General features: G+C 73.6%; 58 protein-coding genes and 2 pseudogenes (1 of these 60 cut by a window edge). 26 read left to right on the top strand and 34 right to left on the bottom strand.

From position 1 onward, the window contains the following. Positions 1-931: the 3' portion of an ATP-binding protein gene (locus ACEZDE_RS03460; RefSeq protein WP_380531868.1), read on the top strand. 233 nt of this gene lie to the left of the window's left edge; the window shows 931 of its 1,164 coding nt (coding positions 234-1,164); its start codon lies off the left edge, out of view; its stop codon occupies positions 929-931. 251 nt (positions 932-1,182) lie between these two features. Here the strand turns inward: ACEZDE_RS03460 and ligD are convergent, their stop codons facing one another. The 9 genes from ligD to ACEZDE_RS03415 form a co-directional block, all read right to left on the bottom strand. Continuing rightward, positions 1,183-2,127 carry a non-homologous end-joining DNA ligase gene (gene ligD / locus ACEZDE_RS03455; RefSeq protein WP_380531865.1) on the bottom strand — a complete coding sequence of 315 codons (945 nt, stop codon included), beginning with the start codon at positions 2,125-2,127 and terminating at the stop codon, positions 1,183-1,185. A 129-nt stretch (positions 2,128-2,256) separates the two neighbouring features. Then, positions 2,257-3,213, bottom strand: coding sequence for an MBL fold metallo-hydrolase (locus ACEZDE_RS03450; RefSeq protein WP_380531862.1), 957 nt, complete (start codon positions 3,211-3,213; stop codon positions 2,257-2,259). Beyond that, positions 3,206-3,796, bottom strand: coding sequence for a winged helix-turn-helix domain-containing protein (locus ACEZDE_RS03445; RefSeq protein WP_380531859.1), 591 nt, complete (start codon positions 3,794-3,796; stop codon positions 3,206-3,208). The genes ACEZDE_RS03450 and ACEZDE_RS03445 overlap by 8 nt, the downstream gene beginning before the upstream one ends. A gap of 70 nt (positions 3,797-3,866) precedes the next feature. Next, positions 3,867-4,082, bottom strand: coding sequence for a hypothetical protein (locus ACEZDE_RS03440; RefSeq protein ID WP_380531856.1), 216 nt, complete (start codon positions 4,080-4,082; stop codon positions 3,867-3,869). A 319-nt stretch (positions 4,083-4,401) separates the two neighbouring features. After that, positions 4,402-4,980, bottom strand: a complete 579-nt coding sequence (locus ACEZDE_RS03435; RefSeq protein ID WP_380531853.1) for a hypothetical protein — start codon at positions 4,978-4,980, stop codon at positions 4,402-4,404. Positions 4,981-5,366: 386 nt separating this feature from the next. Further along, positions 5,367-6,482: a Gfo/Idh/MocA family protein gene (locus ACEZDE_RS03430; RefSeq protein WP_380531850.1), complete on the bottom strand. Its 1,116-nt coding sequence runs from the start codon at positions 6,480-6,482 to the stop codon at positions 5,367-5,369. Beyond that, positions 6,479-7,234 (bottom strand): sugar phosphate isomerase/epimerase family protein, encoded by a 756-nt coding sequence (locus tag ACEZDE_RS03425; protein WP_380531847.1) that lies wholly within the window; start codon positions 7,232-7,234, stop codon positions 6,479-6,481. Before ACEZDE_RS03425 ends, ACEZDE_RS03430 begins: the two co-directional genes overlap by 4 nt. A gap of 151 nt (positions 7,235-7,385) precedes the next feature. Next, the gene (locus tag ACEZDE_RS03420) at positions 7,386-8,306 is read right to left on the bottom strand and encodes a sugar phosphate isomerase/epimerase family protein (RefSeq protein WP_380531844.1); all 921 of its coding nucleotides are present in this window, start codon (positions 8,304-8,306) and stop codon (positions 7,386-7,388) included. Then, on the bottom strand, positions 8,303-9,466 hold the full coding sequence (locus ACEZDE_RS03415; RefSeq protein WP_380531841.1) for a Gfo/Idh/MocA family protein: 1,164 nt from the start codon (positions 9,464-9,466) through the stop codon (positions 8,303-8,305). The genes ACEZDE_RS03420 and ACEZDE_RS03415 overlap by 4 nt, the downstream gene beginning before the upstream one ends. A gap of 125 nt (positions 9,467-9,591) precedes the next feature. On the opposite strand from ACEZDE_RS03415, the gene ACEZDE_RS03410 reads away from it, so the two are divergent. From ACEZDE_RS03410 to ACEZDE_RS03390, 5 genes are all read left to right on the top strand, one after another. Then, positions 9,592-10,797 (top strand): ROK family protein, encoded by a 1,206-nt coding sequence (locus ACEZDE_RS03410; protein ID WP_380531838.1) that lies wholly within the window; start codon positions 9,592-9,594, stop codon positions 10,795-10,797. A gap of 63 nt (positions 10,798-10,860) precedes the next feature. After that, on the top strand, positions 10,861-11,079 hold the full coding sequence (locus ACEZDE_RS03405; protein WP_380531835.1) for a hypothetical protein: 219 nt from the start codon (positions 10,861-10,863) through the stop codon (positions 11,077-11,079). Between the two features lie 28 nt (positions 11,080-11,107). After that, on the top strand, positions 11,108-11,980 hold the full coding sequence (locus ACEZDE_RS03400) for a patatin-like phospholipase family protein (RefSeq protein ID WP_380531832.1): 873 nt from the start codon (positions 11,108-11,110) through the stop codon (positions 11,978-11,980). Continuing rightward, on the top strand, positions 11,977-13,053 hold the full coding sequence (locus tag ACEZDE_RS03395) for a 1-acyl-sn-glycerol-3-phosphate acyltransferase (protein WP_380531829.1): 1,077 nt from the start codon (positions 11,977-11,979) through the stop codon (positions 13,051-13,053). The genes ACEZDE_RS03400 and ACEZDE_RS03395 overlap by 4 nt, the downstream gene beginning before the upstream one ends. A gap of 54 nt (positions 13,054-13,107) precedes the next feature. Then, positions 13,108-13,287: a hypothetical protein gene (locus ACEZDE_RS03390; protein WP_380531826.1), complete on the top strand. Its 180-nt coding sequence runs from the start codon at positions 13,108-13,110 to the stop codon at positions 13,285-13,287. A gap of 91 nt (positions 13,288-13,378) precedes the next feature. Here ACEZDE_RS03390 and ACEZDE_RS03385 read toward each other — a convergent pair whose 3' ends face one another. Further along, on the bottom strand, positions 13,379-13,573 hold the full coding sequence (locus ACEZDE_RS03385; protein WP_380531823.1) for a DUF4236 domain-containing protein: 195 nt from the start codon (positions 13,571-13,573) through the stop codon (positions 13,379-13,381). 184 nt (positions 13,574-13,757) lie between these two features. On the opposite strand from ACEZDE_RS03385, the gene ACEZDE_RS03380 reads away from it, so the two are divergent. Both ACEZDE_RS03380 and ACEZDE_RS03375 read left to right on the top strand, forming a co-directional pair. After that, the gene (locus tag ACEZDE_RS03380; protein ID WP_380531820.1) at positions 13,758-13,976 is read left to right on the top strand and encodes a hypothetical protein; all 219 of its coding nucleotides are present in this window, start codon (positions 13,758-13,760) and stop codon (positions 13,974-13,976) included. A 95-nt stretch (positions 13,977-14,071) separates the two neighbouring features. Beyond that, the gene (locus ACEZDE_RS03375) at positions 14,072-14,431 is read left to right on the top strand and encodes an MmcQ/YjbR family DNA-binding protein (RefSeq protein WP_380531817.1); all 360 of its coding nucleotides are present in this window, start codon (positions 14,072-14,074) and stop codon (positions 14,429-14,431) included. Between the two features lie 27 nt (positions 14,432-14,458). On the opposite strand, the gene ACEZDE_RS03370 is transcribed toward ACEZDE_RS03375, so the two are convergent. Beyond that, positions 14,459-15,052: a helix-turn-helix domain-containing protein gene (locus tag ACEZDE_RS03370; protein ID WP_380531814.1), complete on the bottom strand. Its 594-nt coding sequence runs from the start codon at positions 15,050-15,052 to the stop codon at positions 14,459-14,461. Between the two features lie 87 nt (positions 15,053-15,139). Here ACEZDE_RS03370 and ACEZDE_RS03365 point away from each other — a divergent pair, with 87 nt between their 5' ends. Beyond that, positions 15,140-16,921, top strand: coding sequence for an FAD-dependent oxidoreductase (locus tag ACEZDE_RS03365; RefSeq protein WP_380531811.1), 1,782 nt, complete (start codon positions 15,140-15,142; stop codon positions 16,919-16,921). Positions 16,922-16,945: 24 nt separating this feature from the next. On the opposite strand, the gene ACEZDE_RS03360 is transcribed toward ACEZDE_RS03365, so the two are convergent. Further along, entirely contained in the window at positions 16,946-17,272 is a 327-nt protein-coding gene (locus tag ACEZDE_RS03360) for an STAS domain-containing protein (RefSeq protein ID WP_380531808.1), read from the bottom strand. Positions 17,273-17,473: 201 nt separating this feature from the next. After that, positions 17,474-17,830 carry a DUF805 domain-containing protein gene (locus ACEZDE_RS03355; RefSeq protein ID WP_380531805.1) on the bottom strand — a complete coding sequence of 119 codons (357 nt, stop codon included), beginning with the start codon at positions 17,828-17,830 and terminating at the stop codon, positions 17,474-17,476. Positions 17,831-18,042: 212 nt separating this feature from the next. On the opposite strand from ACEZDE_RS03355, the gene ACEZDE_RS03350 reads away from it, so the two are divergent. From ACEZDE_RS03350 to ACEZDE_RS03340, 3 genes are all read left to right on the top strand, one after another. Then, positions 18,043-18,609 (top strand): YbaK/EbsC family protein, encoded by a 567-nt coding sequence (locus ACEZDE_RS03350; RefSeq protein ID WP_380531802.1) that lies wholly within the window; start codon positions 18,043-18,045, stop codon positions 18,607-18,609. Between the two features lie 74 nt (positions 18,610-18,683). Then, positions 18,684-19,142 carry a hypothetical protein gene (locus ACEZDE_RS03345; RefSeq protein ID WP_380531801.1) on the top strand — a complete coding sequence of 153 codons (459 nt, stop codon included), beginning with the start codon at positions 18,684-18,686 and terminating at the stop codon, positions 19,140-19,142. Between the two features lie 111 nt (positions 19,143-19,253). Continuing rightward, positions 19,254-19,430 (top strand): hypothetical protein, encoded by a 177-nt coding sequence (locus ACEZDE_RS03340; protein ID WP_380531799.1) that lies wholly within the window; start codon positions 19,254-19,256, stop codon positions 19,428-19,430. Positions 19,431-19,451: 21 nt separating this feature from the next. Here the strand turns inward: ACEZDE_RS03340 and ACEZDE_RS33730 are convergent. Next, positions 19,452-20,549 (bottom strand): annotated as a pseudogene (locus tag ACEZDE_RS33730) (ATP-binding SpoIIE family protein phosphatase); the annotation flags it as partial. A 228-nt stretch (positions 20,550-20,777) separates the two neighbouring features. Beyond that, a pseudogene (locus ACEZDE_RS33725) lies at positions 20,778-21,281 on the bottom strand (ATP-binding cassette domain-containing protein); the annotation flags it as partial. A 233-nt stretch (positions 21,282-21,514) separates the two neighbouring features. Here ACEZDE_RS33725 and ACEZDE_RS03330 point away from each other — a divergent pair. The 3 genes from ACEZDE_RS03330 (at position 21,515) to ACEZDE_RS03320 (ending at position 25,484) form a co-directional block, all read left to right on the top strand. Beyond that, entirely contained in the window at positions 21,515-23,191 is a 1,677-nt protein-coding gene (locus tag ACEZDE_RS03330; RefSeq protein ID WP_380531797.1) for a beta-1,3-glucanase family protein, read from the top strand. A 71-nt stretch (positions 23,192-23,262) separates the two neighbouring features. After that, entirely contained in the window at positions 23,263-24,798 is a 1,536-nt protein-coding gene (locus tag ACEZDE_RS03325; RefSeq protein ID WP_380531794.1) for an MFS transporter, read from the top strand. Beyond that, positions 24,795-25,484: a hypothetical protein gene (locus ACEZDE_RS03320; protein ID WP_380531793.1), complete on the top strand. Its 690-nt coding sequence runs from the start codon at positions 24,795-24,797 to the stop codon at positions 25,482-25,484. Before ACEZDE_RS03325 ends, ACEZDE_RS03320 begins: the two co-directional genes overlap by 4 nt. A gap of 7 nt (positions 25,485-25,491) precedes the next feature. Here ACEZDE_RS03320 and ACEZDE_RS03315 read toward each other — a convergent pair whose 3' ends face one another. After that, positions 25,492-25,707, bottom strand: a complete 216-nt coding sequence (locus ACEZDE_RS03315; protein ID WP_380531791.1) for a DUF5133 domain-containing protein — start codon at positions 25,705-25,707, stop codon at positions 25,492-25,494. Positions 25,708-25,984: 277 nt separating this feature from the next. Here ACEZDE_RS03315 and ACEZDE_RS03310 point away from each other — a divergent pair, with 277 nt between their 5' ends. The 4 genes from ACEZDE_RS03310 to ACEZDE_RS03295 all read left to right on the top strand — a co-directional run bounded on the left by ACEZDE_RS03310 (position 25,985) and on the right by ACEZDE_RS03295 (position 30,400). Then, the gene (locus ACEZDE_RS03310; RefSeq protein WP_380531789.1) at positions 25,985-26,341 is read left to right on the top strand and encodes a hypothetical protein; all 357 of its coding nucleotides are present in this window, start codon (positions 25,985-25,987) and stop codon (positions 26,339-26,341) included. 81 nt (positions 26,342-26,422) lie between these two features. Next, positions 26,423-28,516 carry a telomere-associated protein Tap gene (gene tap / locus ACEZDE_RS03305; protein ID WP_380532343.1) on the top strand — a complete coding sequence of 698 codons (2,094 nt, stop codon included), beginning with the start codon at positions 26,423-26,425 and terminating at the stop codon, positions 28,514-28,516. A 6-nt stretch (positions 28,517-28,522) separates the two neighbouring features. Then, positions 28,523-29,077, top strand: a complete 555-nt coding sequence (tpg, locus tag ACEZDE_RS03300; RefSeq protein ID WP_380531786.1) for a telomere-protecting terminal protein Tpg — start codon at positions 28,523-28,525, stop codon at positions 29,075-29,077. Positions 29,078-29,107: 30 nt separating this feature from the next. Next, positions 29,108-30,400, top strand: coding sequence for a threonine/serine exporter family protein (locus ACEZDE_RS03295; protein ID WP_380531783.1), 1,293 nt, complete (start codon positions 29,108-29,110; stop codon positions 30,398-30,400). Positions 30,401-30,415: 15 nt separating this feature from the next. Here the strand turns inward: ACEZDE_RS03295 and ACEZDE_RS03290 are convergent, their stop codons facing one another. The 17 genes from ACEZDE_RS03290 to ACEZDE_RS03210 all read right to left on the bottom strand — a co-directional run bounded on the left by ACEZDE_RS03290 (position 30,416) and on the right by ACEZDE_RS03210 (position 45,951). After that, positions 30,416-30,850: a hypothetical protein gene (locus tag ACEZDE_RS03290; protein ID WP_380531780.1), complete on the bottom strand. Its 435-nt coding sequence runs from the start codon at positions 30,848-30,850 to the stop codon at positions 30,416-30,418. Between the two features lie 113 nt (positions 30,851-30,963). Continuing rightward, positions 30,964-31,695, bottom strand: a complete 732-nt coding sequence (locus ACEZDE_RS03285) for a 4'-phosphopantetheinyl transferase family protein (protein ID WP_380531777.1) — start codon at positions 31,693-31,695, stop codon at positions 30,964-30,966. Then, positions 31,692-32,663, bottom strand: coding sequence for a hypothetical protein (locus ACEZDE_RS03280; RefSeq protein WP_380531775.1), 972 nt, complete (start codon positions 32,661-32,663; stop codon positions 31,692-31,694). The genes ACEZDE_RS03285 and ACEZDE_RS03280 overlap by 4 nt, the downstream gene beginning before the upstream one ends. Before the next feature lie 6 nt (positions 32,664-32,669). Beyond that, positions 32,670-32,972 carry a phosphopantetheine-binding protein gene (locus tag ACEZDE_RS03275; protein WP_380531773.1) on the bottom strand — a complete coding sequence of 101 codons (303 nt, stop codon included), beginning with the start codon at positions 32,970-32,972 and terminating at the stop codon, positions 32,670-32,672. A 39-nt stretch (positions 32,973-33,011) separates the two neighbouring features. Beyond that, on the bottom strand, positions 33,012-33,941 hold the full coding sequence (locus ACEZDE_RS03270) for a 3-oxoacyl-[acyl-carrier-protein] synthase III C-terminal domain-containing protein (RefSeq protein ID WP_380531771.1): 930 nt from the start codon (positions 33,939-33,941) through the stop codon (positions 33,012-33,014). Continuing rightward, positions 33,938-35,332, bottom strand: a complete 1,395-nt coding sequence (locus ACEZDE_RS03265) for a condensation domain-containing protein (RefSeq protein ID WP_380531768.1) — start codon at positions 35,330-35,332, stop codon at positions 33,938-33,940. Before ACEZDE_RS03265 ends, ACEZDE_RS03270 begins: the two co-directional genes overlap by 4 nt. Position 35,333: 1 nt before the next feature. Further along, positions 35,334-37,001 (bottom strand): class I adenylate-forming enzyme family protein, encoded by a 1,668-nt coding sequence (locus ACEZDE_RS03260; RefSeq protein ID WP_380531766.1) that lies wholly within the window; start codon positions 36,999-37,001, stop codon positions 35,334-35,336. Between the two features lie 26 nt (positions 37,002-37,027). Continuing rightward, positions 37,028-37,999, bottom strand: coding sequence for an alpha-ketoacid dehydrogenase subunit beta (locus tag ACEZDE_RS03255; protein ID WP_380531763.1), 972 nt, complete (start codon positions 37,997-37,999; stop codon positions 37,028-37,030). Next, on the bottom strand, positions 37,999-38,976 hold the full coding sequence (locus ACEZDE_RS03250; RefSeq protein ID WP_380531760.1) for a thiamine pyrophosphate-dependent dehydrogenase E1 component subunit alpha: 978 nt from the start codon (positions 38,974-38,976) through the stop codon (positions 37,999-38,001). The genes ACEZDE_RS03255 and ACEZDE_RS03250 overlap by 1 nt, the downstream gene beginning before the upstream one ends. Then, positions 38,969-39,886, bottom strand: coding sequence for a phytanoyl-CoA dioxygenase family protein (locus ACEZDE_RS03245; RefSeq protein ID WP_380531757.1), 918 nt, complete (start codon positions 39,884-39,886; stop codon positions 38,969-38,971). The genes ACEZDE_RS03250 and ACEZDE_RS03245 overlap by 8 nt, the downstream gene beginning before the upstream one ends. Beyond that, complete coding sequence (hppD, locus tag ACEZDE_RS03240) at positions 39,883-40,974, bottom strand: 4-hydroxyphenylpyruvate dioxygenase (RefSeq protein ID WP_380531754.1); 1,092 nt, start codon at positions 40,972-40,974, stop codon at positions 39,883-39,885. Before hppD ends, ACEZDE_RS03245 begins: the two co-directional genes overlap by 4 nt. Positions 40,975-41,004: 30 nt before the next feature. Continuing rightward, positions 41,005-42,276, bottom strand: coding sequence for a beta-ketoacyl-[acyl-carrier-protein] synthase family protein (locus ACEZDE_RS03235; RefSeq protein WP_380531752.1), 1,272 nt, complete (start codon positions 42,274-42,276; stop codon positions 41,005-41,007). Further along, positions 42,273-42,842, bottom strand: a complete 570-nt coding sequence (locus tag ACEZDE_RS03230) for a hypothetical protein (protein ID WP_380531750.1) — start codon at positions 42,840-42,842, stop codon at positions 42,273-42,275. Before ACEZDE_RS03230 ends, ACEZDE_RS03235 begins: the two co-directional genes overlap by 4 nt. Continuing rightward, positions 42,839-43,987 (bottom strand): beta-ketoacyl synthase N-terminal-like domain-containing protein, encoded by a 1,149-nt coding sequence (locus tag ACEZDE_RS03225; RefSeq protein WP_380531748.1) that lies wholly within the window; start codon positions 43,985-43,987, stop codon positions 42,839-42,841. Before ACEZDE_RS03225 ends, ACEZDE_RS03230 begins: the two co-directional genes overlap by 4 nt. Then, positions 43,984-44,205, bottom strand: coding sequence for an acyl carrier protein (locus tag ACEZDE_RS03220; RefSeq protein WP_380531745.1), 222 nt, complete (start codon positions 44,203-44,205; stop codon positions 43,984-43,986). Before ACEZDE_RS03220 ends, ACEZDE_RS03225 begins: the two co-directional genes overlap by 4 nt. 2 nt (positions 44,206-44,207) lie before the next feature. Next, positions 44,208-44,489 (bottom strand): acyl carrier protein, encoded by a 282-nt coding sequence (locus ACEZDE_RS03215; RefSeq protein WP_380531742.1) that lies wholly within the window; start codon positions 44,487-44,489, stop codon positions 44,208-44,210. Beyond that, positions 44,479-45,951: a class I adenylate-forming enzyme family protein gene (locus ACEZDE_RS03210; protein ID WP_380531739.1), complete on the bottom strand. Its 1,473-nt coding sequence runs from the start codon at positions 45,949-45,951 to the stop codon at positions 44,479-44,481. Before ACEZDE_RS03210 ends, ACEZDE_RS03215 begins: the two co-directional genes overlap by 11 nt. 399 nt (positions 45,952-46,350) lie before the next feature. Here ACEZDE_RS03210 and ACEZDE_RS03205 point away from each other — a divergent pair, with 399 nt between their 5' ends. Genes ACEZDE_RS03205 through ACEZDE_RS03180 form a run of 6 tightly spaced genes read left to right on the top strand, consistent with a single transcriptional unit; the run spans position 46,351 to position 51,458 of the window. Beyond that, positions 46,351-47,205: a methyltransferase domain-containing protein gene (locus ACEZDE_RS03205; RefSeq protein ID WP_380531736.1), complete on the top strand. Its 855-nt coding sequence runs from the start codon at positions 46,351-46,353 to the stop codon at positions 47,203-47,205. Continuing rightward, on the top strand, positions 47,202-47,555 hold the full coding sequence (locus ACEZDE_RS03200; protein ID WP_380531733.1) for a hypothetical protein: 354 nt from the start codon (positions 47,202-47,204) through the stop codon (positions 47,553-47,555). The genes ACEZDE_RS03205 and ACEZDE_RS03200 overlap by 4 nt, the downstream gene beginning before the upstream one ends. After that, on the top strand, positions 47,555-48,712 hold the full coding sequence (locus tag ACEZDE_RS03195; protein ID WP_380531730.1) for a glycosyltransferase: 1,158 nt from the start codon (positions 47,555-47,557) through the stop codon (positions 48,710-48,712). Before ACEZDE_RS03200 ends, ACEZDE_RS03195 begins: the two co-directional genes overlap by 1 nt. Beyond that, the gene (locus tag ACEZDE_RS03190) at positions 48,709-49,473 is read left to right on the top strand and encodes an ABC transporter permease (protein ID WP_380531726.1); all 765 of its coding nucleotides are present in this window, start codon (positions 48,709-48,711) and stop codon (positions 49,471-49,473) included. The genes ACEZDE_RS03195 and ACEZDE_RS03190 overlap by 4 nt, the downstream gene beginning before the upstream one ends. Before the next feature lie 30 nt (positions 49,474-49,503). Further along, positions 49,504-50,460 carry an ATP-binding cassette domain-containing protein gene (locus ACEZDE_RS03185; RefSeq protein ID WP_380531723.1) on the top strand — a complete coding sequence of 319 codons (957 nt, stop codon included), beginning with the start codon at positions 49,504-49,506 and terminating at the stop codon, positions 50,458-50,460. A gap of 35 nt (positions 50,461-50,495) precedes the next feature. Beyond that, positions 50,496-51,458: an NAD-dependent epimerase/dehydratase family protein gene (locus ACEZDE_RS03180; protein ID WP_380532340.1), complete on the top strand. Its 963-nt coding sequence runs from the start codon at positions 50,496-50,498 to the stop codon at positions 51,456-51,458. Here ACEZDE_RS03180 and ACEZDE_RS03175 read toward each other — a convergent pair. After that, on the bottom strand, positions 51,445-52,797 hold the full coding sequence (locus tag ACEZDE_RS03175) for a condensation domain-containing protein (RefSeq protein WP_380531720.1): 1,353 nt from the start codon (positions 52,795-52,797) through the stop codon (positions 51,445-51,447). The genes ACEZDE_RS03180 and ACEZDE_RS03175 overlap by 14 nt on opposite strands. 332 nt (positions 52,798-53,129) lie before the next feature. On the opposite strand from ACEZDE_RS03175, the gene ACEZDE_RS03170 reads away from it, so the two are divergent. Next, positions 53,130-54,086, top strand: coding sequence for an SDR family oxidoreductase (locus ACEZDE_RS03170; protein WP_380531717.1), 957 nt, complete (start codon positions 53,130-53,132; stop codon positions 54,084-54,086). Positions 54,087-54,119 lie beyond the last annotated feature (33 nt).

Genomic DNA, 54,119 nt, shown 5'->3' with positions numbered 1-54,119 from the left:
GGGTGTCCGTATCGACGAATCGGGAGCCAGCGGCAATTCCGGCCTCGAAGCCCTGCTGACCCGGTTTCAGACCGGGCCGGCAACCGGAGGCCGCCACGACGTGACGCTCGGCTTCTGCGGGGTGGGACTCTTCGTCGTCAACGCCCTGTCGAGCCGGATGACGGCCGAAGTGCGGCGCGGGGGAGCCTACTGGGTTCAGGAGTACGCGCGCGGGCTGGCCGTCACCCCGCTCACCGAGGCGGGCACGTCGACCGGTAGCGGGACCACCATCACCTTCTGGCCCGATGCCGACATCTTCGGGGCCGCGGAGTTCTCGTTCGACGGGCTGGCCGAGCGTTTCCGGGAACTGGCTTTGCTGAACCGGGGCTTGGAGGTCTCTCTGACCGATCAGCGCCTCCCGGGCGAGTCCCGGTCGGCGCGCTTCCGGTACCCCGACGGCGCGCGGGAATTCGTGGCGATCCTTGACGAGCAGCAGAAGGAACCCGTTCATCCGCACATCATCGGCTTCGAGCGGGAGGAGCCGCGGATGGCGGGGACAGTGGAGGTGGCCCTGCGTTGGCGTGCCTCCCACGACGAGCGGGTCCGGAGCTTCGCCAACAGCCGGCCCACTGACGGTGGCACACACGAGCGCGGCTTCCGCGACGGGGTCGCTGCCGCAGTCACCGCATACGCACGGGAGCGGCGGCTGCTGACTGCGACGGATCCCGACCTTGACGCTGATCGGATCGGCGAAGGTCTGACGGCGGTCGTGTCGGTGAAGCTGGACCATCCCGAGTTCGAGGGCTCCACGTGCGGCTGGCTGGGTAACGCCGCAGTGCGCGCCTGCGTCGAACAGGCCGTTCAGGAACACCTCGGCAAGTGGCTGGAAGGACACCCGGAACAGGCCGCAGCCGTCATCGACCGGATCATCCAGGGCGCCCGCCAGGACTGACCAGGAACAGGCCGCCCTGCCGGTCCCCGGGAATCGGGCCGACGGGGCGGCCTGCAGCACACGGCGGTCGACCATGGGCTCGAAACCGTCCAAGAGAGACGTCGCGCTTCGGTGGGGCTGTTGGGCGGACGACAGATCCGGTGCTGACCCGACAGTTAGCGTGCTGAGTCACAGCCACGGCAGCTCGCCGGAACCGCGCGAGTGACAGATATCGCGATCAAGTGACAACTATCTTGACCAGTCACAGTTGACTACTCGGCGGCGGGGCCGCGGAGGCCTTTCCAGACGGGTTGGCGGAGGTGGCCGCCTCGGGTGGTTTCGGCGTATTCGACTTCGCCGGTGAGGTGGGGGGTGACCCAGCGGGTGCCGGTGGCGGGGCGGGAGGGGCCCTTGGCGAAGGGGGAACGGGGGGCCGCGGCCGGGTCGAGGAGGCGGCGGAGGTGGCGGCGTTCGGGGGCGGAGAGGCCGGAGCCGACCGCGCCGACGTAGCGCAGGCCGTCCGGTTCCGGCACGCCGACCAGCAGGGAGCGGGGCTCGCCGAGGTCGTCGGCCAGCCAGCCGCCGATCAGCACGTCGAGGGTGGGGCGGAACTTCACCTTGATCCAGTCCGGGGAGCGCCGACCCGGCTGGTAGGGGGAGGCCAGCCGCTTCAGGATGACGCCCTCCAGCTGCCGCTCCCTGGTCCAGTCGAGGCCGGCCTGCAGGTCGCCGATCCACGCGGGCAACACCGCGGCCGGGGCGTCCGGCGGCAGGACCAGCTGTTCCAGCAGCCGCCGCCGCTCCAGGTAACCGAGGCCGGTTACCTGCTCGCCGCGGTGGACCAGGACGTCGAACAGCATCAGGGTCACCGGCGTGGTGGTGCGGGCGATCCGGATTCGGCTCCGCTGACGCAGCGTCATCCGCTGCTGGAGTCGCCCGAACGAGGGGAGTCCGGTGGCCGGGTCCAGGGCGACCACTTCGCCGTCCAGGACCAGCGGGGCGTCGGCGGCGAGGGCGCCGAGCGCCTCCAGTTCCGGGTAGCGGGTGGTGGCGTCGCCGCCCGAGCGGGCGAAGGCCTTCACCGTCCCGTCGGGGTCGACCGCGGTGATGACGCGCATGCCGTCCCACTTCACCTCGGCCGCCCATTCCGCGCTCTCGGCGGGGAAGGGACCGTCGCCGGCCAGCATCGGAGGGATCCAGCCGGGGTGATCGGGCATGTCCGGACCGTAGGCGACGGCGGGGTGCGGGGGCGGAAGGCGCGACGGTGGCGGTCGGGCGCGTCACCCCGTCGGCCGTCTCACCCCGTCGGTCACGTCACTCGTCGGCTGCGTCACCCGCCGTTCGCGTCACCCCACCCGCCTCCTCGGCGACAGGCGGTGGGCCAGGCCGCGGGCCAGCAGTCGCAGTGAGGTGGTGAAGCCCATGCCGTGGTAGATGATGAAGTCGTCGAAGCCGTGCACCCCGGGCCGGTCGGCGACCGAGTCGGCGGCGTCGCGGACGGCGGTCAGCTGAGCCACGGTCAACTGCGGGGGCACCTCGCCGGGCTGGTAGGGCGCGCCGAGCGGGAAGTCCTGGCCGGGCCTGGTGGACATCTCGACGTGGCAGCCCAGCACATGCGTCACCGAGTGGGTCTCGGTGAAGGCGACCAGCCGGTGCAGGGTGCTGGTGAAGGCCGGGAAGTCCTTCACGTAGAGGCGTCCCGGCAGCACCGTGTCGCCGGTGAACAGGATGCCGGTCCACGGGTCGTAGGTGGTGACGGACGCCGCGTGGTGCCCCGGTGTCCCCATCAGCTGGAGCACCCGGCCGCCGAGGTCGAACGCGACGGGCCGGCCGAGCCAGTCGGTGAGGCCGAAGAACTCCTGGACCGCCTCGACCTCCCTCGGCACCACCGTCGTCGCCGGGCGGTCGGCGAACTGGGCGTCCCCGGCCACGTGGTCGTTGTGGCCGTGGGTGTGCGCGACGACGAGTTCGTAGCCGGGGCGCGGGTGCTCGGCGAGCCAGGCGTCGATCAGGCCGTCGACGGTCTCCCGCAGCGGGAAGCGCGCCGGGTCCTCGGTCGCGCCGCTGTCCAGCAGCAGCGCCCGGTCGTTCCCGAACAGCAGGAACATGAACGGCGCCTCGGTGTTGACGGTCTTGCTCTGCCGCAGGACGACGGTGTGCTCGTCGTAGTGGTGCACCTGTATCGCCGGATCGGCGGCCTCCCGCTTGGACCGGACCCCGTGGATCCACCGCACGTCCAGGGAGCCGGTGACCGGCGCGGCGGTCCGGAAGTCGATCAGGCCGTCGGTGGCGCTCTCAGTCATCGGAACCACTTTCCTCGTCATCTCCCAGGTTGAGGTCCGGCAGCGGAGCCGCTGCCGTGAAGAACCGGACGAAGCGCTGTCCGGGGCGCAGCTCGCCGCCGGACGCTTCGAACGCGGCGATGTGCGGTGCGAGGACGTCCAGCCAGCTCTGCTTGACCGCGGCGAGCTGCTCCGCGGTCATCGGGATGGTGGCCGACATGGTGGAACTGGCGGCCCGCCAGTCCGCGGGCTCGTCGGCGGCGCGTTCGACGTAGTCGATGATCAGGGCGGTCTCCCGCTCCACCACCACCCGGTTGAGCTGTTGGGCGATCGTCGGGTCGAGGTTCTGCGAGGTGGCGAGGTTCATCCTCAGGTCGGTGATCCGCCAGCGGCGCTCGCGCCGGTCCCGGCCGGGGCCCGCGTCCTCGATGAATCCGTACTTGGCCAGTTGTCGCAGGTGGAACGAGCAGGTCGCCTGGGACTGCCCCAGCGCGCGACCGCACTGAGCGGCGGTCACCGGGCCGCTCCGGCCGACCAGTTCGAGCAGGTCCAGCCGGATCGGGTGTGCCAGGGCCCGGATCGCCTGGGGGTCACTGATCCTCATGCCGACTGAGCGTACGCCGATTCAGGTGAATGTCAAAGAGTTCTTTGGCATTTTTCGGATCGCTCTCCGGTCACTCCGGGCCCAGCTCCGCTTCCGCCTCGTCGGAGATGTCCCAGCGGCCGGACGGAATGCTGTAGCGGTCCATGAGGGCCTGGAGGGCGGCACGGGTGGGGACCGGCTCCAGGTCGCCGACGACGTGCATGTCCCGGTCGTAGACCTGCGCCACGACGGCCCTGTCGTCCGGCCTGACCCAGACCGCGAGCTGATAACCCTGATCACGCGTCATCTCTCCAGCATCGCCCGGCGCACCGGTCCCGGCCAGCCGGGACGGCAGGGCCGAACGGGGGGTGGAGTCCCTTCGGTCCCGGTCCGGCCCGGCGCCCGGCTGGGGCGCCGCGGCGCCGGAGGGTGGCGGCGGCGCCGGAGGGTGGCGGCGGCGTCGGGACCGAGCGGCTCCGCCTGGGGCCGGCGACGTGGGGCAGGGTGCCCGGAGCCGGAGCCGGAGCCGGAGCCGGAGCCGGAGCCGGAGCCGGAGCCGGAGCCGGAGCCGGAGCCGGAGCCGGAGCCGGAGCCGGAGCCGGGCGCCCCGCCCACGTCGGGGGGTGCTACCGGCGGAGCTTCCAGCGGCCCTGGCCGGCGGGCAGGGTGTCCGGGGTCCCGTACAGGTGGCCGACCAGCTCGGCGAGTTCCGCGACCGGGCGCTGGGCCGCGGCGGAGTGCAGGGCGTTCGCGGCCTGGTCGTCGACGAGCAGCGGGACCATTGCGGCGATGTCCTCGACCGGACGCTCGGCCGCGGTGGTGTTGAGCACCTCCCGGGCGTAGCCGGACTGGCCGTTGCCGAACAGCAGGGCCGCCAGCTCGGCGAGTTCTGCGACCGGGCGCTGCGCAGCCGCCAGTCGCAGGGCGTGGACCGCCTGCGGGCTGCCGACCTTCGGGACCACGGCGGCGAAGTCCTCGACCGTGCGCAGCGTCGCCGTGGTGTCGAGTATCTGCTGTGCGTAGTCGGACTGGTCGGCCTCGTTGAGCATCGCCACCAGCTGGACCAGCTCGTCGGCCGGGCGCTGGAGCGCCACCGCCCGCAACAGCGGTGCGGTGCCGCCTGGTTGGGACCCGTCGGCGGAATCCGGGTCCTCCTGACGGTCTTTCAGCAGGGTGGTCTCGCTGCTGGACATGGCGCGTGCCACGGGTGCCTCCTGGTTGTGTGAACTCACCGGGGAGCCCACGGCCCGTGCGGCCGGGCTCCTCTCTCCCAGCCTGCGAGCCGCGCGCGCCGACGCCACCCGCATGGAGCATTCGGGCGACGTCGGCGCACCATGGTTCACGCTGCTCCCCGTGGCCTCAAAAAACCCATCAGTCACACAGGTATCACCAGTCACACAGCCCCCTCGAAGCGCGGCACACAGAACGGGCGGGACGGGGGCGGGACGACGGGGCCGGACCGCAGTCCGCCCGCCGTGTCCCAGGCACGGGGCACGGCGGGCGGAGGTATCGGGCGCGCGAGCGGGAGCGCTCCCGCGGTGGGCGGCGTTCAGCTGGCGGAGGTCGGCCTTCGCCGCCGCGCGCGGGGGAGTCAGCCCAGCGTCGGGTCCGTCGGCGACCAGTCGGACGGCAGCGGCTCCGGCACCGCGCACCGGGACGGGACGGAACGGAACTCGCCGTCCGCGGCGGAGGCGGTGATCGCGGTCATGGTGTCCAGGACGTGCTGGGCCATCTCGCCGGAGGCGCGGTGCGGGCGGTCCGCGCGCAGCGAGCGGGCCATCTCCAGGACGCCGATCCCGCGTCCGGCGTCGGTCCCGGTGACCGGGAGGTCGCGCCAGTCCTCGTCCGACCCGCCGCGCACCCGGAGCGGGCCGCCGAAGGTGTTGGGGTCGCCGAGCTCCAACGTGCCCTCGGTGCCGGTGACCTCGAACTGCATCCGGGGCAGCGCGGAGTCGAAGCTGAAGGTGGTGGCCGCGGTGGCCCCGGCGGCGAAGTCGATCAGCGCGGTGACATGGGTCGGCACCTCGACGTCGAACCGGGTGCCGGCCCGCGGCCCGGAGCCGATGACCCGCTCCGCCCGTCCCTGCCGGGCGCTGGCGGCGACCCGGGTGGCCGGGCCGAGCAGGGCGACCAGCGCGGTGAGGTAGTACGGGCCGAGGTCGAACAGCGGTCCCGCGCCGTACTGGAACAGGAACTCGGGGTTGGGGTGCCAGCGCTCGGGGCCGAAGTTCAGCACCGCGGTGGTGGCCGCGACCGGGGCGCCGATGGCCCCGGACTCGATGGCCCGGATCGCGCTCTGCACGCCCGCGCCGAGGAAGGTGTCCGGCGCGTTGCCGACCCGCAGGCCCAGGGCCGCCGCCTCAGCGAGCAGCTTCCCGCCCTCGACCGGGTCGAGCGCCAGCGGCTTCTCGCCGTAGACGTGCTTCCCGGCCCGCAGCGCCGCTCGGGCGACGGTGGCGTGTGCGGCCGGGACGGTCAGGTTGACGACCAGTTCGACCTCGGGGAGCGCCAGCACCGTGTCGACGTCCCCGGAGACCGGGATGCCGTACTCGTCGGCGGTGGCCTTGGCGCGTGCGGTGTCCAGGTCGGCCACGGCGACCACCTCGACATCGGGGAAGCTGGCCAGGTTGCCCAGGTACTGGGTGCTGATCACCCCGGCGCCGACGACCGCGACCGCGACCGGGCCGCGCGGACCGCTGCCGCTCATGCCTGCGCCTCCAGCGCGCTCAGGTAGCTGTGGCTGGCTGCGACGGCGTCCATGACGTCGGTGGCGCAGGTGTCCAGCTCGACGATGCGCCAGGCGTCGGCGGGCGCGGCGGCGAGGATCGCGGGCACCGGCATCGCCCCGGCGCCGACCGCGGTGTGCGGCTCGCCCTTGACCACCGGGCCGTCCTTGACGTGCAGCGCGCGGACCCGGTCGCCGAGCCGGCCGAGCACCTGCGGGACGTCCGCCCCGGCGACCGCGGCCCAGTAGGTGTCGATCTCCAGGAAGACCTCGGGGGCGAGCAGCCCGGCCAGCGCCTCCAGCGCGTGCCGGCCGCCGACCTGCGGCTCGAACTCCCACCAGTGGTTGTGGTAGCCGATCCGCTGGCCGTGCGCGGCGGCTTTCCCAGCGAGGGCGTTGAGGGTCTCCGCGGTGCGGGCGAGGCCCTCGGCGGTGGTGAACTCCTGCTCCGGGATCCCGGCCGGGACGATGACCAGGTCGGTGCCGAGCACGGCGGCGGCCTCGAACACCGCCTCCGCCTCGGCGTCCCCGTCGAGCAGGGTGATGGCGTGCACGCTGGACACGGTCAGGCCCAGGTCGTCGGCGACCTTGCGGAAGCCGTGCGGGTCGGCGGTGGGCTGGAACGGCTCCACCGCGCCGAAGCCGATCTCCGCGATGCGGCGCAGCACGCCGTCGCGGTCGTCGGGCAGCAGATCGCGGACGGAGTACAGCTGGACGGAGAGGGGGTGGGTCATCGGCGGTGCGCTCCTCGGGTGGGTGTGGTCGGGCGCGGTGGTCGGGTGTCGCGGCGTCAGGCGGCAGGAGCCAGGCGGCAGGAGTCGGGCGTCGCGTTGGGCGGCACGTCGGGCGTCGCCTCGGGTGTCGCGGTCGGGCTGGTCGCCGTGGTCAGGCGACGATGAGCGGGCGCAGGGTGCGGTGGGCGATGACCAGCCCCTGCTTGACCTTCTCCTCGGTGCCGCCCCAGACCGGGTCCTCGTGCTCGACCGAGAGGGTCCCGGTGAAGCCGCCCTCGTAGAGGGCGTCGACCACGCCGCGCCAGTCGACGTCGCCGAGGCCGGGCACCCGGTAGCGCCACCAGCCGACGTCCCAGGGGTTGTCGCGCTCGATCGACTTGCCGAAGAAGCCGTAGCGGTTCCGGGCCTCCGGGTTCAGCTGGGCGTCCTTGGCCTGGGCGTGCGGGATGCGGTCGACGTAGGGGCGCAGCGCCGCGACCGGGTCGATGCCGAGCCACATCAGGTGCGAGGGGTCGTAGTTGAGGTAGAAGCCGAGCGAGAAGATCCACTCCCACAGCTCGGGGGAGTAGGCGAGGTTGCCCGGGTAGCCGTCCGGGTGCCAGCCCTCCATCACGCAGTTCTCGATGATCAGCTTGACCCCGCGCTCGCCGGCGTAGTCGACCAGCGGCGGCAGCACCTTCTCGCCCAGGGCGACATTCTCCCTGACCGAGCGTCCGGGATCGCGGCCGATGAAGGTGCCCACGTAGGGGACGCCGAGCAGGGCGGCGGCGTCGATGTTGCGGCGCAGGTGGTCGGCGATCTCGGCGCGGCGGCGCTCGTCGGGGTGGAGGTTGTTCTCGTAGTAGGCCAGCGCCGAGATCTCGATGCCGTGCTGGCTGAACAGGCCTTTGACCTGTTCGGCGGCGCGCTGGTCCAGGGCGGCGACGTCGAGGTGGCTGGCCTCGAAGTCGCGGGAGCCGGTGGCCGGCCAGGTGGCGACCTCCAGGGCGTCGTAGTCGTGGGCGGCGGCCCAGGGGACGATCTGCTCCAGCGTCAGCTGCGGCAGGCAGGCGGTCAGGAATCCGAGTTTCATGCGGCGGGCACCTCAGTCCAGGAGCGGGTACGAGCGGAGGCGAGGACGGCGTCGGTCAGTGCGGCGGTGCGGGCGGCGTCGGCGAAGGTCGGGAACGCGGGCGGTTCGGCCGCGCCGGGGCCGGGGCCGGAGACAGGACCGGCCGCCGCCGTGTGGACGTCGCGGACGAAGGCGGCGAAGCAGTCGTAGTAGCCCAGGCCGTGGCCCGGCGGCAGGGTGGAGAGGCGCGCGGCCTCGGGGGAGAGCAGCGCGGCGTCCCGGGCGAGCGCCTCGATCCCGGTCCTGCGGCCGAGCAGCAGGGTCTCCGGGTTCTCCTGATCGAACGTCACGCTGGCCTCGGCGGCGTCCACTTCGAGCCAGAGCCGGTTCTTGCGGCCGGGGGAGACCTGGGAGACCAGCAGTGATCCGGTGGCCCCGCGGTCGGTGCGGAACAGCAGGTGCGCGGCGTCCTCTGTGCCGACCGGCTCGGTCGCGGCGGGGCCGGCACCGGGCGCGGCGAACGTCCCGGCCCTGGCCGCGCTGCGCTCGCCGTGCACGGTCGCGGTGGCGGCGACCAGCTCGGTGATCCGGTGCCCGGTGATCCACTCGGCCAGGTCGCACCAGTGCGAGCCGATGTCGGCGAAGGCCCGGGACGGGCCCCCGGCCACCGGGTCCACCCGCCAGTTGCTGTCGGCGCTGTCGGCCAGCCAGTCCTGCAGGTAGTGGCCGTGCAGCAGGTGCACCGGGCCGAGCGCGCCGGAGCGGACCCGGGTCCTGGCCTCGGCCGCCATCGGGTGGTAGCGGTAGACGAACGGGACGGCGGCCAGCAGGCCCGATCCGGCGGCGAGCGCGGTGAGTGCGTCGGCGTCGGCGGCGGAGGTCGCCAGCGGCTTCTCACAGACCACGTGCTTGCCCGAGCGCAGCGCGAGTTCGGCCAGCGGCCGGTGCCGGTCGTTGGGCGTGCAGATGTGGACGATGTCGACCTCGTCGCTGGTGACCAGTTCCTCCGCGCTCGCGAAGGCGTGCGGCACCCCGAGTTCGGCCGCGGCCAGTTTGCCGCGCTCGGGTGTCGAGGCCGCGATCCCGACCACCCGCGACCCGGCCCTGCGGGCGGCGTCGAGGTGGACCCGGGCGACCATGCCGGCCCCGGCGATGGCCACGCGTAGCGGATGCTGCGTCACAGGACGCCTCCTTTTCTGGCTCGTCGGAAAACGTAATCCCCGCTCTATCTGCTTGACAATGACATGAGTTACGCTAACTTCTGTCATAAATAGCGGGCGCGACGGTGAGGGCGGGTGGAGGTGCGGTGGCGGCGGTCGACCTGAGGCACCAGGAGGCGTTGAGCGAGGTGGTCGCCCTGGTCGCGGCCGGGACGGCGGGGACCCGCAGCGCGCTGGCCGGTGCCACCGGGATGTCCAGGGCCACCGTCTCCCAGCGGGTGGACACCCTGATCGCGGCCGGGCTGCTGCTCGACGGCGAACCCGCGGTCGCCGCCCGCGGCCGTCCGCCGCTCACGCTGCGGCTCAACCCGCGGATCGGCGCGGTCTGTGCGGTCGACCTGGGGGCCACCCACTGCCGGATCCGGCTCGCCGACCTGGGCGGGGAGCCGCTGGGCGAGACCGTCGCGACCATCGCCGTCGCGGACGGCCCCGAGGCCGTGCTGTCCTGGGTCGACGCCCGGCTGCGGGAGCTGCTGGCGCGGGCCGGACGCGCACCGGCTGAGGTCTGCGCGATCAGCATGGGCGTGCCGGGGCCGGTCGACTTCGCCACCGGCACACCGGTCCGCCCGCCGATCATGCCCGGCTGGGACGGCTACCCGATCCCCTCGTTCTTCGCCGGGCGCTACGACGCCCCGGTGCTGGTCGACAACGACGTGAACCTGATGGCGCTGGGCGAGTTCGCGCACCGTCCCGGCGTCCGGCACCTGCTCTACGTCAAGGTCGGCACCGGCATCGGCTGCGGCATCGTCTCCGACGGCGCGCTGCACCGGGGCGCGGCCGGGGCCGCGGGCGACATCGGACACGTCCGGGTCCCCGGGCACGAGGACGTGCCCTGCCACTGCGGCAACACCGGCTGCATCGAGGCGGTGGCCTCCGGCGGGGCGCTGGTGGCCACGCTGCGCGCGGCCGGCTGCGAGGTCGCGAGCACCAGGGACGTGGTCCGGATCGCGGGCGAGGGCAACGCCCTGGCCCGGCGTCAGGTCCGGCTGGCCGGACAGCGGTTGGGGGAGGTGCTGGCCACCGCGGTCAGCTTCCACAACCCGGATCTGATCGTCCTCGGCGGCAGCCTGGCCGAACTGCACGAGGACCTGCTCGCCGAGATCCGCGGCGTGGTCTACCGGCGTGCGCTGCCGCTGGCGACCAGGAGCCTGGCCATCGAGACCTCGCTGCTCGGCGGCCGGGCCGGGGTCGAGGGCGCGGGTCGGCTGGCCCTCGGCCACCTGCTCTCCGGCAGCGGCCTGGCCGGGCTGCTGCGCCGCTCCACCCGTTCTGCCCGCGGCGCGGGCGACTGACCGACGATCACCTGTTCGGCCACTCGGTCACCACGGGCGGTGGATCGCGGGAGGATGCACGGTATGGACGGTTCGACGGAACGCGAAGACCAGCTCGCCTCGGGGCGCAGGCACCTGGAGCAGGCGACCGAGGCGGCAGCCGAGGCCCGGCGGCTGCTGACGCCGACGGACGGGGTGGTGAGCGAGGAGAACCGGGCCGAGGGGGAGTCGCTGATGCGGCTCGCCGACTCCTACGCCCGACTGGCCCAACTCGCGCTGCGGATCGCCGGGCCCGCGGGGTGAGACCGCGGCGCCGGGGAAGGTGACGCCCATGGCTGACTCCTCCGACACCGTGAAGACCCCCGCCCACACCTGCGCCTTCGTCCTCGGCGGAGGCGGCGCGCTGGGCGCCTGCGAGGTGGGCATGCTGGGGGCGCTGCTCTCCGCCGGGATCACCCCCGACCTGGTGGTCGGCACCTCGGTGGGCGCGATCAACGGCGCGATGATCGCCGCCGACCCCAGCGCGGGCGCGGTGGACCGGCTGACCGAGCTGTGGAGCGGCCTGGGCCGCTCCGGGGTCTTCTCCGGCTCGCTGCTGGGACGGCTGCACAAGGCGGCCCGCAGCCGCACCCACCTCTACTCCGCCGACCCGCTGCGCCGGATGCTGCGGGAGTACCTCCCGGTCGAGCGGATCGAGGAGCTCGCCGTCCCGTACCAGTGCGTCGCGGCCGGGATCGAGCGCGCGGCCGAGCACTGGTTCACCGAAGGAGCGCTGGTGGACGCGGTGCTGGCGTCCTGCGCGGTGCCCGGACTGCTCCCGCCGGTGGCGGTCGGCGGCGAGCACTTCCTGGACGGCGGTCTGACCAACAGCATCCCGGTCGGCCGCGCCGTCGCGCTCGGGGCCCGGGTCGTCTACGTGCTGCAGGTCGGCCGGATCGAGCAGCCGCTGACCGTCCCCCGGCGCCCGTGGGAGGTGGCCTCGGTGTCGTTCGAGATCGCCCGCCGGCACCGGTTCGCCCGCGACATGGCCGACCTGCCGCCCGGCGTCGAGGTGCACGTCCTGCCCAGCGGCGGCCCGATCGGACGCTCCGGCGCCGCCGGGCAGCTGCGCTACCGCGACTTCGGGCTCTCCACCGAGCGGATCGACCGCGCCCACCGGGCCACCTCCGACTACCTCGCCGAGCACCCGGCGGCGGCCCGGTGAGCGCCGTCCGGCCGGGCACGGTCGGCACGGTCGGCAGACGCCTGGTCACCGTGCCGCTGGCGGTGGCCCTCACCGGCGCCGCCCTGGCGCTGTTCCTGCTGGCGGCGATCTCCGCGCCGGTGGTGCTGCTGTTCGCACCACGGCTGCGGCTGCTGCGCCTCTCCGCCTTCCTGCTGGTCTACCTGCTGGTCGACCTGGGCGGGGTGGCCGGGGCGGGCTGGGACTGGGCCCGCTGCGCCACCCTGCCGGGCCCGGCTCGGCAGGAGCGGCTGCGGCAGCTCAGCTACGCGCTGCTGGCCCGGCTGCTGGGGGTGCTCAGGGCCGCCGCCGGACGGCTGTTCGACCTGCGGGTGGAGGTCGATCCGCCGATCCGCCCGGCCGGGGGCGCCCCGGCGCCGCTGCTGGTGTTCGCCCGGCACGCCGGTCCCGGGGACTCCTTCCTGCTGATCCACGCGCTGCTGTGCGACGCCGGGCTGCGTCCGGTGGTGGTGCTCAAGGCGTTCCTGCGCTGGGACCCCTGCCTGGACCTGCTGATCGGCCGCACGCCGCACTGCTTCGTCCCGGCGGACGGCGATCCGGCCACCGCGGCGGCGATCGGCGCGCTCGGCGCGGCCGTGGGTCCCGGCGAGGCGGTGGTGATCTTCCCCGAGGGCGGCAACTTCACCGAGGGACGGCGGGCCCGTTCCATCGCCTGGCTCCGGCGCAACGGCCAACTCCGCCGCGCCGCCAGGGCCCAGCGGCAGCACCATGTGCTGCCGCCGCGGATGCCGGGGACGCTCGCCCTGCTCGCGGGGGCGGCGGGAGCGGCCGGGGCAGCGGGGGCGGCTGGAGTGGCGGGCACGGCCGCCGAGGTGGTGGTCGTGGCGCATACCGGGCTGGACCGGCTGGATTCAAAGGGCGCTGTCTGGAAGGGAGTTCCGCTCCGGACCGCGGTGACCGCGACCTGGTGGCGGGTGCCGCTGGCGGAGCTGCCGTCCGACCGGACGGGCCGTGAGGAGTGGCTGACCGACCAGTGGTCGCGGGTGGACGCCTGGATCGGCCGACGGGCGGATCGAAGCACGGAAGCGGGGTAGGCGGGCGGTTGAGGCAGCAGTGGCTGCCGCGGTCCCTGTCGAAAGAGGTTCCCCATGCTCGGAATAGCCGCCGCCATCGCCTTCGGTGCTGCCTTCCTGATCAACGCCACCGACACCGTGGTGGACAGAGTCTTCTCGCCGACGAGCCTGATGCTGCTCGGCCTGACCCTGCTCGCGGCGCACCTGGCCGGGGTCGGCACCGGTTACACCCCGCGCCGTCGCTCCCGCCGCTGAGACCCCCGAAGGTCCGAGACCTCGAGAAGGCCGCTGTCCCGGTGGACACCACCGGGACAGCGGCCTTCTCGTCCGTACTGCCGGCGCCGTACTACCGGCGGCGACGGCTGCTGACGCGGCGCCAGGAGAACGGTCCTGGCAGGTCGACCGACTCGGTGCGCTGGCCGCGGGTGTTCTCGGTGACGTGCACGTGCTTTCCGCCGGTGGTGACCGACATCGAATGCCCGTTGACGTTGAGACGTACGCCCGGAAATATCCGGAAGGACTTGTGGAAACGGATCGGCATTTCGGCACTCCTCGTTCGTCGGACGGTCGACGGAGCGCCTGCCCGGATGACGGGAAATCATCTCCCTGCGGGCGCGGTTGAGGTGGCCCGGCCGCTCACCCAATCGGACCAGCCACTTCGTCGGAACGGGCGCTCTTGCGCGCCGTGGCTCGCGGTGCCCGCGCGGGCACCGCAGGCTGGGGGCATGACCGAGACCCCCGAACCCATCGTCGTCGTCCTCGCCCCCGAGACCGGTTCCGCCGGCACCGGGCGGCGGGTCCAGCTCGGCCGCAATGTGGTGGCCCTGGCCGAGTCCCGCGAGGACGTCGACCGGCTGCTGGACATGGCCGGACTGACCGAGTGGGTGGGGCTCGACCCGACGATCATCGAGTGGCGCTGCGGCGGCCCCGAGATCTGGCCCTGAGGACCGGGCTCGACATCCGGCCCTGACGCGCACTGCCTATGCTGAGGCTGACCCGCGCTCAGTTCCCCGCTGCCCCAGGTGAGGTCCGTCCGATCATGCCCGACGCCGACGACGTCCGCCGCATCGCCCTGTCCCTGCCGCAGGCGGTGGAGAAGGAGCTGTGGAACCACCCCACGTTCCATGTCGCCGGCCGGATGTTCCTCACCCTCCCCGAGCCGGGCTCGTTCGCCGTGCGCTGCCCCAAGCACGAGCGGGCCGAGCTGATCGCCTCCGAGCCGGAGAAGTTCTGGGTGCCGCCGCACGAGGCCCACTCCTCCTGGGTCCGGGCCCGGCCGTCCGCGCTGGACGACCTCGACGAGCTGCGCGACATCGTGGTCGACTCCTGGCGCCAGGCCGCGCCCGAGGAACTCGCCGACGCCTACCCGCCGCCCGGCCGGGAGGCCGACCCGTCATGACCCCGCCGGGAGCAGGCAGCGATCGCGTCACGAGCCGGTGGGGCGGGCCCGTACGTGCATCCGCTCGCCCTGGGCGCCGAACAGGCTGAGGAACTCCACCGGCTGCGGCCCGGCGTTGGCGAAGCCGTGCGGGGTGCGGGTGTCGAACTCGGCCGCCTCGCCCGCGGTGAGCACCAGGTCGTGCTCGCCCAGGGCCAGCCGCAACCGCCCGGACAGCACGTACAGCCACTCGTAGCCCTCGTGGGTGCCCTGCTCGGGGCGCTCCTCGCGGGCCGGGCCCGCCGCGGGCAGGATCTGCTTGTAGGCGTGCAGGCCGCCCAGGTGGCGGGTCAGCGGTATGAAGGTCTGGCCGTGCCGGACGAACGGGCGCGGGTGGATCCGCGGGTCGCCGGTGGGCGGTGCGCCGACCAGCTCGTCCAGCTGGACGCCGTGTGCTCGGGCCAGCGGGAGCAGCAGCTCCAGGGTCGGCTTGCGCTTCCCGGACTCCAGCCGGGACAGCGTGCTGACCGAGATGCCGGTGCTCTCGCCCAGCTGGGCCAGGGTGGTGCCGCGGTCCTGCCGCAAGGCGCGCAGCCGCGGGCCCACGGCGGTCAGCACCTCGGGGATGTCGTCGTCTGCCATGCTTCCATTTGCTGCTCCGGCAAGAAAGTTTGTCAAGCCGGGTCGCTGTCGCCGACGATCGCAGTGAGCTGAACGGAGGCACATCACATGACGACACAGACACCCACAGGGCCCGAGCAGAACGCTTATGACGTCGTAGTCATCGGCGGCGGCCCCGCCGGGCTGAGCGGCGCACTGACGCTGGGCCGGGCCCGGCGCTCGGTCCTGGTGGTCGACGCCGGGCAGCCGCGGAACGCCCCGGCCGACGGGATCCACGGCTACCTGGGCCGCGAGGGCGCCCCGCCCGGCGAGCTGCTGGCCGACGGCCGCGCGGAGGCGGCCGGGTACGGCGCCGAGATCCTGGCCGGGGCCGTCACCGACGTCGAGCGGCGGGGGGACGACGGCTTCCGGGTGGTCCTGGACGGCGGCGGCGCGGTCCTGGCCCGGCGACTGCTGCTGGCCACCGGCCTGCTGGACGAGCTGCCGGAGCTGCCGGGCCTGGCCGAGCGCTGGGGGCGCCAGGTGCTGCACTGCCCGTACTGCCACGGCTGGGAAGTGCGGGACCAGAGCGTGGGCGTGCTGGGGACCGGGCCGATGTCGGTGCACCAGGCGCTGCTGTGGCGGCAGTGGGCCGGCGGGATCACCCTGTTCCTGCACACCGGCCCCGAGCCGAGCGACGAGGAGTTCGAGCAGTTGGCCGCGCGCGGCGTCTCGGTCGTGGACGGCGAGGTGGTCGGTCTTGAGCCGGTCGGCGACGGTTCTGCGGGGCTCGGCGTGCGGCTGGCCGGGGGGAAGCTGATCGAGCTTCAGGCACTGGCGGTCGCGCCGAAGTTCACCGCGCGGGGGATCGGTCTGCTGGCCGGGCTCGGCCTCGCGGCGACCGACCTGGAGCTGGGCGGCCAGGTGGTCGGCAGTCACCTGCTCGCGGACCCGACCGGCGCCACGGCGGCGCCCGGGGTGTGGGTGGCGGGCAATGCGACCGGGCTGCACGAGCAGGTCATCGGCTCCGCCGCGGCGGGCGTGCGGGCCGCGGCGGCGATCAACGGCGACCTGGTCGCCGAGGACACCCGCCGGGCGGTCGCGCTCCGGCGGCGGTCCGGTGCGGAGCCGTTCTCCGCGGAGGCCGAGCGCGAGGTGTGCGAGCGGGTGCTCGGCGACCGGCGGCACGGGCTGCCCCCGTACCCGGGGGACCCGGCGGGCCCGGGAGACCGGGCGGACACGGCGGCTTCGGAGGGCCCGGTGGCTTCGGCGGACCCGGCGGACGCCTCGCCCGCCACGGCGGAGGAGTTCTGGGACACCCGTTACCGGACCAGCGAGCGGATCTGGAGCGGTGAACCCAACGGGGTCCTGGTCCGTGAGGCCGCCCCACTGGCGCCCGGCCGGGCGCTGGACCTGGGCTGCGGTGAGGGGGCCGACGCGGTCTGGCTCGCCCGGCAGGGCTGGCGGGTGACCGCCGTGGACGTGTCCGGGGTCGCCCTGGAGCGCGGAGCGCGGCACGCGGAGGAGCACGGCGTCGCCGACCTGATCGACTGGCAGCGGCACGACCTGGCGGAGACCTTCCCGGACGGGGCCTTCGAGCTGGTCTCGGCCCAGTTCCTGCACTCGGAGCAGGAGTTCCCCCGGGACCGGATCCTGCGCTCCGCCGCCGCCGCGGTCGTCCCCGGCGGCATCCTGCTGATCGTCGGACACGCCCGCCGCCCGGCGGCGGACGACCACCACGCCCACCTGGAACTCCCCAGCCCGGAACAGGTCCTGGCCGGTCTCGACCTCCCGCCGGACGCCTGGGAGGTGCTGCGCAGCGAGGAGCACCGACGCACCGTCACCAACGCGGAGGGACAGCCCGCCCCGGGCACCGACAACACGCTCCAACTCCGGCGGCGGGTCGGCTGAGCAGCGGTCGGACCAGGGCCGGGGCTACGCCGAGGCGAGGAGCAGCCGGGCCAGGCCGGTGGCGTCCAGGATGCGGCGCAGCAGCGGTCCGGCCTGGGCCAGGTACAGCGGCACGCCGTGGTCGGCCGCCTGCTGGTGCGCCCGGATGAAGGCGCTCAGCCCGCCGGAGTCGCAGTAGTCCACCAGGGCGACGTCGATCTCGACGCGCAGCACCAGGGGATGGGTCAGCAGCGGTTCGAGCGCCTCGTCGAGCAGCGCCTGCGCGCTTCGGTCGATGTGCCCGGCGAGCATGATCTCGGCGGTGCCGCGGCTGTCCCCGACGAGCACGGTCACACTTGGGCCAGCGCCCATGGAATCCCCTGAAGTCCTGATAGGTGAGGCGCATCAAGGTAGTTGTCCGCACCGCCGCGCGGACACGGATTTCCCCGGATGTTTAGGCCGTCGTGTCTGCGCCGTTATCAGGACGTGAGATTTCGCGGATGGAAAGACGGAAGCGGCGCTCCCCGTCGGGGTGCGCCGCCTCCGCGGAGCCGTGCGGAACCTGAGGACAGGTCAGACGCCGACCGCGCCCTGCTTCGGGCTCGGGCCGAACTGGTTGTCGTTCGGCTGGCCCTCGGTGGCCAGGAAGACGATCAGGATGATCCAGCCGACCAGCGGGACGATGCCGATCAGGATCCACCAGCCGCTGCGGCCGGTGTCGTGCAGCCGGCGGGCGGCCACGGCCAGCGACGGCAGCAGCACGGCCAGGCCGTAGATGATGCCCAGGATGCTGGAACCGATCACCGCGTCGATGATGGCGAGCACGATGTAGGCGATGACGTTGAACAGAAAGAACATCCAGTATTCCTGGCGGCGGGCGCGGCCGCTGAAACCGACATAATTCTTGAGGACATCGACGTACCAGTTCACAGTTTTCCTGTCGTGTTATACGGCCGTGCGTCCGGCCAGGCAGGTGCAGAACGTATGGGATTTCCCTCGTTCAGGTCAAGAGATTCCCCGACGGAGCTTCAAGAGCGGGTAAAGAGTCCGTATTTGGGGGAGTTGGACCGGGCGGCCCGCGCCCTCGGCGGCGGTCGGCCGCCCGGTCCGCAGCCCCGTCCGCTGCCGCTAGAGTCGGCGGTATGAGTGACCTGATCCCTGTGCCCTTCGGCAACTTCACTGCTGTCCAGCGGGCGTTGGACGTGCCCGACCAGCTCGCGGGACTGGTGGCCGACGCACTGAAGAACTGGACCCCCGAGGCGGCCCAGTCCGTGCTGTACGTGGACACCGACCCCGACAAGGCCGACACCGCCGTCTTCTGCGCCGCCTACGACGTCCCGGCCGAGGTCTCCGCCAACTGCGTCCTGGTCGCCGCGAAGCGCGGCGGCGAGACCACGCTCGCCGCGTGCATGGCCCTGGCCGGCACCCGGGTGGACGTCAACAACGTGGTGCGCAAGCACCTGGGCGCGCGCAAGGCGTCGTTCGCCCCGATGGACACTGCGGTCGGGGCCACCGGCATGGAGTACGGCGGGATCACCCCGGTCGGCCTGCCGTCCGGCTGGCCGCTGCTGGTCGACGCGGCGGTGGCGGCGACCGAGTACGCGCTGATCGGCAGCGGCCTGCGCCGGGGCAAGCTGATCCTGCCCGGCTGGGCGCTGGCCCAGCTCCCCGGCGCCGAGGTGATCGAGGGACTGGCCAACCCGGCCTGACCCCGGCCGTCGACATCAGTAGGCTCCGGGCAGTCGCAGGAAGCACGGAGACGATGAACCAGGGCCCTCACCCCATGCCGCCGGAACCAGGCGGCGGACCGGACGCCGAGCGGATGCGCGGCCTGGCCGCGCTCCGGCACGTCGACGCCCGGCAGCTCGTCGACGAGCTGACCGGGCCGGTGCCGCGCCCCGGCCTGCGCCTGGCCGATGCCGCACTGCTGCCCGACCCGGAGCACCCGCTGACCGCGGGCCTGCTCCGCGAGCTCGGCGGCTGCGCCAGGACCTGGGCCGAGGGGCGGCTGCCCGCGGGGGTGCTGCGCCGGTCCTGGCCGGGGCCCGGGGGCACGCGGGTGCTGCGGGTGTCGGCGTCCTGGTGGAGCGTGGTGGGACGCCATCCCGGCGGCCCGGTGCTGGCCCTGGTCGACGGCGATCCCTGCCTGTACGACCTGGCCGGCGCCGTCGGCGTGGACGGGCTGCTCTCGCTGCTGGCCGAGGAGCAGGCGCCGCGGCGGACCCCGGGTGACCCGGGGTGACGGATTGAGGTCTTCTTGTGATCTCCAGGGGGTGTCCGCCGGAGCCGGTCGTGGAAGGATTCGTGTCGTCTCCCCGCCACGGACGCCGGGGGGACGACAGGAGGATCACCCATGATCACGTGGCCGCAGGCCCCCGCTCCCCGTCTGGCCCCGGCGCAGGACCGGGCGGTCGCCGTCCCCGCCGCGGCATCGGAGGCGGAGCCGGAGGGCGCGGACCCGGAGCGACCAGCGCCGTGCCCGGATCGCCGGGACGAGGCGACGGCGCTGCTGGCCGCCACCGGCTCCTGACCGCCGGGTGAGTCGCCCCGTTCAGCGGGGCAGCCGCTGCTGGGCCCAGATGGTCTTGCCGGTCGCGGTGTACCTGGTGCCCCAGCGCTCGGCGATGTGGGCGACCAGGAACAGCCCGCGTCCGCCCTCGTCGGTGCCGGCCGCGTAGCGCAGGTGCGGCGAGGTGTTGCTGGTGTCGGAGACCTCGCAGATCAGCGAGCGGTCGCGGAGCAGCCGCAGGGTGATCGGGCCGGTGGCGTAGCGGATCGCGTTGGTGGTCAGCTCGCTGATGATCAGCTCGGTGGTGAACTCCAGCTCGTCCAGCTCCCACCGGGCCAGCTGCCGGGCGACCTCCGCGCGGATGCCGGAGACCGCGGCCGGGTCGGCCGGGACCTCCCAGAGCGCCACGTCCTCGGCCGCCAGCGCCCGGGTGCGGGCGACCAGCAGCGCGACGTCGTCCACCGGGTTGCTGGGCAGCAGCGCCTTGATGACGGCCTGGCAGGTCTCCTCCGGGTCCCGCTGCTGCTCGGCCAGGGTGTCGCGGAGCAGCCCGAGGCCCAGGTCGATGTCCCGGGCGCGGTCCTCCACCAGGCCGTCGGTGTAGAGGACCAGCCGGCTGCCCTCGGGGATCAGCAGCTCCACGCTCTCGAACGGCAGGCCGCCCAGGCCCAGCGGCGGTCCCGCGGGCGTCTCCGGGAACTCCACCGTGCCGTCCGGGTGCGCCAGGGCCGGCGGCAGGTGCCCGGCCCTGGCCACCTCGCAGCGCCGGGACACCGGGTCGTAGATCGCGTACAGGCAGGTGGCCCCGATCAGCGCGCCGCCGCCGGGGGAGTCCTCCTGCTCCTGGTCGATCCGGCCGACCAGGTCGTCCAGGTGCGCCAGCAGCTCGCCGGCCGGGAGGTCGAGCGAGGAGAAGTTGTGCACCGCCGTGCGCAGCCGGCCCATGGTGGCCGCCGCCTTCAGGCCGTGCCCGACCACGTCGCCCACCACCAGCGCGACCCGGGCGCCGGACAGCGGGATCACGTCGAACCAGTCGCCGCCCACGCCCGCCTGCGCGGGCAGGTAGCGGTAGGCCACCTCCAGCGCGCTCTGCTCCGGCAGGCCGCGCGGCAGCAGGCTGTGCTGCAGGGTCACCGCCAGCGTGTCGTTGCCGGTGATCGCGGACAGTATCTGCTCCTGGGTGGTGTACTTCACCTCGAACAGCCCGCTGTTGCGGCCCAGCCGCAGCACCGCCACCCGGTCCGCGACCGTGCGCACCTCCTCCAGGTTGTGGCTGACCAGGACCACGCCGTGGCCGCGTTCGCGCAGCCGCCGGATCAGGTTCAGTACCTGGGCGGTCTGCTCCACCCCCAGCGCGGCGGTGGGCTCGTCCAGCACCACCAGCCGTGGCCGGCCGATCAGCGAGCGGGCGATGGCCACCGCCTGCCGCTGCCCGCCGGACAGCGAGGCGACCGGGGTGCGCAGGCTGGGCAGGGTGATCGCCAGGCCCTCCAGCTGGACCCGGGCCCGCCGCTCCATCTCGATGTGGTTCAGCACGCCGAACCGGCGCAGCTCCCGGCCGAGGAAGAGGTTGCCGACCACGTCGAGGTTCTCGCACAGCGACAGGTCCTGGTAGACGGTGGCGATGCCCAGCTCGCGCGAGTGCTGCGGGGTGCTGATGTCCACCGGGCGGCCCTGCCAGGCGATCACCCCGGCGTCCGGCGAGATCACCCCGGAGATCGTCTTGACCAGGGTGGACTTGCCCGCGCCGTTGTCCCCGACCAGTGCGAGGACCTCGCCGGCCCGCACCTCCAGGTCCACGTCGGTCAGGGCCCGCAGGGCCCCGAACCGCTTGCAGACCCCGTGCAGGGACAGCAACGGCACGTCCGCCATCGCAACCGCCTCCCTCATCCGTGCAGCGGAGACTCGACCTTACGGTCACCTGTACCCCGAACGACAGCGTCCGCGCCGCCTGAATGATCGACAGAACCGGTGTTCGTTCAAGAGGTTTGCTTAAGTGAAGGTTGAGAGCGCTTTCATGCGTCAGGTATTGACCGATCCCGGCGGCGGCAGGAGGGTGATGGATCGTCACACCACCCCCACCGCAGCACCCCCAGGAGCCTGACGTGATCGCTCGTCGCACCCTGATCGGCGCCTCCATCGCGGCCGTGGCCGCACCCTTCCTGCTCACCTCGCTCGAACGCACCGCCTCGGCGAGCACCCCCGCCGTGCTGGACGTGGAGCTGGCCAACAACTCCAGCTCCGACACCGTCTACGCCTATGTGCTGGGACTCGACCTGAACCAGGGCAACCAGTGGGCCTTCCTGGAAGCCGACGGGAGCACGCTCTACCACCCGCCGTCCCCCGCGGCCCCCGGCGCGGCGCTCGGCGCCGACTGCGCGATCACCCTGCCCGCCCGCGGCGCGGCCTCCCGCCGGATCTCGCTGCCCTACCTGGCCAGCGGGCGGATCTACTTCTCCATCGGCAGCAAGCTGACCTTCCTGATCAACCCCGGCCCCGGCATCGCCATGCCGTCGGTGGCCAACCCCAGCGACCCGAACATCGCCACCTCCTACAGCTTCTGCGAGTTCACCTACGACACCACCCAGCTCTACGCCAACATCAGCTACGTGGACTTCGCCTCGGTCCCGATCTCCTTCAACCTGCAGACGTCGGGGCAGGGCACCCAGACCGTGCAGGGGCTGGCGGCCGGCGGGCTGGAGACCGTCGCCGCCGCGCTGCGGACCCAGGCCGCCTCGGACGGCGGCGACTGGGCGAAGCTGATCGTGCCCAACTCCTCCGGCGGGACCCTGCGGGTGCTCAGCCCGAACACCGCCATCGCCTCCAACCCGGCGCTGTTCAGCGGCTACCTGGACAGCTACATCAACCAGGTCTGGACGAAGTACCAGAGCACCGACCTGGTGATCGACACCCAGGCCTCCTGGGGCAGCACCACCGGACGGGTCAGCGGCGGGGTGCTCAGCTTCCCCGGGGTGGGCTCCTTCGCCAAGCCGTCCACCGCGGCCGTGTTCAACTGCAGCGCCGCCCCGTTCACCACCGGCAACGACGAGATGGGCAACCTCAGCGCCCGGCTCGCCGCGGCCTTCAACCGGACCACGATCCTGGACAACCCGAACCAGCCGGACGGCGAGAACCCGGCGCTGTTCTACCAGCAGCCGCACAGCAACCACTACGCCCGGATCCTGCACCAGACCGCGACCGACCACCTCGGCTACGCCTTCCCCTACGACGACGTGCACCCGGCCGGGGTCGACTTCGAGGGCCGGGTCCAGTCCTCGGTGCCGACCGTGTGGACCATCACCGCGGGCGGCAGCTCCGGCGGCTCGACCACCCCGCCCTCCTCGCCGCCGCCCACCCAGGGCGGCGGGACCAGCGCGTTCGCGACGATCCAGGCGGAGGCCTACACCTCCCAGTCCGGCACCCAGACCGAGACCACCGGCGACGCGGGCGGCGGCCAGGACGTCGGCTGGATCGCCAATGGCGACTGGCTCGGCTACGCGGGCGTCGACTTCGGCTCGGGCGGCGCCACCCAGTTCCGGGCCCGGGTCGCCTCCGGCGCCGCCGCCGGCGTCAGCGGCCTGGTCCAGGTCTGCCTGGACAGCCCGACCGCCGCGCCGGTCGGCAGCTTCGCGGTCGGCAGCACCGGCGGCTGGCAGACCTGGCAGACCGTCCCGGCCACCATCTCCCGGGTGACCGGCACCCACACGGTCTACCTGACCTTCGCCAGCGGCCAGCCGGCCGACTTCGTCAACATCAACTGGTTCACCTTCGCCGCGAGCTGACGGGCCGTATGATCTGGCCCGATGCCGGAGTCCGAGCACGGATTCCGGCCAGGGGCGACGAAGGAGCAGCCATGGGCGGCACTGCCGGCCGGTCCAGGAACCTCGTGCTGGCGGCGATGATCTTCGCCGTCGCCATGACGTTCATCGACCAGACCATCGTGTCGATCGCGGTGCCGCAGATCCAGCGCGAGCTGGGTCTGAGCAGCACCGGGGTGCAGTGGGCGGTGAACGCCTACCTGCTGGCCCTGGCCGCGCTGTTCGCGTTCGGCGGGCGACTGGCGGACACGCTCGGCCACCGCAGGCTGGTGGTGGCCGGCGTGATCGTCTTCGCGGCGGCGTCCGCGCTGTGCGGACTGACCCCGAAGGGGTCGCTGGCGGAGGCCTGGATCGTCACCTTCCGGGCGGTGCAGGGGGCCGGGGGCGCGCTGATGTTCCCGGCCGCGCTGGCCATCGTGGTGCAGACCTTCGAGCTGCGGGAGCGCGGCAAGGCGCTGGCCCTGTTCTTCGGCATCGCCGGAGGGCTCACCGCGATCGGCCCGATCCTCGGCGGCTACCTCACCGAGTGGACCTGGCGGGCCATCTTCTGGGTGAACATCCCGGTCGCGCTGATCGCCCTGGTCCTGATCGCGGTGTCCAAGCCGGTCACCGAGCACCGGCCGGCGTCCATGGACTACCGCGGCCTGGCGCTGATCGCGGGCGGCGTCGCGCTGAGCGTCTTCGGCTTCCAGCAGGCGCCGATCTGGGGTTGGAGCAACCCCGCGATCGGACTGTGCATCGCCGCGGGGGCGGCGCTGCTGGTGGTGTTCTTCTACGTGGAGCGCCGAACCCCCGAGCCGCTGATCCAGGTCGGCATCTTCAAGGTGCGGGCGTTCCTGGTGGAGAACCTGGTCCTCGGCGTCTCCATGCTGGTGTTCGTGCCGGTGTTCTTCTTCGCCAGCGAGTACGCGCAGATCGCGCTGGGCAAGACCGCGTCACAGGCGGGCCTCTACCTGCTCTACTTCTTCCTCGGCTTCGTGGTCGCCTCGCAGATCGGCGGGCGGATGCTGGACCGGGGCGGGGCCAAGCGCCCGGTGGTGCTCGGCTGCGCGCTGGCCGCGGTCGGCTTCTTCCTCTGGGCGGGGAGGGTCACCGGGCTGGACTTCGGCACCCAGCAGTGGTTCGTGGTGCTGTCCGGCGCCGGGATGGGCTTCATGCTCGGCCCGGCCAGCACCGACGCGGTGAACCGGGCGTCCCGGCTCTCCTACGGCGAGGCCACCGGGATCACCCAGACCGTCCGCAACTACGCCGCGAGCCTCGGCATCGCGGTGCTGGGGACGACGCTGGTCTCCGAGATGCACAACCGGGTGACCTCCTCGCTGGTCGCCCAGGGGATGCCGCGGGCGCAGGCCGCGGCGGAGGCGCGGCAGTTCTCCCAGTCGCAGGGCGGCGGGAGCGGCGGGGCCATCCCCGACTTCATCAGGCTCGACTTCGCCTACGCGACCCGTACGGTGCTGTACGCGATGGCGGGGATCATGGCGGTGGCGGCGGTGGTGGCGCTGATCGGTCTGCAGCGGGGGCTCCAGACCGAGCAGCCGGAGCCGGCGTCCGAGCCGGTGCCGGAGCCGTGAACCAGGTCACGCGCGAGGGAGGACGGGCGGAGCCCGCGCCGGTGCCCCGGCGGAACCGGGTGACGCCGCTGGGGGACCTGGTGGCGGTGCCGCTGCGCGGGGCGTGGACCGGGAACCGGGGGATCCTGCACTCCGGCCGGGAGATCGTCCGCTTCCACGCGGGCGACCTCTGGATCACCTGCGCGCTGCGATTCCGCGAGCGGCACCACCCGGACCAGTGGCTGCCGCACCACTACACCTTCCTGTACTTCCACGACGAGGCGGTCGCGCTCGCGGCCGGGCACCGCCCGTGCGCGGAGTGCCGCCGGGCGGACTACCGCGCCTACCGCGCGGCCTGGGCCGAGGGGCTCGGGGTGGAGCCGCCGTCGGCGCAGCGGATGAACCGTCAACTGCACGCCGAGCGGCTGGTCCCGGGGACGCACCGGCGGCGGACCCACGCCCTGCCCTGGGCCGAGCTGCCGGACGGGGTGTTCGTCCGGCTCGGCGGGGTCCCGCTGCTGCTGCTCGGGGACCAGCTGGTCGAGTGGAGCGGAGCGGGCTACGGCGCGCGGCGTGCCCGGCCGGGGAGCGGGGCCGGAAGCGGGGACGGGCTCGCCGAGGTGGTCACTCCGCCGTCGACAGTGGCCGCGCTGCGGGCCGGGTACCCGGTGCAGATCGACGACTCGGCCCGGTCGGCCGCCGGGTGAGCCGGGGTCAGGCCGCCGCGGGGGCGAGGCCTTCCAGCTGCGGGGTCAGCAGGCGGCGGGCCTGCTCCACGGCGCGGGCGGCGTCGCGGATGCCGGTGGAGACGCAGAGGGTGTAGTGCAGGTCGGCGCGGCGGCGCTCGGTACCGGGGCCCTCGGGGGCGGCCTCCAGGGCATCGAGTTCGGTGACGAGGCGGCGGAGTTCGACGGGGTTGATCAGCGGCATGGCCAGCTCCATCAGGACGTTCCGGCAGGGACGTTCCGGGCAGGGAATCGTTCGCAACGGCTGCGGGCCGGCGCTGGACCGCAGCGAGGGTGGACCGTTCAACGGGTACCAGCAGGCGGACAGCTGACCCGGCATCACCTCGCGGAGCGGAGGTGGACTGTGGCTTGACTCCATAGTAAACGCGGTCGGGGCCGTTGGCCGCCGTCCGGCGGGAGACGTTCGACACAGATACTTCGGGACAACGGATCGTTGTTTCATTGTGCTAGGTTCTCGCGGTATGGATCACCAGCAGCCCCAGCCGCCCCAGGAGGCCGCGGAGTCGGCCCGCCAGGTGGAGCGGACCGCGGCGCTGCTCGGCAGACTGCTGAGTGCGGCGGAGCGGTCCGGCGGTGAGCGGTCCGGCGCGGAGTCGGCGCTGTCGGCGGCGGAGGTCGGGTCCGCGCTGGGCATGTTCGAGGAACTGCGGAACCGGATCGACCGGTTGGAGACCCAGTTGGTCATCGAGGGTCGACGGCGCGGGATGGACTGGAAGGCCATCGCGGGGCACCAGGGGTTCAACTCGTCCCAGGCGGCGTCCCAGCGGTACCAGCGGCTGGTGACGCGCCTTGAGGAGATCCGGCAGGGCGTCAGATAGCCTGCGGCGCGGTCGGCTGTGCGCCGGGGTTGTGGCTGGGCTGTGGTGGTTGGGTTGAGCGAGGAGAGGCAGGGCAAGGTCGTGGTCGACCGGAGTGATCCGCTGTTCGACTCGGTCGACGCGCTGTTGGCCGTGGTGGCGGCGGGTCAGGTGCTGCCGGTCCCGGCGGAGCGGGTGCGGCTGCGGGAGGCCGCGGGGCTGACGTCGGCCGCCGTCGCCCAGGTGCTCAAGACCCGCCCGGCGACGGTGGAGGCCTGGGAGGCCGGCCGTACCGAGCCCGCCGGCGACCGCCGCGAGGCCTACCGCCGCCTGTTGGACGGCCTGGCCGCCCACTACCCACCGCCTGCGGCGCCCGCCGAGACGCCACCCGCCGCCGCGCCCGCCGTGACGGTGCCACCGGCCGAGGTCGTCCCACCCGTCGAGGCGGCGGCCGCGGAAGCGCCTGCCCCGGCCGAACCGGAGGCCCAGCACCCGCCCGCGACACGGGAACCCGGGTCAGCGCCGCGCGGGTCGGCCCCGGTCGGAGATGACGGGCGGGGGTTTGCGAACGGGCCGTTGCTGGTGTTGGACGGGGACGGGACGGCTTACGGCGTCGGCGGGCTGGTGTTGGAGTGTCCGGCCAAGACGGTCGCCGCGCTGGTGGAGTGGACGTTGCAGCACGCTCAGGTCGGGGCGCCGCGACTGCACCGGGCCGGGCGGGACTCCGATCCGCTGGTGGTGCTGACCGCCGCCGCGGCCTCGCGGCTGGGGCTGCCGTCGGAGCTGGAGGACCGCCGGGGCCTGCGGCTGCCGGAGAACCATCCCGTGGTCACACAGATCGCCAAGGCCGAGTGGCAGCTGACCAGGCGCGGCTTCGGGCCCTGGCCGCGGATCTACCGCCCGGCCGCCGACGGCCGCCGGGCCTGCGTGCAGCTCGCGGTGCTGCCCTGGGGCGCGCTGGACAACCGGGCCTGGGCGAACGCCGAGACCCTGCCGCCGCCGGAACTCGCCCGGGTGCTCGGCGACTACGCCGCCCGGGTGATCACCCCCAGGGGCTCCACCGCCGTCTCCGGCCTGGAGCTGATGACTGCGCTGCGCCCGCCCACCAGGGCGGTCCGCGGTGAGGACGGGGTCTGGGTCTCCGGCCCGGTCCCCGGCTCGCTGACCGTCGCGGTCGACCCGGCCCCGCCGGAGGCGCCGGACGAGCACCCGGTCGCGGTCGGCCGCGCCGCGGACGAGGCCCTGGACGAGGAGGCGTTCGAGTGGATCCGTGATCCGGAGCAGCTCACCGACGCCGAGTGCGCGCAGCCCTTCGCCGTCGGCATCGACGTGAACATGGCCTTCGCCGCCGCGGCCAACCGGCTGGTGGTCGGCCTCGGCGCGCCGGTCCACGTCCGGCAGCCGGCCTTCGACAAGGCGCTGCCCGGGTCGTGGTTCGTCGACCTCTCCGGCCTGGCCTTCGACCCGCGGCTGCCGAACCCGTTCACCCCGCACGGCGTCCGGCCGGTCGGCCCGGCCTGGTACGCCACGCCGACCGTGGCGTACGCGGCCGAACTCGGGCACCAGGTCCGGCCGCTGGAAGCGTGGCTGCGTCCGGAGCACGGCCCGTACCTGGACCCCTGGTACCAGCGGCTGCGCGACGCCTACCTGGCGACCATGGCCGAACTCGGCGTCAGCGCCGGGATGCCGCCCGCCGAGTACCTGGCCGCGATGGAGCAGCACAAGAAGGCCGACCCCGGCCGGGCCGCGGTGCTCTCGGCGGTCAAGGCCACCGTCAAGGGCGGCATCGGCAAGCTGCGCGAGCGCCCGCAAGGGGCCCGGCACGCCCCGGGCGAGCGGTGGGGCGCGCTGGAGCGGCCGACCTGGCGGCCCGACATCAGGGCCGCCGTGATCTCCGCCGCCCGGGTCAACATGCACCGCAAGATGCTGGCGCTGGCCGCCAAGGCGGACCTGTGGCCGATCGCGGTGCTCTCCGACTGCGCCGTCTACCCCTCGTCGGGCCCGGGGCCGCTGGACTTCCTGCCGTCCACCCCGGACGGCAGGCCGCTGCCCGGCGGGTTCCGACTCGGCGTCAGCCCGGGGATGGTCAAGCACGAGGGCACCCAGGAGTTCCTGTGGGCCGCGCAACTGCTGGACCAGGGACACAACCCGGCCCGGCACATCAAGGGCGCCGACGCCGCGATCGACGGGGAGTAGCAGCCGATGGGCACGATCAGCGACAGCCTGGACCGCGCCGCGGAGGAGCGCTTCACCCGCAAGCCCCCGGTCGGCACCGCCCCCCGGGTGGCCTTCCTGGTCCGGCGGCTCGGCTCGACCCGGGCCGTGGCGGAGCTGCTCGGCGTGTCGCAGCGCTCGGTGGAGCGCTACCTCAAGGGCACCCGCAAGCACCCGCCGACGCCGATCGCGGCCAGGATCGAGGCCGAGCTGAAGCGCCGTTGGCAGCCGCTGGTCCGCAAGCGCGCCACCGACCGGGCGGTCAGCACCGGCGGCATCACCGTGGAGACCCGGGCCCAGTTCGGCTTCAGCGCCGCGCCCGGCAGCACCGACGACCCCCGGCTGCGCCGGATCACCCAGCACCTGCCGCCCGACTACGCGCGGCGGCTGTTCGACGCCCACGCCGCGGGCGCGACCGAGCAGCAGTTGTCCCAGGTGATCGCGCAGGGCCTGGGGGAGGTCTACTTCAAGGAGGGCGGCCGTCGCGCCGACGGACTCACGGTGGAGCTGAACGCCATCGACTACCTGGATCTGGACTACTGATCCGGTATAACCGGACATGTGCATACCGGGATGAATCAGGGCACGGTCGGTCCGCCCGACGACATCGGCCAGGACGACCCGCACCAGACCCTGGTGCGCTTCCTCACCCGGCTGACCTGGCTTCAGCTGACCTGCAGCGGCGAGGGAGCCGAGGACATCGAGGGCTCGGTGGTCGACGCCGCGCGGCAGTTCGGCGGCGACGCCTCGGTGCTGGTCGTCCCGGACGGCGCCACCCTCACCGTCGGCTCGCACGCCCAGCGCACCACGGTCGGGGTGCGCGGCTTCCCGGAGATCTTCCGGATGGACCAGCTCGCGGCGCTGAAGCTGCTGCTGCGGGACGTGGCGAGCGGGGGGACGGACGTCCGGGAGGCCGACCGCGGCCTGCTCGCGATCATCCGGAGCCCCGCGCCGTACCCGTGGTGGCTGAAGCTGCTGGGCATCGTGCTGTTCTCGGTCGGCTTCGCCCCGCTGATGCAGGCCACCTGGTACGAGGTCGGCACGACCGCGGTCATCGCCTGCGTGCCCGCGGCGCTCGCGGTCGGGGCCACCCGGCTGCCGAGGCTGGAGAAGGTGCTGCCGCTGGCGGCGTCCGCCGCGGTGTCGCTGTTCACCCTGGAGGTCTTCGCCCGCACCCCGGCCGACGGCGGCCCGGTGCTGCTGATGCTCCCCGCGCTGTTCTACTTCATCCCCGGCGACTACCTCAGCGCCGCGTCCGCGGAACTCGCCGGCGGCTACATCACCACCGGGGCCATCCGCATCGTCTACGCCACGTTCCTGCTGGTGCAGCTCTACCTCGGGGTGATCGTCGGGCTGACCGTCTCCGGACTGCCGCCCAAGGTTCTGTTCGACACCACGGCGCCTGCCGACCTGCCGACCTGGGTGATCTGGGCCTGCTGGATCCCGTTCACCGTCGGCACGGTGCTGGCCTTCGCCATCCCGATGCGGTTCCTGGTGCGGCTGCTGGTGCTGGTCTATGTCACCGTCGGCGTCCAGGCGCTGATCACCCGTCTGGTCGGGGAGCTCGGCGGCACCTTCGCCGCGGCCGTGGTCCTCGGCGTGGTCGCCACCCTGAGCGCGCGGCGCGCCGACCAGCCGCCGCGGGTGCTGCTGCTGCTCCCCGGCTTCTTCGCGCTGACCGCGGGCTCACTGGGGGTGCGCGGCCTGACCGCGCTCACCGGGGGCTACTCGACCCAGGGCTACCAGGACCTGACCGAGATGGTGGCGGTCGTCACCGCGGTCGCCATCGGCATCTTCCTCGGCACCGTCCTCACCCAGCCGACCGCCCAGCGCAGGGAGGGGACGCTGGATCTGCCGCCGGGCTAGCGGACGGCGTGTTGCTCAGAGGACGGCGATCTGGAAGTCGGCGTCCACGACCTGGCCCGGGTCGGCCCTGACCCTGACGGTGAGGGTCTGCCCGGCGTTGCCGCAGGAGGGGTCGGGGGCGGCGTTGGTGCGGATCAGCAGGGCGTGCCCGTCCCCCTGGTCGGAGGTGGCCAGGACGACGCTGCGCGGCAGGTCGACGTAGGGGTTCTGGATGTGCAGGCAGTAGACGCCGGTCCCGGCGCGGTGGACCTGGTCCACCTCGGCGCCGGAGACCAGCCGCCCGGCCGCGCTGACCCGGGCCGCTGCCCAGACCCGGGAGGGCGGCCCGGTCTGGGTGGACCGGGAGTCCGACCAGATCGCCATCGGCACCAGCGCGGCCACCGCCGCGCCGCACACGGCCAGCCGGAAGGCCAACTGACCCCGGGTCCGCCGCTGCTCACTCTGCGTCATCTGTGCACCGACTCCCGCCGCGCTCGGGCCGACCACCGCCACGAGCATGCGCGGCGGCCGGCCCGAGCCGCGGGCACGGTCGGCCCGCCGCGCCGAAGATTCCCCCGGCTGGTTCAGTCCCCGCGGTCGGTGCTCCAGCGGCGCCAGGCCAGCCTGTAGCCGGCCCGGCCGGACAGTGCGACGGCGGCTCGGTAGCCGGGCGGGGCCGGGACGTCGGCGATGCGGTAGTCGTGGGACCAGGCGTCGTCGGGGTGGTCCGAGCCGTGGGCGGGCGTGCGGACCGGGCTGTTCTCCGGGCCGTGGACCGGGATGCGCAGGCCCTGGGTCAGCCGTCCGCCGTGTGCCTTGACCAGGGCTTCCTTGCGGGCCCAGAGCCGGGCGAAGCGCTCGGCCCGGCGCTCCGGGTCCGCCGCCGCGCGGACGAAGCGGGCCTCGTCCGGGGGGAAGTAGCGGTGCGCCATCGCGGCGGCGTCCAGCCGTGGCACGATCCGCTGGACGTCCACGCCGATCCGTCGCGACGCGGTGAGCGCGACCATGCTGACCTCGTCCGAGTGCGAGAGGTTGACCTGCGCGCCGGTCCAACGGCCGGTCAGTTCGGGCTTGCCGTGCGGCCCGTGGTCCCAGCGCAGGGCGGCGGCCGGGGCGCCGAGGTAGCGGGCGACGATGAGCCGGGTCGCGCCGTGGGCGAGGACGAAGCGGCGGCGGTCGTCCGCCGAGCGGTAGCCGTCGGCGCGGAGCCGCTCCTCGGCGTCCAGGACGCCGAGGAGGGCGGGCGAGGCGGGGGCGCCGGGTTGACGGTCCGTCACCAGCCAGAGCTGGACCGGGTCCGCGGGGCGGCCGGTCACCGGGGGGCGGTGACGGCCGCGCGGACGTCGATCGCGGCGGTGGAGAGGTGGCGCGGCACCGGGTCGTAGTCGGCCAGCAGGAGGCTCCGCGCAGCGGGGGTGGGTTCCTGGTCCTGGCCCTGGCCTTGGTCCGTGAGGAGGTCGGCCAGCTCCCACCAGACGCCGGTGCCGGGCTGTCCGGCGTCGGCGGTGCGGACCAGGTCCGCGCGGACAGGCACCGTGAGGCGGGCGGCCAGCGCCCCGCCGAGCAGCGCGGTCACCGGGGCGCGAGCGGTGTCGAAAGCACCGAGCGGCTCGGTCGCCGGGACGGGGCCGCCGTCGAGCGCGCCGAGCAGGTCGGGGGCGTCCCGCGGGTCCTCGGGTAGGACGTGGGTGGTTACCCGGCCCAGGCGGGCCACCCGTTCGCCCGGTTCCGGTTCGCCGAACAGCAGGGCGACGCCCCGGCTCGCGGACGGCACGGTGACCGGCAGCCCCGGGTCGTACGGCAGTGTGTCCTGCTCGACCACCAGCAGCAGGGCCCGCCGCAGGCCGCCGGTCTCGGCATAGCCGTGGATCAGCCGGCAGGCGGTGAACGCCGCGGCGCTGCCCTGGTCGCTGACTGCGAACGCCATCGGCGCACCGGGGCAGACATGGCTCAGGTAGGTGGTCGTGGCCCGGCCCGGGGTGATGTCCGGCACCGCGTAGGCCAGCACCAGCAGGTCCACCGACTCGCCCGCGGGGACGGCGAGCCGGATCAGCGCCTCGGCCATCTCCCCGTAGGACTGCCCGCCGCCGCGTTCCAGCGCGCCCGGCTCCAGGCCGAGCCGGTACGGGCGCAGCAGGTCGGTCAGGTAGGTCCGCAGCCGTTCGGTGTGGACCGGGTCGGCGGCCAGTGCCGCCGGGCCGGGGAACGCCAGCCGGACCGCGCGGCGGATGCCCCAGTCGGCTGAGGGCCCGTCACCGGCGGCGCGGGGCACGAAGGTACGCATCGGCGGTCAGGCCTCCGGGAGCAGGTTCCCGGCGACGTAGTCGGCCAGGGTGCCGACCGTGCCGAAGTCGTCGCGGCCGAGGTCCTCGACGCTGATCTCCAGTTCCAGCCGCTCCTCCAGCTCCAGGACGAGTTCCAGACCGGTGGTCGAGCTCATCCCGAGCGCCTCCATCAGCGTGGTGTCGGCGGTGGCGCCGGTCACCTCGCGCTTGAGGACGTGCGGGAGCAGGCCGCAGATGCTGTCGACCAGCCGGTCCCGCAGCGCCGGGTCGATCGCGGTCGGGGCGGTGGTGGTGTCCAGCTCCGTCATCGTGGGTCCTTAGATGGGTGTGGTGGGGTGAGGAGGGGGTCAGTGCCGGAAGACCATGGCCGAGAAGGTGGCGCCGCGCCCGGCGCCGGCCGCGGCCATCAGATAGGGCTCGCCCGGCCGCAGCAGCCCCCGTTCCAGCGCGGTGCGGTAGTTGACGAAGCTGTCGGCGCAGAAGACGTGCCCGAGCGCGGTCACGTTGTCCAGCACCACCCGCTCGCGCGGGTAGTCGAGTTGGCGGCAGACCTGGTGCCAGGCGACGTTGTTGACGTTGTGCGGGATGATCAGGCCGATCTCGCCCACGGTCAGCCCGGCCCGTTCGACCGCGGCGGTGATCGCCCCGGTCAGCGCGTCGGAGTAGATCCGCTGGAACTCCAGCGCGACTTCCTCCTCGTCCGTGTCGAACTCGCCCCGGAGGTCCGTGGCGTAGGAGAGCAGCCGGTCGCGCTCGCCGGTCGGGGCGACCAGGCAGGCCGACGCCCCCTCGCCGAAGAAGGAGGTGTCGGGGACGAGTTGGGCCTCGCCGGTGAACGCCTTCTCCCCGGCCAGGACCAGGGCCAGGGCGTCCGGGTCGGCGTCCGCGTCGAGCAGCCGTCCGGCCGCGTCCACGGCCAGCAGCCCGGAGGCGCAGGCGTGGTGGCCGACGGCGAACACCACCGCCCGGTCCAGGCCCAGCTCCTGGCAGAGCAGGCGCACCGGGTTGTGCGGGTAGGGCACCACGGTCGGGAAGGTCCGTGCGTGCAGCACGTAGCGGACCCGGTGCTCCTGCCCGCGCAGCGCGCCGAGTCCGGCGACCGCGGCGCGGAGCAGGTCGAGCAGGCTGCCGTCCGGGTCGCGGCCGACCTCGCCGAGCTTGTGGTAGCGACGGAAGATCTTGACCTGCATCGGGGTCAGCCCGAACCGGTCGGCCAGCTCCTCGATCGGCACCCGTCCCGGCGGCACGTACCCGGACACCGCCAGCAGCGCGGTCACCCGACCGCCGTCCCGGCCGGGTCGAGGGCCGCCGCGACCGCGACCGCCTCCATTCCCCGGGCCAGCGCCTCGGTGTCGGCCGGGGAGAGGAAGTGGGTGTCGAGGTGGATCTCGATCAGCAGGCTGCCGGGAGAATCGTCGACGCTCACATAGAGCCGCTCGACCGGGTCCTCGTGCCGCGCGGTCCAGCGGAACACGGTGTCGCCGCGCAGCTTCTCCAGCGCCTGTTGCAGCTCGTCCCCGGCCAGGGCCAGGTCGTCCGGCGAACGCCGGTACATGCCGCGGTCGTTGAAGAAGCAGGCGACGTCGACCTCCTCGCCCCGCTCGGCGGAGACCCGGCCGATCAGCTCGCGCAGCTGCTCCGGGTGGAAGTAGGCGTACTTGTAGGCGGACATGGTGCCGCGCCGGGCCCGTTCCACCACCTGGTCGACTCCGGCGTCCGCCACGTCCAGGACGCACACGCCGGCCTGGGCGACCATGCACACCACCTCGGCCAGGCCGGGCCGGAAGCGGTTGTTGACGACGGGTCGGACCACCACCGGGTTGATCCCGGTGATCCGGTTCAGCGCGACCGCGAACACGGACAGCATCACCGTCGCCATGTCGGCGTCGGTGCGGTCGGCGATGACCGGCAGTGCCGCCCGCAGTGCGGGGGAGCTGAACTCCGCGCTCCAGTGCCGGGGTTCGCGCGGGTCGGCGGAGTCGGGCAGCCGGCGGGCCGGGATCGCCCGGAGCACCTGCTCCCAGTGCCGCAGCGCCTTGTCGTTCTGCCGCCGCCCGGCCGGGGAGTGCTGCCAGCGGGCCTGCTCCAGCTGCTGCATCCCGGTCACCGGCGAGGTGTCCCGCTGCTTCACCTGGCGCAGCATCGTCACCGCGCCGATGGCGTCGGTGACCAGGTGGTCCATGATGGTGACCAGATGGGTCGGCAGGCCGCGCTGCCGCACCACGGCCATCCGGACCGGCCAGTCGGCGGTGTAGTCGAAACCGGTGGCCCGGTAGCGCAGTTCGACCGCCAGCGCGACCTGGTCCGGGTCGGCGTCCCCGGTGTCGCCGGAGTCCTCGGCGTCGTAGACCTCCAGGGCGGTGCGGCCCGAGCCGAACAGCTCCTGGGTGGGCCGCCCGGCGGCGTCGAACCTGAGCCGGGTGCGCATCGAGGGGAAGCGGGTCATCAGGTAGCGCAGTTCCTCCGCCACGTCCGCGACGGTGGTTCCGGCGGCCAGCGGGATCCGGCCGCCGATCGGCAGCGCGCTGTTCTGGCCCGACATCGCGTGCCAGATCTCCCACATCCCCCAGGACATCTCGTCGACGCCCGCGCCGTCCCCGGCGAAGTCGACCGGCACCCGCTCCGCGACCGGGGGGACCGGGACCGGCCCGGTGTCCTGGCCCGCCATGTCAGACCGCCGCCGTCTGGGGTGTTGTCTGGGGTGTCGTCTGGTCCGTCGTCATCCGGGCCCGGTGCCGTTGCCGCATCAGGAACTTGCGGACCTTGCCGGTCGGGCCGGTGATCAGCTCCTCCTCGGAGATGACCACCACCCGGCGCAGCGTCGCCGCGGCGGCCTCGGTCAGCGCGGCGCGGACCGGGGCGGTCCGGTCGGCGTCCGGGTCGGCGTCGGCGTGCAGGGCCAGCAGGACGTCGGTGACCACCCGTCCGTCGACCTCCAGCGACACCACCGTGCAGTCGTGCACGTCCGGGCAGCCCGCCAGGATGCGTTCCTCGGACATGGCGGTGTAGAGCCACTCGCCGCCGCCGAGGTCGACCGCGTCGACCGCCCGGTCCACGTGGAAGTAGTAGCCCTCCTCGTCCCGGTACATCAGGTCGCCGGTCAGGTAGTAGCCGTTCAGCCGGTTGCGGTAGGTGGCGACCGAGTCGTTCCAGTAGCCGGGGGCCAGCGTCGGGGCCTTCAGGCCGAAGTGGCCGACCTGGCCGACCGGGACCTCCCGGCCGGTGCCGACGTCCAGCAGCGCGACCTCGGCGAAGCCGTGCGGGACGCCGACGCAGCGGCCGTAGCGCTCGGTGTGGCCGCTGTGGGTGATGTGGAACGCGGAGTGGCCCATCTCGGTGGAGCCGAGGCCGTCCACGAAGCTGGACCCGGGGATCCGCCGGACCCCCTCGCGGGTGACCGTCTCCTGGGAGCCGGCCGCGACCAGGTGCCGGATGTGCGGCTCGTGGGCGCAGTCGCCGGTGTTGAACCACAGCGCCACCGAGCCCAGGTCACGGCTGCTCAGATCGTGCCGGGCCAGCTGGGTCCAGGTGGCGGCGAAGCCGAACACCCCGGTCGGCCGCCAGCGCTCGATCGCGTCCACCACCGCCGTGCCGTCGTTCTGGGTGGACAGGAACAGCAGCTCGCTGCGGTTGCACAGGGACATGTTGAGCGCCGAGATGCCGGCCGCGTGCGCGGCGGGCAGCGCGCTGAGGATCCGGGCCGCGCCCCGGGCCCGCGGCGCGGCCAGCCGGAACAGCCGCATGGCGGCGAACAGGCTGCTGTGCGAGTGCACCACCGCGGTCGGCATCCGGGTGGTGCCGGAGGAGTGGGTGATCGCGATCGGATCGTCGGCGTGGTGCCGGTACGGCTCCGGGGCCTGGGCCGGGTCGCCGGTGCCGGGCGCGGCGGCGTCGGCGTGCAGGGCCAGGCCGAGGTCCTGCCCGGCCAGCAGCTCCCGGTGCGCCGGGTCGGTGAGCACGGCGGTGCCGCGCAACCGCCGGAGGTACTCGGCCGCGATGTCGCCGGGGATGTACTGGTTCATCAGCGCCGGGATCGCGCCCAGCCAGGCCAGCGCCAGGAAGTTCAGCAGGCAGTCGGCCGAGCTGGAGACGTAGAGGGCGACCGGGTCGCGCGGGCCGACGCCCTGCTGGTGCCACCAGGCAGCCCGAGCCGCCACCCGCTCCCGGAGCTGACCCAGGGTCAGCCCCTGCCAGGCCGGGTGGCCGTCCACCGGGACGTCGAAACAGACCCCGGGGCCGTCAGGGTCGGCCTCGTGCGCGAACAGCCTGGGCAGCACGTTGCCCGCGCCGAGATCCGGGTCGGCGGCCAGTCTCGCTCTGATGTTGGTGCTGGTCACAGCGCTCTCCTTAGTCTCCCCAGGCCTCATCCGGCCCTGACCGTCTTCTCCACCGCGGCCCGCAACTGGGCCCGGGTGGGCTGGCAGGCGAGGTCCAGCTCCCGGGCGAACGGCAGCACCGCGCCGTCCGGCCGGGTGACCCGTCGCGGCGGCGCGGTCAGCCGCATCTCCTCGGCCGCGGTGGCGAGGATCTCCGCGCCGATGCCGCAGGACCGGTTGGAGTCGTCCACCACCACCAGCCGCCCGGTCCGCTCCAGCGACGCGGCCAGGCCGGACCAGTCGAACGGGTACAGCGTGCGCGGGTCGAAGACCTCGACCGAGATCGACCCGGACAGCTCCTCGGCCACCGCCAGCGCGTCCTGGACCAGGTGCCCGACCGCGACCACGGTGACGTCGGCGCCGGTGCGATGCACCCGGCCGACCCCGAGCGGCACCGGCGCCAGCTCGGCGAAGTCGAGGTCCTCGCGCAGGCCGAGCGCGGCGTTGGGGGCGAAGACCACCACCGGGTCGTCGTCCCGGATCGCCGTCGCCAGCAGCCCGTACGCGTCCGCCGCGGTGGCCGGGACCGCGGTCTTCACGCCGACGTGCGCGAACAGGCTGTACGGGTGGTCCGAGTGCTGTCCGGCCCAGCTGTCCCGGGAGCCGGAGCCGGGCAGCAGATAGGTCACCGGTACCCGGGTCTGACCCCCCGTCATCAGCGAGAACTTGTGCGCCTGGTTGGCGATCTGCTCGAACACCAGGAACAGCAGTGCCGGGATCTGGAACTCGATCAGCGGGCGCAGCCCGGCCATCGCCGCCCCGGTGGCGAAGCTGGTGAAGGCCTGCTCGGAGATCGGGGTGTCGACGATCCGCTCCGGGCCGAACCGGCGCAGCAGCCCGGCGGTGGCGTGGGTGACGGCCACGCCGACGTCCTCGCCGAACACGCAGACGGCGGGGTCGCGTTCCATCTCGTCGCCGATGGCCCGGTTCAGCGCCTTGAGGTAGGAGAGGTTCGGCATCAGAGCGCCCCCGCCCTGGCCCGCATCCCGGTGGCGTAGAGGTGGTCCAGCGCGGTGGCCGGGTCGGGGTGCGGGCCCGCCTCGGCGAACCGCACCGCGTCGTCCAGCAGCGCCGCGGTCTCCGCGTCGATCCGGGCCCGCCGCTCGACCGGGATCCGGGCGCCCTGGATCTCCAGCGGGTCGCGGGCGCGTCCCGCGGCGACCTCCTGCTCGGTGCGGTAGCGCGGGCGGGCGGTGTGCTCCCAGGTGTGGTGCGCGTCGAAGCGGTAGGTGGCGCACTCCAGCAGTGTCGGGCCCGCGCCGGACCTGGCCCGGAGCACCGCCTCGGCGGTCGCGGCGTACACCGCCTCCGGGTCGGCCCCGTCCACCGCGGCGGCCGGGATGCCGAAGGCCTCGGCCCGGCCCAGGATGCTGCCGGCCACCGTGTCGGCGGTCCGCATCGAGGTGGCGAAGCCGTTGTTCTCGCAGACCAGGACGACCGGGACGCGCCACAGCGCGGCCAGGTTGAAGGTCTCCAGCACCACGCCCTGGCTGACCGCGCCGTCGCCGAAGTAGGCCAGCGCGACCCGGTCCGAGCCGCCGCGGCGGAACGCCCAGGCCGCGCCCGCCGCGATCGGCACCGCGGCGCCGACGATCGCGTCCGCGCCGAGTACCCCCACGCCGAAGTCGGCGGCGTGCATCGAGCCGCCCCGGCCCTGGTTCAACCCGGTGCTGCGGCCCGCCAGTTCGGCCATCATCCGGGCCGGGTCGGCGCCCTTGGCAAGGACGTGGCCGTGGCCGCGGTGGGTGCTGGTGACCACGTCGTCGCGGCGCAGCGCGGCGCAGCTGCCCGCGGCGACGGCCTCCTGCCCGGTGTACGGGTGGATGCCGCCACGGATCACCCCGGAGCGGACCAGCTCGACCGCCCGCTGCTCGAAGCCGCGGATCAGCGCCACCGTCCGGTACAGCTCCGCCGGGTCGGGTGTCGGCTCAGCCATGGTCGGCCGACCGCTCGGACCGCCAGAGCACCGGGCAGAACTCCGGGTCCGCGTAGTCGGGTCGGCCGTCCGGCAGCCGCCGGACCAGCACGTCGTGGTTGTAGGCGGCGGCGGTGCCGTCGCTCAGCTCGAAGCCGCGGTACGCGTTGCCGCCGTCCTGCAGGTGCAGCGACACCGCCCGGCGCGGCCGGTCACTGCGGTTGGGGCCGCTGCCGTGGTAGGTCAGGCAGTGGTGGAAGCTCATGCAGCCCTTGGGGATGACCAGCGGCAGCTTGCGGATCTCGGCCCCGTTGAAGGCGGCGTTCTCGGCCAGCACCCGTTCCAGGTCGGCGCGGTCGCGCTGGGCGAAGTGCCGGGTGACCGAGTCGTCCCGGCCGGTCTCCTTCCAGCGGTGGCTGCCGTCCACGACGGTGAGGGTGCCCATCTCCTGGTCGCAGTCGTGGAACGGGATGAACGCGGTCAGCATCCGCTCCGAGGTCGAGGTGGACCAGTAGTGCTTGTCGAAGTGCCAGGGCACGATGTTGCTCGGCTCGCCGGCCACGGCCGGTTTGAGGATCAGCGTCGACTGGAACACCCGGATCTCCTCGGCCTCGGCCAGCCGCGCCGCCACCGCGCCGATCAGCGGCTTGCACAGGATCCGGGCGATCGGGTCGCTCTCGTAGTGGACGTAGTCGTTGTGCCGCTGGACCGGCCCGTCCGACGGCTGCCAGGCGGCCAGCCGGGGTGGGCGCACCGGCAGGGTCCGGCTGCGCTCCCCGGCGTAGTAGCGCTCGCTCGCGGCGGCCAGCCGGTCCACCTCGTCGTCGGTGAGCAGCGGGCCGGACAGGTACCAGCCGTGTTCGGCGTAGAAGGCGACGTCGTCGTCGCTCGGCAGCAGCGCCCGCTCCTGCTCGGTCAGCTCCGTGGTCACAGCGCCCCCTCGGCGGTGGTCTGCCGCACGGTGGCGAGCTCGCGCTCCTTGGCCTCGTACAGGGCGGGGATGTTGCTGGTGCCGAAGGTACGGGCGCCGTGACGCTCGATCAGCTCCCAGAAGAAGGTCCGCCGGACGTGCAGCGACTTGGCGAAGATCTGGTACATCTGGCCCCAGTGGTCCCGGTCGACCAGGATGCCGCGCGGCCGGAGCCGGTCCACCGGGAGGTCGACCGCGCCGAGCCGCCCGTCCAGCGAGCTGTAGTAGGTGTCCGGGGTGAACGCGAAGCCGATGCCCCGCTCCGCCATGCTGTCCACCGCGGCCACGATGTCGCCGCTGCTCAGCGCCAGGTGCTGGACGCCGGGGCCGTCGTGCCAGGCCAGGAAGTCGTCGATCTGGCCGGGGGAGCGGCTCAGGTCCGGCTGGATCAGGGTCAGCGTGACCCCGCCGCCGGGGCTCTGCACCACCTGCGAGAACATCCCCTGCTCGCCGACCTCGATGTACTCCTCGAAGATCAGGTCGAAGCCGAAGGCCTTGCGGTAGTAGTGCGTGACGGTCTCCAACTGCCCGTCGGGGACGCAGACCGCGGCGTGGTCGATGGTCCGCAGCAGGTCCGGGGTGGTCGGCGGCGGGACGTCCAGCATCTCGATCGCGCCGGGCAGGAACTCCGCGTCCGAGCCGTGCCGTTCGACCAGCCGGTGCACCACGTCGCCGAAGCCGGAGACGGTGGCGGTGACCACGGTGGCGTCGCCGCCCCGGTGCACCCGGGGCTCCTCGACCGGGGTCGCGCCGCCGCTCACCGACCGGGCGTAGCCGGCCGCGGCGTCCGAGGTGCCGAAGGCGATCACGGCCACGCCGTCGCCGTGCCGGGCCACGTACTCCACGGCCGGGTGGTCCGGCAGAAGTCCGGAGGTCAGCAGCACCCGGCAGTCGCCCTGGCCCAGCAGCAGGCTGCGCTGCCCGGCCAGCCCGGTCTCCGGGCCGCCCTGCCCGTAGAGGCGGAAGCCGAACGCCGAGCACAGCAGGTACGCCGCCTGGCGGGCGTCACCCACGTAGAACTCGACATGATCGACGCCGAGGTAGTCCATGGCCGTTCCCTTCTCTCTCACTCGGTGCCGTCAGACCGTCCGGGACAGCCGGGTACTCGGCTGGCCGTAGACGAGGCTGATGTTGTGGCCGCCGAACCCGAACGAGTTCGACATGACGTGGCTGATGCCGGGGGCGGGCCGCGGCTCCTTGCTGATGTGGTCCAACGCGCAGGCCGGGTCCGGGTCGTCCAGGTTGTGGGTCGGCGGCAGCAGCCCGCGCCGCAGCGCCAGCACCGAGACCGCCGACTCGACCACCCCGGACGCGCCGAGCATGTGGCCGGTGACCGCCTTGGTGGCGCTGACCGGGGGCGGCCGGTCGCCGAAGGCGGCGCGGATCGCCACCGACTCGGCCAGGTCGCCGAGCTTGGTGCTGGTCCCGTGTGCGTTGACGTAGCCGACGTCGTCCGGGCCGATCCCGGCGTCGGCCAGGGCCCGGCGCATGCAGGCGGCGGCGCCCGCGCCGTCCGGGTGCGGGGTGGTCGGGTGGTGCGCGTCGTTGGTGGCGCCCCAGCCGCGCACGTCGGCGTACCCGGCCGCGCCGCGCGCGTCCGCGTGCTCGGCGCGCTCCAGCACCAGCACCCCGGCGCCCTCGCCCAGCACCAGGCCGTTCCTGCGGCGGTCGAACGGACGGCTGGCCGCGGTCGGGTCGTCGGCCCAACCCCGGGCCAGCGCACGGGCGTTGCCGAAGGTGTCGGCCAGCGTCGGGAACAGCGGGGCCTCGCTGCAGCCGCAGACCACCACATCGGCCTCGTCGGCGCGCAGCAGCCGCAGGCCCTCCCCGACCGACTGGGCCCCGGCCGCGCAGGCGGTGCCGATGGAGGAGCTGTAGCCGCGGATGCCGTACCGGATGGCGACCCGGGCCGCGCCCATGTTGGGCAGCATCCCGGGCAGCAGGTAGGGGCTGACGCCCAGTCGGCCGCGCTGGGTCCTGACCACCACCTGTGCCTCCAGGGTGGCCAGGCCGCCGGTCCCGGACAGGATCACGCCGATCCGGTAGGGGTCGACGTCCCGGCCGACCTCGATCCCGGCGTCGGCCAGCGCGTCGGCCGCGGCCCGCAGCGCCATCACGATGTACCGGTCCACCACCCGGGTCTCCGGGCCGGGCAGCACCGACTCCGGGTCGATCGGCGGCGCGAACCCGGCCACGTCCAGCGATCCGGCCAGCGGCCCGTCGGCGGGCGGCCGGACCAGCCCGGACCTGCCCCCGCACATCGCCGCGGTCACCTCGGCGGCGGTCCAGCCCACCGGGGTCACCAGGCCCATTCCGCTGACCACGACGTCCGCGCGTCGGTTCTGGGTCACCACTGCTCCCCCTCGTTGTCGGCCGCGTCGCCGGAGCGCAGCAGGACGGCGTCGGCGCGGTCGCGCCCGCCGGGGACGGCGGCCTGGTCGACCCGGATCAGCAGCGCCTGGTCGGCGTCGCCGTCCGCGAGCAGCAGTTCCGCCACGGCCAGTCCGCCGTCGGTGTCGCCGACGCTGACCACCGGTCCGGTCAGCCGCCACAGCGCGGCGATGTGGCCGGCCACCGCGTTGGGCACGGCCTGGAAGAACAGCAGCGGGCCGACCCGTCCGCCGCCGTCCACCGCCTCGGCCACGTGCACCGCCCCGGTCAGGTCGCCCAGCGGGCTGACCATGACCACGGCGGTGACCGGGGGTTCCCCGGGGTCCGGCTCCGGGGCCGGCCCCCGGGAGAGGCAGCGGCGGGCCGCCTCGGCGGCGAGCGGGCTGAACGAGGACAGCACGAATCCGGCGATCTGCGGCGGCTGCCGGTCCGCCGCGGACTCCGGCCAGGCCGCCACGGCGAGCACCCGCAGCCCGGCCGCCGCGGCCCGTGCGGCGGTGGCCGGGACGCCGGTGGCCGCGTTCACGGGGCGCCGACCAGGATCGCGGTGTTCGCCCCGCCGAAGGCCGTGGTCAGGCTCAGCCCGTGGTCGGCGCTGCTGCCCGCGGCCTGATCGAGGACCAGATTCAGCGGACAGGTCGGGTCAGGGCCCAGGTAGCCCGCGTTGACCGGGAGCTTCCCGGCCCGCAGCGCGGCCATGGTGACCACCACTTCCAGCAGTGCCCCCGCCTCCAGCGCCTGGCCGTGCACCGACTTGGTCGAGCTGACCGGCACGCCCGCCGCAGCCCCGCCGAGCGCCCGGTGCAGCGCGGCCGACTCGGCGGTGTCGCTGAGCGGTGCGCCGGAGCCGTGCGCGTTGACGTAGCCGACCTGCTCCGGCCGCAGCCCGGCGCGGTGCAGCGCGTCGGTGATCGCGCGGGCGAGCCCGGCGCCGTCCGGCCGGGGCTTGACCACGTGGTAGGCGTCGCCGGCCCGGCCCCAGCCGGACAGCCGGGCCAGCGGCTCGGCCCGGCGCAGCCGGGCCGCCGCGGCGGACTCGACCAGCACCGCCACCACGCCGTCGCCCAGCAGCAGCCCGCCGCGCCCGGTGCTGAACGGGCGCACCCGGCCGTCCTTGGCCAGCGCCCGTCCGGCGTCGAAGACGGCGAACTGGTCGGCCTCGACCAGGTAGCCGGCCGCGACCACGATCCGGTCGGCCTGCCCCCGGGCGACCGTCGCGGCGGCGTCGGCCAGCGCGGTGCTGGACGCCACACAGGCCGAGGTGTAGACCCGGACCGCCGCGGAGAGCCCGCCGCGCCGGGCCACCGCCCGGCCGAAGGCGTCCGCGCCGTGGGCGGCGCGGTCCTCGGCGGCGGCCCTCGGCAGATCCGGGTCGCCGTGCACGGCGAGGTGCAGCGGGCAGTCGCCGCGCCGGGCCGCGGACAGCCCGGCCCGGTCGCAGGCCCGGTCGATCATCCGGACCAGCTCGTCGGCCAGCACCGGCGATCCGGGCAGCGTGGCAGCCTGCCCGACCCGTCGGCCGCTGACGTCGAACCGGGTGACCGGGCCGAACGCCGGGGCCCCGTCCAGCGCCGCGGACAGCAATGGGTCGATACCGGGCCCGAAGGCGCTGAGTACGGCCGCGCCGGTGACCACGACGTCGTCGGGCCCGCGGCGGACGGTCGGCCTCACCTCGGTTCCGGCTGCTCGCCGAGCACCCGCAGCACACCGGACACGGTGGTCATCCTGGCCAGCGTGTCGTCGTCGAAGCCGTTGCCGTAGCGCTGCTCCAACTGGTGTACCAGCCACGCCAGTTCCATGGAGTCGATGCCCTCGGGGACCTGCTCGGGGCTGCGGTCGCCGAAGGCGGCCAGCATCGCGATGACGTCGTCGCGTCGGACGTCCGACACGCTCAGTGGCCCGCGGCGGGCGTGGACAGGATCCGGGCGGCCACCGCCGCACCGAACTCGCCGACGGTCATCGTGCCCAACTGCTCCGCCTCGTCGTCGTCGAATCTGACGCCGAAGCGCTCCTCGACCCTGACCCCCAGTTCGGCCAGCGAGAGCGACTCCAGGTCGGCCCCGGCCGGGCCGAGCGGGGTGTCGTCGTCGACGCCGACGACGCTGTAGTTCATCTCGCTGAGCGACGCGAGCACGAACGCGCGGATTTCCTCGGTGGACATCTCAGTGGACATCGCGGGGGCTCCCTTTCCGATGGGCCGGTTCTTGGACGGACGGGTGGTGCGGCCCCTGGCCCGCGTCCCGGAGCACGGCCCGGTCCCGGACCAGCTTTCCGGTGGCGGTGCGCGGCAGCCGGTCGACCACGTGCAGCAGGCGGGGCCGCTTGTAGGCGGCGAGGCGCTCGGTCAGTCCGGCCTCGACCCGGGCCGCGCCGCCCGGGTCGCGCAGCACCACGTAGGCCTCGATCGAGGTGCCGAAGACCACCACGGCCGCGTCCACCTCGGGCAGCGCGGCCAGGGTGTGCTCGACCTCGGTGAGGTCGACCTTGAGGCCGCCGATCGACACCTGGGAGTCGCGCCGGCCCAGCACCCGGACCAGGCCGGTGTCCGGGTCGACGGTGCCGCCGTCCCTGGTGTGCAGCCAGCCGTCGGACCAGCGGGCCGGGTCGTCGGCGCCGAGGTAGGGCGACTGCTCACGGGCGATCAGCAGTTCGCCGTCGGCCTCGCGCAGGGTCAGGCCGGGGGCCGGGGTCAGCTCGGGGCGGTCCTTGCCGAACAGGTCGGTGGCGATGACGCCGACCTCGGTCATCCCGTACATGCTGCCGAGCCGGATGCCGTAGTGGTCCACGAAGGCGTCGTGCACCTGGGCCCGGACCAGCTCGCCGCCGGTGGTCATGCCGGTGAGCTGGGGCAGCCGCGGCGGTTCGGCGACCCAGGTGAGCAGCTCGATGTGGAACGGCACCCCGAGCAGGGTGGTCGGCTCGGGTCCTGCGGCCACGGTGGCGAGGATGCCCTCGGCGGTGGGCCGCCGCGGCACCGCCAGCAGCACCCCGGCGTGCAGTGCGTGCAGCAGGCCGCCGACCAGGCCGAGCACGTGCACCATCGAGGCCATCGAGACGATCCGCTCGCCGGCCCGGGGCACCCCGTCGATCCGCGCGTAGCGGCCGAGTTCGGCGACCAGGTCGGCCGCGGTGCGTCCGATCACCTTGGACGGGCCGGTCGAGCCCGAGCTGAGCTGGACCACCGCGTGGCTGGTCGCGGCCGGTCGGCCGGGCCGGGCGGTGACGTGTTCCCGCAGCTCGTAGAACCCGCGGGCAGGCCCCTCGGGGAGCGGCCCGGCGGACACCACCACCTGCGGCTCCAGCCGGGCCAGCGCCCGGTCGGTCTCGTACCGGGTGAGCCGGTGGTCCAGCAGCGCGGCCTGGGCGCCGATCCGCCAGGCCGCCAGCAGGTTGGCGACCAGGGCGAGCGAGGGGGCCAGGCACAGCGCGACCGAGCCGCCCCGGCGCAGCCCCGCCGCCGAGAGCTCGGCCTGACGCTCCGTCACCAGGCGGCGTAACGTGTCCCTGCTGACCGGTTCGTCGAAGTACAGGCACGGTTCGGGGCCGATGCCCCGCAACAGGATTTCGTCCACCCAGGAGGGGTCCAGCGGCGGTGGGCCGGTGTCCTCCGGCGGAGTCGTGGCAGCAGCCTCCATGATGAACCAGAACCTCTTCCCGGTGCATGATCAATAGAGCTGACTGAATTCCCACGCCGAACTGTCAACTCTGAATTGTCTGCTGTCAAGCCCCCGCCGCTGCAGCCGCCTTTTCCGGAACCGAGCGGCGATCAATGCGCCGTCGAAGGTCCTTTTTTTCATGCATTGACGTGAGAACGCTCTCCGGCTAGTGTGACGGCCGGTTGGCCAACTGCCGTGATCCGGCTATGAGTTGCCATTCCCGAACTACTTGTCAGTAACCCTCACCGCCGCAGCTTCGGCGGTTCCCTTTCACGGTACGGCTGCTCCAATGCAGCCGATTTTTCGCGTGCTTCTCGGCTTGGAAGTTTCATTCTTTTCGAGGATTGGCCAGCTGTGGAACCAGGGATCGGCTCCGGCTTGAACACGGCCGTGGAGCGTTACTACGACATCACCCTCGACCTGTACGAGGACCTGTGGGGCGAGCACGTCCACCACGGGTTCTGGGACCCGGGCGAGGCCCCCGGGCTCAACGGCGCGGACCGGCACGCCGCCACCGACCGGCTGGTCCGCGAACTGGTGGACTTCGCCGAGGTCCCCGCCGGGTCGAAGGTCCTCGACGTGGGCTGCGGCATCGGCGGCCCCGCGCTGCACCTGGCCGGCCCCCTGGGCTGCACCGTCGAAGGGGTCACCCTGAGCGCCCTGCAGGCCGCCCGCGCCAATGAGAAGGCGCAGGCCGCAGGAGTCGCCGACCGGGCCAGGTTCCACCAGTTGGACGCCCTCAGCACCGGCTACCCGGACCAGGCCTTCGACGTGGTCTGGGCGGTGGAGAGCCTGATGCACCTCCCGGACCGGCCCGCCTTCTTCGCCGAGGCACTGCGGATGCTGCGCCCAGGAGGCACCCTCGCGGTCGCCACCTGGTCCGTACGGGACGGCGAACTCGACGCCGACGAGCAGGAGTTGGTCCGCCAGGTGCTGCAGCACCAGGTGATGCCCGACTTCTCCTCGCTGGAGGAGCACGTCCGGCAGGCCGGCGCGGCCGGCTTCACCGGCGTCGCCGCGGTCGACTGGAGCAAGGAGGTCGCCAACTCCTGGGACCCCGGCTTCGCACAGATCCAGCAGTACGAGCGCGGCCCCTCGGTGATGCGCGACCTGGCCCGCGAACGCGGCGTGGACGTGCTCGGCTTCTTCCACGCCGGGCCGCTGATGAAGAAGGGCTTCGACACCGGGGTCATCACCTACGGCGCGCTGCGCGCCACCAGGCCCGGGTCATGAGCGGCCCGGACGCCGGTACCGCCCCGGACGCCCCGGACGCCGGTGAGGCCGGTGAGGCCGCGCTGCGCCACCGGATCTGCGAACTGCTGCGGGACGTCGTCGACGAGGACGCCGCCTGGCTGGACGCCATCGGACCCGGCACCCGGATCGACGGCGAACTGCTGGTGGAGAGCCACGAGCTGGCCGCCTGGAGCCTGGCGCTGCGTCAGCACTACGGCGACCGGGTCGACCTGGTCGAGCACGTCGCCGGGCTCGACATCGACCAGATCATCGAGCTGACCGTCGCCGACGTGGCCGCCTACGTCGCCGCCCGGCGCGGCGCGGCGCCGTCGCCCGCGGTCGGTGACTGATGGGGCGCTACCTCTTCGTCTCGCTGCCGTTGACCGGGCACGTCAACCCGATGGCGGCGGTGGCCGGGGACCTGGGCCGGCGCGGGCACCAGGTGCTGTGGGCCGGCTCGGAGAGCTTCCTGAGACCGGTGCTCGGCCCCGACGCCGCGATCGCCCCGATCCCGCTGCGGGCCCACCGCGGCCAGGCCGACCGGGGCATGGCCGCGGCCAAGTCGCGCTGGGACGGCTACATCGTCCCGCACGCCAGGACCACCCTGCCCGGCATCGAGCGCGCGGTCGCCGACTTCCGCCCCGACGTCCTGGTGGTGGACCAGCACGCGGTCGCCGGAGCGGTCGCCGCACACCGGGCCGGACTGCCCTGGGCAAGCATGGCCCCGACCACCATGGAGCTGACCCGGCCCTACCGGAGCGCCGTGCCCAGGGTCGAGGCCTGGATCCAGCAGCGGATGGCCGCGATCTGGACCGCCGCCGGCATGCCCGGCGAACCACCGCACGACCTGCGCTTCTCGCCGCACCTGCTGATCGCCTTCACCGGACACGCCCTGACCGGCCCGCTGGACTGGCCCGACAACGCCGTCCTGGTCGGCCCGGCACTGGCCCCGCGCCCCCCGGACACCGCCTTCCCCTGGGACTGGCTGGACCCGGCCCGGCGGCACGTGCTGGTCACCGTGGGCACCCTGTCGCTCGACCTGGCCGCGGAGTTCCACGCCCGGGTGGTCGAGGCGCTGCGCCCGCTCGGCGACAGCGTCCAGGCGATCGTGGTGGCGCCGGACGGCACCGTCCCCGACCCGCCCGAGCACGTCCTGGTCCGCACCCGGGCGCCGGTACTGGAACTGATGCCCCGACTGGACGCGGTGGTCAGCCACGGCGGCCTGAACACGGTCTGCGAGGCACTGGCCCACGGCGTGCCGCTGCTGGTCGCGCCGATCAAGGGGGACCAGCCGATCAACGCCGCCCAGGTGGTGGCGGCCGGGGCGGGCCGCCGGGTCCGGTTCGCCAGTGTGCGGCCCAAACCACTGCGCGAGGACCTGCTCGCCGTGCTCGACGACCCCTCCTACCGCGCCGCGGCACAGCGGGTGGCCGCGTCCTTCGCCGCGGCGGGCGGCGCACCGGCCGCCGCCCTGCACCTAGAGAGAATGGGAAACCCCCACACGTGAACACGCTCCGCGACACCTGGCTGGTGTTCCAGCGGCACATGCTGCTGATGATCAGGTCACCGCTCTCGATCGTGCTGGGCGTGGCCCAACCGGTCGTCTACCTGGCCCTGTTCGCGCCGCTGCTGAAACCCGCGCTGGCCTCCATGGGGGCCGGCTCGATGACCGACGCCTACCGGATCTACGTCCCCGGCATGCTGGTCGCGCTGGCCCTCGGCGGCGGCCTCTACGTCGGCTTCGGGCTGCTCGCCGAACTCGCCTCCGGGGTGATCGAGCGGGCCCGGGTCACCCCGATCAGCAGGGTCGCGCTGCTGCTCGGACGCTCGCTGCGGGACGTGGTCACGCTGGTGATCCAGGCGGCCATCATCATCCTGCTGGCGATGCCGCTCGGCCTGTTCGTCCGGATCCAGGACCTGCTGCTCGGCTATGTGCTGCTGGCGCTGATCACCCTGGCCAGCTCCTCCCTCTCGTACGGGATCGCGCTCAAGATCAGCAACCCCAATGTGCTGGGCCAGGTGGTCAACAACGTGGCGCAGCCGCTGATGCTGCTGTCCGGCACGCTGCTGCCGCTGGCGCTGGCGCCGCTGTGGCTGCGCCGGGTGTCCGACTGGAACCCCTTCAGCTGGGCCGTGGTCGGGATGCGGGCGCTGTTCGCCGGGCACCCGGACGACTCCTCGGTCTGGCAGAGCATCGTGATCCTGGCCGGCGTGGCGCTGCTGGCGCTGGCCTGGTCGTCCCGGCTGTTCGCCCGCTCCGTCCGCTGACCCCCTCCCTCACCCGACAAGGACGTTCTGATGATCGAGACCAGCGGACTGCGGAAGTCCTTCCAGACCGGGCGCCGCCGGAAGACCGCCACCGTGGACGCGGTGGCGGGCCTGGACCTGACCGTGGCCGAGGGCGAGATCTTCGGCTTCCTCGGCCCCAACGGCGCGGGCAAGACCACCACCCTGCGGATGCTGGCCACCCTGCTGCCGCCGGACGGCGGCGAGGCCGTCATCGCCGGGCACAACCTGCGCACCGAGCAGGCCGCGGTCCGCCGCAGCATCGGCTACATCGCCCAGGGCGGCGGCACCTGGGACGACGTGACGGCCCGTGAGGAACTGGTGATGCAGGCCAGGATGCACCGGATCGGCAAGGCCGAGGCGCTGACCCGGGCCGCCGCCGCCCTGGAGGCCTTCGACCTGACCGAGTACGCCGACCGCAACTGCCGCACCTACAGCGGCGGTCAGCGCCGCCGGGTGGACATCGCGCTCGGCGTGGTGCACCAGCCCAAGGTGCTCTTCCTGGACGAGCCCACCTCCGGGCTGGACCCGCAGAGCCGGGCGCACATGTGGGACGAGATCCGCCGGCTCCGGGCCGAGGGCATGACCGTCTTCCTGACCACGCACTACCTGGACGAGGCGGACGCGCTCTGCGACCGGATCGCCATCATCGATGGCGGCGGGATCGTGGCCGAGGGCACCCCGGACGCGCTCAAGCGGGAGATCGCCGGAGAGGTGGTCACGGTCGGGGTCGCCGACGCCGCCGAGAAAGCCGCCGCTGTGCTGGCCGAACAGGACTGCGTGACCTCCACCGAGCTGCGCGACGACGGCGCGCTGCGGCTGTCGGTGGACCTCGGCGAGACCGCGATGCCGCAGATCATGCGGGCGCTGGCGGACGCCGGGATCGAGCTGGCCACCATCGAACTGCACCGCCCGACACTCGACGACGTGTTCCTCACCAGGACCGGCCGCTCGCTGCGGGAGTCCTGACTGTGAGCCGAGGCACGACCACGAAGGGGACGGACATGGACGAGGGCTGGAGCGTGCGCCGCGCGGTGGTCACCGGCGGCGCCGGGTTCGTCGGATCGCACCTGTGCGACCGGCTGCGCGACGAGGGCGCCGAGGTGGTCTGCGTCGACAACCTGCTGACCGGATCGCTCGACAACCTCGGCGCCCGGCCCGACGACGCCGGGTTCACCCTGGACCGCAGGGACGTCTCCGAGGCGTTCGACGTGCCGGGGCCGGTCGACCTGGTGCTGCACCTCGCCTCGCCCGCCTCGCCGCACGACTACGCCAGGCACCCGATCGAGACGCTCCGGGCCGGCGCCCACGGCACCCTGAACGCCCTGGAGCTGGCCGAGCGCAAGGGCGCCCGCTTCCTGCTCGCCTCCACCTCGGAGGTGTACGGGGACCCGCTGGTGCACCCCCAGGTCGAGTCCTACTGGGGCAACGTCAACCCGGTCGGCCCGCGCAGCCAGTACGACGAGGCCAAGCGCTACGCCGAGGCGCTGACCACCGCCTACCGCGACGCCCGGGGGGTGGACACGGTGATCGTGCGGCTGTTCAACACCTACGGCCCGCGGATGCGCCCCAAGGACGGCCGGGCGGTGCCCACCTTCATCACCCAGGCCCTGGCCGGGGAGCCGATCACGGTCGCCGGGGACGGCGCGCAGACCAGGTCCATCTGCTACGTGGACGACACCGTCAGCGGCATCCTGGCCGCCGCCGCCAGCGGCCACCGCGGGCCGGTCAACCTCGGCAACCCGGTCGAGCTGAGCGTCCTCGACCTGGCCCGGCACGTCCGCGAGCTGTGCGGCTCGGCCTCGCCGATCGTCTTCGTCGAGCGGCCCGGCGACGACCCCAGCCTGCGCCGGCCCGACATCGGCCTGGCCAGGGCGGAGCTGGGATGGCAGCCGGTGGTCGGCTTCGACAAGGGCCTGACCATGACCATCGAGTGGTTCTCCCGGCTCGCCCTCAGCGGTCGCTGACCGCCCCCGCCACGACCGGGTCGGCCGCCTCCGCCAGGGCGGCCGTCTCCATTCCGCGCACCAGGGCCTCGCCGTCGGCCAGCGACAGGCAGTGGGTGTCCATCACAAAGGTGAGGTGCACCGTCCCCGGGGCGTCGTCGACCTGGAGGAACAGCGACTCCAGCGACGGGCTGTCCTGGCCCAGCACCCACCGGAAGCTGCCGGGCCGGGGCGTTCCGTCGGCGGCTCCGGCGGTCGGCTCCGGCCGGACCGCCAGTTGCTGGGCGGCGCCGCGGCGGTCGTTGAAGAAGCAGGCGGTGTCGACCGCGGCGCCGCGGTCGGCGGCCACCCGCAGCCGCAGCCGCTCCATCGCGGCCGGGTCGAAGTAGCCGTGCTTGTAGGCGCTCACCAGCGACTTCTGCGCCTTCCCGACCACCGCGTCGAAGTCCTCCCCGGCCACGTCCAGCACGCAGAGCCCGGCCTGGGCCAGGGTGCAGACCACCTCGGCCAGGCCCGGCCGGAACCGGTTGCCGACGATCGGCCGCAGCACCACCGGCTGGATCCCGGTGACCGCGCTGAGCGACCTGGCGAACAGCGCGAGCAGCACCGTGGACGAGCCGAGCCCGGTGCGCTCGGCGATGGCCAGCACCGCGGGCAGCATCGCCGGGGAGTCGAACTCGCCCTGCCAGTACCGGGGCTGATCAGGCGTCGGCTGAGGGCGGTAGCGGCGCGGATCGACCCCGCGCAGGATGGACTCGTGGTGCCGCAGCGCGGCGGCGTTCTGCCGCTGCCCGGCCGGGGACTGCTGCCAGCGGGCCTGGGCCAGCGGCTGCAGCTCGGGGGCGGGGGCGGCGGTCCTGGCGGCGACCTCGCCCATCATGATCAGGGCGCCGGCGCCGTCGACCGCGAGATGGCTCATCAGCACCACCAGGTGGGTCAGTCTGCCGCGGTGCCGGACCAGGCCCATCCGGACCGGCCAGTCGGTGCTGAAGTCCAGGTCGGCGCCGCGGTAGCGCTCGCTGAGCGCGTCGGCGGCCTTGTCCGGGTCGTCGTCGTCCTCGGCGTCGAGGAGCTCCAGCGCGATCTCGCCGGAACCGCTCACCACCTGGAGCGGGCGGCCGTCCTCGGCGAACCGCAGCCGGGTGCGCAGCGGCGGGTAGCGGCCCATCAGGTAGGCCAGCTCGGCGGTGATGTCCTCGACCGTGGTCTCCGGCGGGAGCGGCTTGACCCCGCCCAGCGGGAACCAGTTCCCGATGGCGGTGATCGTGGACCAGTTCTCGCTCTGGCCCCAGGACAATTCGCCCTCACCGGCGCCGTCGCCCTCGAACGCGACGGTTATCCGCTCGACCGAACCCGTCATTCCGTCAGCCTTCCTGTGTGGCTGCGGGGTCCAGCCCCGGCGGTCCGTCAGATAATAACGTGCGGGACGGCGCCCGGTGGGGTTGTCGGGCATACCTGAGAGGTTCCGGAACCGCGGCCGAGGCGGGGTATCCGGACGGTAATTCGGCCGGAATTAATTGTCATGTCCGCTCTAAATGGGAACGCTTTATTTATGGGGGGATGGAGAGGCGGGGGGATGGGGGGATCGCCGGTCCCTGGATCGGCCGGGCCTTCATCCGGGATTCGTTTCGGGTCACAGTGGTGGAGTAGCGGGCCGGAATTCAGCCCGCGTCGACCCAGGAGGACAGCGCCATGCCCCGCACCCTGCCCGACATCACCGTCCCCGACCTCTCCGGCCGCCTCGCCGTGGTCACCGGCGGCAGCGACGGCATCGGCCTGGGCCTGGCCGGGCGGCTCGCCGCGGCCGGGGCCGAGGTGGTGCTGCCGGTGCGCGACCGCGCCAAGGGCGCCGCCGCGGTCGAGCGGATCAGGGCCGCCGCCCCGGAGGCCCGGGTCTCCCTCCGCGACCTGGACCTCTCCTCGCTGGAGTCGGTCGAGGCCCTCGCCGCGACCCTGGCCGCCGAGGGGCGGCCGATCCACCTGCTGGTCAACAACGCCGGGGTGATGACCCCGCCGGACCGCCGGGAGACCGAGGACGGCTTCGAGCTGCAGTTCGGCACCAACCACCTGGGCCACTTCGCGCTGACCGCGCGGCTGCTGCCGCTGCTGCGGGCCGGTTCGGCCCGGGTGACCTCGCAGACCAGCATCGCCGCCCGCAGCGGCGGCATCCACTGGGACGATCTGGCCTGGCGGGCCAGGTACCGCGGCTCGGCTGCCTACAGCCAGTCCAAGATCGCGGTGCTGCTGTTCGGCCTGGAGCTCGACCGCCGCAGCCGGGCGGCGGGCTGGGGGATCAGCAGCAACGTCGCCCATCCCGGGGTCGCGCCGACCAACCTGCTGGCCGCCCAGCCGGGGATGGGCCGTCAACGGGACACCGCGGGGGTGAAGGTGGTCCGCCGGCTCGCCCGCACCGGGATCCTGGTCAACCAGGTCGAGGGCGGCGTGCTGCCGGCCCTGTACGCGGCGGTGGACCCGGCCGCGCTCGGCGGCAGGTTCTACGGGCCGAAGGGCCCGCTGCACCTGGGCGGGGCGCCGGCCGAGCAGGAGGTCTACCGGCCCGGACGCGACGAGGCCGCCGCCCGCAGGCTGTGGGAGGTCTCCGAGGAGTTGGTGAGCGTTCACTACCCGACACCGACACCGACGCGCTGACCCGGCCCGGGACACCCGGACAGCGGGCCCACT

Source organism: Streptacidiphilus cavernicola (assembly GCF_042510955.1).
Lineage (GTDB): Bacteria > Actinomycetota > Actinomycetes > Streptomycetales > Streptomycetaceae > Streptacidiphilus > Streptacidiphilus cavernicola.
Note: the sequence above shows the minus strand (reverse complement) of the source record. Positions and strands in the feature narration are given on the sequence as shown.

Bases quoted from the DNA above. Each gene is read 5' to 3' on its own strand.
- ligD (WP_380531865.1), bottom strand. From the start codon at position 2,127: ATGCCCGATCACCCCGGCTGGATCCCTCCGATGCTGGCCGGCGACGGT.
- ACEZDE_RS03450 (WP_380531862.1), bottom strand. From the start codon at position 3,213: ATGACTGAGAGCGCCACCGACGGCCTGATCGACTTCCGGACCGCCGCG.
- ACEZDE_RS03445 (WP_380531859.1), bottom strand. From the start codon at position 3,796: ATGAGGATCAGTGACCCCCAGGCGATCCGGGCCCTGGCACACCCGATC.
- ACEZDE_RS03440 (WP_380531856.1), bottom strand. From the start codon at position 4,082: ATGACGCGTGATCAGGGTTATCAGCTCGCGGTCTGGGTCAGGCCGGAC.
- ACEZDE_RS03430 (WP_380531850.1), bottom strand. From the start codon at position 6,482: ATGAGCGGCAGCGGTCCGCGCGGCCCGGTCGCGGTCGCGGTCGTCGGC.
- ACEZDE_RS03425 (WP_380531847.1), bottom strand. From the start codon at position 7,234: ATGACCCACCCCCTCTCCGTCCAGCTGTACTCCGTCCGCGATCTGCTG.
- ACEZDE_RS03420 (WP_380531844.1), bottom strand. From the start codon at position 8,306: ATGAAACTCGGATTCCTGACCGCCTGCCTGCCGCAGCTGACGCTGGAG.
- ACEZDE_RS03405 (WP_380531835.1), top strand. From the start codon at position 10,861: ATGGACGGTTCGACGGAACGCGAAGACCAGCTCGCCTCGGGGCGCAGG.
- ACEZDE_RS03400 (WP_380531832.1), top strand. From the start codon at position 11,108: ATGGCTGACTCCTCCGACACCGTGAAGACCCCCGCCCACACCTGCGCC.
- ACEZDE_RS03390 (WP_380531826.1), top strand. From the start codon at position 13,108: ATGCTCGGAATAGCCGCCGCCATCGCCTTCGGTGCTGCCTTCCTGATC.
- ACEZDE_RS03385 (WP_380531823.1), bottom strand. From the start codon at position 13,573: ATGCCGATCCGTTTCCACAAGTCCTTCCGGATATTTCCGGGCGTACGT.
- ACEZDE_RS03380 (WP_380531820.1), top strand. From the start codon at position 13,758: ATGACCGAGACCCCCGAACCCATCGTCGTCGTCCTCGCCCCCGAGACC.
- ACEZDE_RS03375 (WP_380531817.1), top strand. From the start codon at position 14,072: ATGCCCGACGCCGACGACGTCCGCCGCATCGCCCTGTCCCTGCCGCAG.
- ACEZDE_RS03370 (WP_380531814.1), bottom strand. From the start codon at position 15,052: ATGGCAGACGACGACATCCCCGAGGTGCTGACCGCCGTGGGCCCGCGG.
- ACEZDE_RS03365 (WP_380531811.1), top strand. From the start codon at position 15,140: ATGACGACACAGACACCCACAGGGCCCGAGCAGAACGCTTATGACGTC.
- ACEZDE_RS03360 (WP_380531808.1), bottom strand. From the start codon at position 17,272: ATGGGCGCTGGCCCAAGTGTGACCGTGCTCGTCGGGGACAGCCGCGGC.
- ACEZDE_RS03350 (WP_380531802.1), top strand. From the start codon at position 18,043: ATGAGTGACCTGATCCCTGTGCCCTTCGGCAACTTCACTGCTGTCCAG.
- ACEZDE_RS03345 (WP_380531801.1), top strand. From the start codon at position 18,684: ATGCCGCCGGAACCAGGCGGCGGACCGGACGCCGAGCGGATGCGCGGC.
- ACEZDE_RS03340 (WP_380531799.1), top strand. From the start codon at position 19,254: ATGATCACGTGGCCGCAGGCCCCCGCTCCCCGTCTGGCCCCGGCGCAG.
- ACEZDE_RS03325 (WP_380531794.1), top strand. From the start codon at position 23,263: ATGGGCGGCACTGCCGGCCGGTCCAGGAACCTCGTGCTGGCGGCGATG.
- ACEZDE_RS03315 (WP_380531791.1), bottom strand. From the start codon at position 25,707: ATGCCGCTGATCAACCCCGTCGAACTCCGCCGCCTCGTCACCGAACTC.
- ACEZDE_RS03310 (WP_380531789.1), top strand. From the start codon at position 25,985: ATGGATCACCAGCAGCCCCAGCCGCCCCAGGAGGCCGCGGAGTCGGCC.
- tpg (WP_380531786.1), top strand. From the start codon at position 28,523: ATGGGCACGATCAGCGACAGCCTGGACCGCGCCGCGGAGGAGCGCTTC.
- ACEZDE_RS03295 (WP_380531783.1), top strand. From the start codon at position 29,108: ATGAATCAGGGCACGGTCGGTCCGCCCGACGACATCGGCCAGGACGAC.
- ACEZDE_RS03290 (WP_380531780.1), bottom strand. From the start codon at position 30,850: ATGACGCAGAGTGAGCAGCGGCGGACCCGGGGTCAGTTGGCCTTCCGG.
- ACEZDE_RS03280 (WP_380531775.1), bottom strand. From the start codon at position 32,663: ATGCGTACCTTCGTGCCCCGCGCCGCCGGTGACGGGCCCTCAGCCGAC.
- ACEZDE_RS03275 (WP_380531773.1), bottom strand. From the start codon at position 32,972: ATGACGGAGCTGGACACCACCACCGCCCCGACCGCGATCGACCCGGCG.
- ACEZDE_RS03265 (WP_380531768.1), bottom strand. From the start codon at position 35,332: ATGGCGGGCCAGGACACCGGGCCGGTCCCGGTCCCCCCGGTCGCGGAG.
- ACEZDE_RS03255 (WP_380531763.1), bottom strand. From the start codon at position 37,999: ATGCCGAACCTCTCCTACCTCAAGGCGCTGAACCGGGCCATCGGCGAC.
- ACEZDE_RS03250 (WP_380531760.1), bottom strand. From the start codon at position 38,976: ATGGCTGAGCCGACACCCGACCCGGCGGAGCTGTACCGGACGGTGGCG.
- hppD (WP_380531754.1), bottom strand. From the start codon at position 40,974: ATGGACTACCTCGGCGTCGATCATGTCGAGTTCTACGTGGGTGACGCC.
- ACEZDE_RS03215 (WP_380531742.1), bottom strand. From the start codon at position 44,489: ATGTCCACTGAGATGTCCACCGAGGAAATCCGCGCGTTCGTGCTCGCG.
- ACEZDE_RS03210 (WP_380531739.1), bottom strand. From the start codon at position 45,951: ATGGAGGCTGCTGCCACGACTCCGCCGGAGGACACCGGCCCACCGCCG.
- ACEZDE_RS03200 (WP_380531733.1), top strand. From the start codon at position 47,202: ATGAGCGGCCCGGACGCCGGTACCGCCCCGGACGCCCCGGACGCCGGT.
- ACEZDE_RS03195 (WP_380531730.1), top strand. From the start codon at position 47,555: ATGGGGCGCTACCTCTTCGTCTCGCTGCCGTTGACCGGGCACGTCAAC.
- ACEZDE_RS03185 (WP_380531723.1), top strand. From the start codon at position 49,504: ATGATCGAGACCAGCGGACTGCGGAAGTCCTTCCAGACCGGGCGCCGC.
- ACEZDE_RS03180 (WP_380532340.1), top strand. From the start codon at position 50,496: ATGGACGAGGGCTGGAGCGTGCGCCGCGCGGTGGTCACCGGCGGCGCC.
- ACEZDE_RS03175 (WP_380531720.1), bottom strand. From the start codon at position 52,797: ATGACGGGTTCGGTCGAGCGGATAACCGTCGCGTTCGAGGGCGACGGC.
- ACEZDE_RS03170 (WP_380531717.1), top strand. From the start codon at position 53,130: ATGCCCCGCACCCTGCCCGACATCACCGTCCCCGACCTCTCCGGCCGC.